We start from the raw sequence: 57671 nt of genomic DNA on the forward strand, positions 1-57671 counted from the left end.
CTCCGCCACCTCCTGCCACGGCCGCCCGCATCACGTGGGCGGCCTTTGTCATGGTCGGGACCGATTCGCCGGAAGGTAGTCCTTTTAGGCCATGTTGCCGTCAAACCGAATGAGGTTCTTGCGCGCCTGACGTGGGTCACCTACGGTCAGCACGTCCACGCCATGTGGCCGTTACCCGTGGTTATGACGCGAGAGGATCACGATGGCAGCCGCTCACGCCTATGGATCGGAAAGTCCCGGTTTGCTCGGTCGGCTGTGGTACCGCGACCTGGACGCCTACCCGAAGACCGGGCCGCGCTACTGGTACCTGTCCATCGTGGTCGTGACGACCGTCATTCTTTACTACCAGCTCTACATCGGCGGGGCCGTCGCCACCCAGATCCTGGGTGGCTACCACATGACCTTCCTGTACTACGTCGGCATCTTGGTGGTCGGCAACTCGATCGGGGCCTTCGCGTCGCTGGCGACCGGTGCCGCCGACCGGTTCGGTCGGGCCAACCTGGTCGTCTACGGCACGGTCATCACCTCGCTGCTGACCCTGATCGGTGTCCCGCACGCCCACTCGAAGCTGGCCTTCGGGGTGCTCTACTCCTGCGTCGCGCTGGTCGAAGGCGTGATCCTGGTCGCGACACCTGCCCTGGTCCGTGACTTCAGTCCGCAGGTCGGACGGGCGGCGGCGATGGGCTTCTGGACCATGGGTCCGGTGCTTGGCAGCCTCGTGGTGAGCGAGGTGTCCAGCCACACCCTGAACCACCTGAACGCCTGGCAGGACCAATACATCATCGCCGGCGTCGTGGGTCTCGTGGTCGCCGCGGTCGCGATGGTCGGCCTGCGCGAGCTCAACGCGGGCATCCGAGATCAGGTCATGATCTCGTTGCAGGAGCGGACCGTGATCGAGCTGCGGGCTCGCGGGCTCGACGTCAACGAAGCGACCCGCCGCCCGTACGCGCAGATGTTCAAGCCCGACATCATCGGCTCGGCGATCGCGATCAGCGTGTTCCTGACCGGCTACTACACGGCGGTCGCGTTCTTCCCGATCTACTTCCAGACCGTGCTCAACTTCACCTCGAGCCAGTCGAACGACCTGCTCAACTGGTACTGGTCGTTCAACGCGATCGCGCTGATCTTCTTCGGCGCGATGTCGGACCGGCTCGCGGTCCGCAAGCCGTTCATGCTGGTCGGGGCGCTCGGAAGCATCCTGGTCAGCATCACCTTCCTGTCCAAGGCCACGCACAACTCGCCCACGTTCTCGAGCGTCGCGATTCTTCTGGCGTTCACCGGGATTTGGGGTGGGGCCGCCTTTGCGCCGTGGATGGCGAGCTTCACCGAGACGGTGGAGCGCCGCAACCCCGCGCTCACCGCCACCGGGCTCGCGGTGTGGGGATGGGTCCTGCGGATCATCGTCGCGATCCTGTTCCTCATCCTCCCGCACGTGGTGAACTCCGTCACCCCGCTGGTGGACAACGGCACGCAGGTCAAGGCCGTGGATGCGCAGCTCAACGCGAAGTACCCGCAGCTCGGCGCCGAGCTGACGGCTTACCCGAACATCTTCGCCCAGCTGGCGAAGTATCCGAACACCAACGCGATCCCGACCAGCGTGCTGAACCACGCGATCGACACCGTCGGGACCACCGCACTCACCCAAGCCTCCTCACCCGGCGCAAAGCCGCTGCTGGCCTACCTCAGCGCGCACGCGCCGAAGGTCCAGGCGGCGCAGAAGGCGGCGCCGCACCAGTGGCAGCATTGGCTGTGGGTATGCACCGGTGGTCAGGTCGTGTTCATCCCGTTCATCTTCTTGATGGCCGGGTTCTGGCGGCCACGTGAGGCGCAGGAGGACATCCAGCGCCGCGAGAACCTTGCCCTCAGCGGCGCCGGGCCGGTGCCCGACGCGCAACCGGCCTGACCGAACCGCATGACATTGCCCGACCGCCGCGTCAGACCGGCCGCCCGCCGTACGGCCCGGCCGATGCACGTCGCGATCTGCAACTGGCGGGACCTGCGCCACAGCGAGGGCGGCGGCTCGGAGCTGTACGTCGAGACGGTCGCCGCCAGGCTGGCGGCGGCCGGACACCGGGTCACGCTGCTATGCGCGCGGGTGCCGGGTGCACCGGCCGACGAGGTCCGGTCGGGCGTGCGGTACCGGCGCCGCGGGTCCCACCACACGGTCTACCTCGCGGCCGCGTGGGCGCTGCTGTCCCGCCAGGTGCGTCCCGACGCGATCGTCGACGTGCACAACGGGGTGCCCTACCTGTCCCGGCTGGTCAGCCGCCGCCCGGTGGTGGCGCTGGTTCATCACGTCCACCGCGAGCAGTGGTCGATGGTCTTCGGGCCGCGTGCGGCCCGGATCGGCTGGTGGGTGGAGTCCCGGCTCGGCCCCTGGATCTACCGCACCTCGCCTTACATCGCCGTCAGCGAGGCGACCCGGCGCGACCTGGTCGGTCTCGGCGTCGAGCCGGAGCGGATCTCCATCGTGCACAACGGCACTCCGCACCTGCCCGGACCGCGCGTGGCCCGCTCGGCGACGCCGCGGATCGTCGTGCTCGGCCGGCTTGTCCCGCACAAACAGGTCGAGATCGTGCTGGCCGCGATTCCCGCGCTGCGGGAGCGGCACCCGGGCCTGGTCGTCGACATCGTCGGCCAGGGCTGGCACGACGCGGCGCTGAAGGAACACGCCGCCGCGCTCGGGGTGACCGACGCCGTCGCTTTCCACGGGTACGTCGACGATCAGACCAAGGCCGACCTGCTCGCGCGGGCGTGGCTGAACGCCGTACCCAGCGTGAAGGAGGGCTGGGCACTGTCCGTGGTCGAGGCGGCGAGCGTCGGAACGCCGTCGGTGGCGTTCGCCGCGGCGGGTGGGTTGCGAGAGTCGATCGTGGACGGGCGTACCGGCGTTCTGGTCGACGGCGGAGCGGCCGAGCTCGCCCGGGCCCTCAGCGACCTGCTCGACGACCCGGCCCGACGCGACCAGATGGGCGCCGCGGCACGCGAACACGCCGCCGCCTTCACCTGGGAAGCTGCGGCCCAAGGCCTGGAGGGCGTGCTGAGCACCGCACTCGGTCGTACGACGATCGTCCTCGACGCCGTGCCGGAGCCGGCCGTCTCGATCGCGGTCTAGCCGCCCCGGAAGGGTGAAGCGTCGGGCCGCTCGGCGCGCAGCGATGAACGATCTCCCCGACGTCGGCCGACCATGGCGGGCCGACCTTCGCCGCAGCGCCACGTTGTTCCGCGCGTTCCTGCACGAGCAGGACGACCCCGATCGCTTCTACCGCACCCTGGCTGCCGACAGCGTCGCCCAGCTGGCCGGCTGGCAGGAGCTGGTCGGTCAGCTGGTGGTCGATGTCGGTGGCGGTCCTGGATACTTCCGTGATGAGTTCAGCCGGCGCGGTGCCAGCTACGTCGTCGTGGATCCCGACCTCGACGAGCTCTGGATCCGGGGCCGGCCGGGGCCGAACTGCGTCCGCGGCGATGGCACTGCGCTCCCGCTGCGCACGGGTTCGGTGGGTGTCTGCTTCTCCAGCAACGCGCTGGAGCATGTCGCCGAACCCGAGCGGCTCGCCGACGAGATGCTGCGAGTGACCCGGCCGGGCGGCCTGGTCTACCTCGCCTACACGAACTGGCTGTCGCCGAACGGCGGGCACGAGACCAAACCCTGGCACCTTCTTATCGGCGGGCGCCGGGCAGCGGACCGCTACGCCCGCCGGCGAGGGCAGCGGCCCAAGAACGACTTCGGGCGGACCTTGTTCCCGATCTCTGCGACCCGCATGCTGCGCTGGGCCGACCGGGCGGTCTCGGACGGGCGTGCGACGCCAGTGGCGCGCGGGCCGCGCTACCACCCGAGCTGGGCGCAGCGGCTGATCGACGTACCCGGCCTGCGCGAGCTCACCAGCTGGAACATCCTCATCGTGCTGCGACGTACATGACAGCTGCACTTGCGGAAGACACCGCCCGGACGACGCCGGTGGGGAACACCTACCAGCCCCTCGCGTTGCTCGTCGTGCTCCAGGCCGGCTGGGTCGCGTGGCTATGCACCCGCGGGTGGTTCTACCAGGACGACTTCACGCTGCTCTCTCAAGGCCTGCACCACAGCCTGACGCCCGGCTACCTCACCATGCCGTTCAACGGCCACCTCACGCCCGGCGTCCGGCTGGTGTTCTGGATCCTGGCTCGTACGTCGAAGCTGGACTACGCCCCGACGATCGTCGTGCGGGTGGTGCTTCAGGCGGTCTCAACGGTGCTGCTCGCGCTGCTGCTCGAGCGGCTCGGGCATTCGCGACGGCTGGCGTTCGCGATCACCGCCCTCTACTGCGCCAGCCCGCTGCTCGTGCCCGGGACGCTGTGGTTGTCCAGCTCGATGAACCTGCTGACCGCGCAGGTCTGCGTGCTCGTGACCTATCTCGCTCATGTCCGTCATGCGGAGACCGGGCGGTTGCGCTGGTCCGCCGTCGCGGGCGTCGCGCTGGTGGTCGGCGTGGGGTTTTGGGAGAAGACCGCGGTCACGGCGGTTCTGCTGGTCGTGCTGAGCGCCGGGTGGCTGACCAGCGGGTCGCTCCGGGCGCGGATCGTGTCGCTGGTTCGCGACTGGCGGGGATGGGTCTACACGTTCGGCCCGTTGGCGCTGTTCGCGGCGGACTACTTCACCCATCACTACAGCGCGTCGTCCGCCCATCGACTGCCGGCGCACGTCGCGGTGCACCTGATCTGGCTGCAGTGGGGTCACTCGCTGTGGGCTGCCGCGATCGGCGCGCCGTGGCGCTGGCTGTCGGCCGGCACCACCTACACCGGCGTCGCGGACCCACGGACGGTGACCGTTGTGCTCGGCCAGGTGGCGTTCGTTGCGCTGCTGGCCGCCGGGTGGTGGCGCAACCGGTGGCGCGGCGTTCTTGCCTGGCTGCTGCCCGCCCTCGCGGTCGTCATCGGCATGGTCGTCGTCGGGATCGGGCGGTACACCGCCTTCGGCGACCTGGTCGGCCTGCAGTTCAGCTACGCGTTCGACCTGGCGGTGCCGACCGCGATTGCGGCCGCGCTGGCGCTCGCTGCTCGTCCCGGCCTCGACACGGGCGTGCAAGCCCGCGCGGCCGGCGTCGCGGTCGAGCCGGCCCGGCACCGGCGACGCAGCGTGGTCGCCGTCGTAGTCGGCGCAGCCGTCGTCGTCGCGCTGATCGCGTCGGGCGCGGGGTCGGCGTGGACGTGGTCCGAACGCTGGCACGAGAGCCCGGCGCGCGGGTATGTCACCGCGATCCGCGCCGGCATCCGCCAGCACGCTCCGACCGCGAACCTGTTCGACACCTACGTCTCGCCGGTCGTGATCCCCGAGATCAGCCGGGACCGGCGGCTGTCGGACCTGCTCGCGTTGACCGATTCCCGGGTGGTCTTCGATCGCGGTCCCGGCGAGCCCGACCTGGTCACCGCACAGGGACGGCTTGTCGCCGCCCGGTTCGAACAGGTCGCCTCGCAGATCCGCAGGCCGAATGCCTTCTGCCCGACGCTGCTGCGCGGCACCCGTTCGATCACGGTTCGGCTCGGGCCGAAGCCCGATGTGGGGGCGTATTTTCTGCGGATCGAGTACTTCGAGCAGCGTCCGGCGATCGTGCGTGTCCGCTTGCGGGACGCCAAGGGGACAACGGTGGGCCCGACTGGTCCGGCCACGGTCGACTTCGACCAGCGGCTCGGCGCCGTGATCCTGCCGGTCCGGCTGAGCGCGCCGACATCGGTGACGTTCAGCAGCGGCAGCGCGAACACCAGCGTGTGCATGTCGACCGTCGTCCTCGGCGTGCCTACGCCGGCCGGCTCGTGAGCAGCGCGGCCGGCACCGGCCGCCGTAGCGGCCTCGGTGCGCTGAGCGGGGTCCGGGCCGTTGCGGCGTACGCCGTCATCGCCACCCATGCGGGGTTCGAGAGCGGCCGCACCCTGAACAACGGGCCGTTCGCGCCGCTGCTGGCACGGCTGAACTTCGGCGTGACCCTGTTCTTCCTGCTGTCCGGGTTCCTGCTCTCTCGGCAGTTCCTGACCGACACGAGCCGGCTGGAGCGCTCGCACATCGCGCAGTTCTGGTGGCGGCGCGCTCTGCGCATCCTCCCGGCGTACCTGCTGTCCATCGTCGGCACGCTCGCGCTGTTCTCGAACCAGCACTCGAGCCCCTGGACCTGGGCGAGCTACCTGCTGCTGATCCAGACCTACGACCACCACTACGTCAACCATTCGCTCTCCCAGAGCTGGACCCTGGTGGTCGAGATCGCCTTCTATGCCGTGCTGCCGCTGGTGATCTGGGCCAGCCGCCGGCTGCGGGCGCCGCGGCACCGCCAGGCGGCCGTGCTTGTGGTGACCCTCGTGGTCGCCGGCCTCGCCGCCGACGTCATCACTCACGAAGTCGCCGGGTCATCGAGCCTCGCGTTGCTGTGGCTGCCCTGCTACTTCGACTGGTTCGCACTGGGCATCCTGCTTGCATCGCTGTCGTTGGAGCCGGCCGCCACGCGATGGCGGCGGACGCTGTCGGCCTGGGCCACCTCGCCGGGGACGTGTTGGGTCGTCGGCGGCCTGCTGTTCTGGTTGTTGACGCTGCCGCTCGCGGGCCCGCGCAGCGTTGCCCCGGCCACTGCCTGGGAGTGGACGCTCTATCACCTGCTGGCCGGCGGGTCAGCGTTCTTCTTCCTGCTGCCGCTCACCCAGGGCGGCACAGCCTGGACCACCGCCTTGCTCGGTAACCGCCCGATGCAGTGGCTGGGCGAGATCTCCTACGGCGTCTATCTCTGGCACCTCGGGATCCTGCTGTCCATCGCGCGCTGGCTGGGCTGGGCGCCGTTCACTGGGCATTTCTGGGCGCTGTTCGGCATGACCGCCGTCGCTGCGACCTTGGTGGCGGCGGCCAGCTGGCACCTGGTGGAGCGACCGTTACTGCGGCGCTTCTCCAGCTCGTGGCGGCCGGCCACCACCGAGCAGGCACCGGCACAGGACGGCGCCGACCGCAACCAGGCAGAGCAGCTGCCCGCCGGCGCTGCCGGCTAGCGGATGGCTCGACGCGGCCGTTGCGGCCGTCTCGAGGACCGTGACCGCGGCTGACGCGGCGATCGCCAGGCCGACCAGCGCCCGGCCCCGGAAGCGCTGTGGCGCGTACCACGCGATGGCGAGCAGGGCCGCAGCCACGACCAGCCCCGCCACCGAGCCGAGCAGCAATAGGCTCAGCACGACCATCGCCACGCCGAGCCAGCGGTGTGCTCGCGCTGGCCGCGCCCTTGCCGCAGGTGCTCGCGCCCGCCAGCGGCGGGCTGGCCGGCGGATCGCCAATCCGATGAGCACCAGGGCGGCCGCTGCTCCGGCGAGCAGGCCGATCGCGAAGGTCTTCTGCGGCGCGAACCGCAAGTGAACGACACCGTGCGCGCCGGCCGGCACCAGCCACGCTTGTTGCCAGCCGTCGACGGTGACGGCGGTCAACGCCCGGCCGTCGTACGTCGCGTGCCAGCCGGGGTTGGCGTTCTCGTGCACGACGAGCAGGGCCGCGACCTTGGTGTCGACCCCGACCGCTCGGTTGCTCGCGGTCCAGAGCAGCTGGTGGACGGGCAGCGCTACCGGCGCCGGGCGAGCGGGCTGGCCGACCAGCCGCAGCTCGATCGACTGCGGGTCGGTGACCGCGCTCGCGTCGAGCGTGACCCGGTTGCGGCCGGCAGCGAGCCGCTGCCAGGCCGGAGGGAGGCCGAGCTTGCGGTCGCCGTGGACCCGGCACGGCACCGCGGGGAGGGCATCGCCCGCCAGCGCGGTCGACATCGGGGCGGACACGTGCATCGGGACCGGTACGCCGTCGATCCCCAACGTGACGCCGGCCCGGCAGCCCAGCCGGAACTTCTGCCGAGGGATCGCGTGGGGTACGTGCCGGCCGAGCAGGTCGACCTCGCCGATCCCGACCGGAAGGAACTGCGGCCGGGTGCTCCCGGGGATCGTGGTGATCCGCAGCGCCGCCCGGATCACGTGGATGCGAACGGAGCGGGCACGTACCGGGTGCGCGAAGTGGATGACGCCGTCGGAGGGGACGACCCTGGTGACCTGCGACGATCCGGCAGTCACCTGCACCTCCACCGGTGCCCGGGCGGGGGCTCCGGCGTACGGGGTGAGCTCGATGCCGGTGAGCCGGTGCGCCTTCTGCATCGTGACGGTGAGCGTGGGTTTGAGATCGCGCGGCGCCGCGATCCAGCCGGTGTCGGGTGTGCCGTCGACGGCAGCCTCAGGACGGGATCGCGGATCGGAGGAGTCGACCGACGACGCGACCGCGGTCAACGGCTGTCCGCGGTCGAGGACCTGGTTCAGCGCCGCGCCCGGACGCAGCGTGACGAGCGCGCGGGTGTCGTACGTCGCGGTGCCGGACAGCGTGAACGTGCGATCGAGGCTGCCGTCCTCCTCGCCGTTGGCGGACCAGGCGGGGTCGCAGGCCGGTGCCGCGTTGACCGTCAGGCAGTCGCTGCGGTTGCCGGCCTCGAGGGAGAACGCAACCAGGTCGGGGCGTCCCGATCCGGGTACGTCGAGGGTGCGAGCCGCGAGCACGCCGGGTATCGAGAGCTCGGCGATCCCGGCCGCTCGTCCGCTGCTGCCATCCGCCATGTGCAGGAGCGTGATGCGCACGAAGCCGGTCTCACCGGCCGGCAGCCGGATTGTCTGCGGCAGCCCATCCGGGACGACGGTCTGGTCGAGCCGGCCGGCCGCGGTGGTGACCCGGATCCGGTCCGGATAGCCGTTGGCGAGCCCGGCGAACGCGATGCTCGCGGTGGAGAGGTCCAACTGCGCGGCGAGGTCGACCTGAAGCCACTGCCCGATCGCACCGGCGTAGGCGCCCACCCGCCAGGCGGTGAACAGGTTGCCGTCGAGTGCCGACCACGGACCATTTGCGGCCGAGACATTGATGGCCGCGTTCGCACTGGCGCCGGAGGACGACGCCAGGACGTCCTTGATCCCGAGATAGGACGTCGTCGACAGCGGCGGAGACGGTGTCGGCAGGTAGTCGTGGGCGGCTCGCGCAAGGGTGTACGGCTGGTTCGCGGTCATGGTGGCCGAGTAGCCGCCGATCCCGCCGAAGGCGAACTCCCGGCGGCGGATGCCGTCGGTGAGCGCGGTTGACGGCGGGCCGGCGCCGGGCGGGAGCTCGGCCGGCGCAAAGATCACCGGCTGGTCGGGAGAGACCCCGGCGGCGGTCAGGTCGGCGAGGTTGTCGGCGGAGCCGTTGGCCACGACCGCCTGGCTGGTCGGCAGCAGCGCGACGTCGCCGGTCCACGCCGTGTCCGCGTAGACCGTGATGGCGGCGCTCGGCGGCAGTGCACCGGAGTCGGTGAGCTCGTTGGGGTTGCTTCCCGAGATGAGGTTCGGCCCGAAGCTCTTCACCTTGCGGAAGCCGGCAGAGTTGTCGAGCGTCGAGTAGACGAACTGGAGCGGCGTCGCGTCCGAGGCGGTGGTGTCGAGGTCGTTGCGGACGACGACGTACCGGATTCCGGAGCGGGCGAGCACCTCCGCGAGGCTCGGGTCCGCCTGTCCCGCGGCGAGCTCGGCGTCGACCTCGTCGAGCAGCCGGATGTAACCCGCGTTTGCGAGCGGAATCGAGTCGCGGACCGTCCAGGGCGACGTCGCGAGCGGCTGCAGTGCGTCGTCACGCGGACTGCCCCACAGATAGATCGGCTGCGCCGCACCCGGTACGACGAGCGCCCGGCCGTCGCCCTGGTCGCCCAACCAGTCCGCCGCCTGATGCCACCAGGACGGGTCGTTGACGGCATGGAGCTCGGGGATCAGCGTTCCGGTGAGCGCCGGCGCGATCGCGGCCACTGCGATGCAGAGCGCCGCGACCGTTCCGGTCACCAGAGGGTCGGCACGGCCCGGCCTCGGTTGCCGTGCGCGCCGGCCCCAACGTTCGATCCCTGCAGCCACCAGCTGCCCGACCCCGATCGCGATCGGCAGTCGGAGCACTGGGTCGAACTTGTGAATGTTGCGGAACGCGTTCAGGGCGCCGTCGAGCGAGGTGCGTTCCGTCATCGCGGCAAGCGGGCCGATCGAGGCGACGTGACCGAACGTGGTGAGGACCAGGCCGGCCGCCAGGCAGGTGCCGAGGAAGAACCGGTTCCGCGTGCGCCGCAACGAGATCCCGATCAGGCCCGCGGCAGCGACCACCGCGGTCGCGAAGACGACCGTGCGCTGGGTCACGAAGATGTAGCCGGCCGGCCACACGTTGCTGCCGAGGTAGGCCTCCCAGTGCTCGGCTCCGCGCAGCGTGGTCGCGAGCGACGTGGGGCTCGTGGTGACGGCCGCCGACTCGATCCAGTTCAGGAACGGCGGGCTGTACTTGCCGAGCACGAGCAGCGGCACGGTCCACCACAGGCAGGAGAGCGCCACGGCGAGCGTCCACCACCGGGCAAGAGCGGCGCGGCGCGGCCCGCGTTCGCGGGTCAGCAGCCACAGCACGGGAACCGGCAGGATCGCCAGCGTCGCGGCGGCGTTCGTCCCGCCGGCGAACAGTAACGCGATGCCGGACAGCGCCGCCGCCCGGCGGGGCGATCCCTCCCGGGCCCCTTGCACCAGCGGGATCAGAACCCAGGGGAGCGCGACGACGGGCAACAGCTCGGAGGAGATGATCCCGATCTCCATGAGCATCCGCGGGGCGAGCGCGTAGGTCAGCCCGGCCGCGACCCGCGGCCACCAGCCGGCAACGCCGAGCAGTCGGGACAGCCGGAACGTGCCGAGGAACGCGCCGACGAGAAGTGCCGACTCCCAGGTCCGCTGGACGATCCACGCCGGCACGTGGGCCAGGTAACCGAGCAGGAAGAACGGGCCCATCGGGAACAGGTAGCCGTAGGCCTGGTTCTGCAGGGTGCCCGCGTCGGCGGTCGGGTCCCAGGCCGTGGCAGCGGTCACCAGGAAGCGCCAGGGCGCCACGACGAGGTCGAGCTTGGTGTCGGCGGCGATCAGTCCCGAGCTCTGGGTGAACACCAGCAACGTGATGGCCAGGCCGACCGCAGCGAGGCGAAGCCGTTGCACGGAGGGCGACGGCGCGGTCCAGGTGATGGTGCGCCAGCCGGGGCGCTGCGACCAGCGACGCCAGCGGCCGGCGGCTTGGCTCAGTACGGCCATTCGCGGCCGGGGTGCCCGAGTCGGCGCGCGAGCGGATAGGCCCGAGCGGTCAGGGCGCACTTCACCGCGACCATTCTCGAGAAGTAGCCGAGCTGGGCAAGCTGGCGAGCGGTGTTGCGCAGCCGCGCGGCTCGCCGCACCTGGCGGCGGCGGTACTCGACGAGCGAGCCGTCCCGGCCGACGTACTCGAACCGCGCACCGAAGACGAGCAGCCGTAGCTGTGCCGCGGTCACGCCGATCGCGTTGAACGCGTCATGGATCAGCAGGCTGCCCCGCGGCGCTACCCGGCTGCCCCACTGCGCGATGTCGTCCCGGGCGGGTGAGTACCGGTGCGCGCCGTCGATGTAGAGCAGGTCGATCAGACCGGTCACGTCGCCGTGCGCGGCGCTCGATGCCTTCCGGACGTGTCGGACCCGCTCCGCCACTCCTGCTGCAACGAGGTTTGCGGTGAAACGCATGTGGTCGGCGTCCCCGCGCTCGGCATCAGGAGCGATCTCGCCCGGGCCGCGGTCGCCGCCACCGTGTGGGTCGATCGCCACGACCGAGACCGTCTCATGAGCACCGCGGGCGAGCACGATCGTCGACCGGCCGCGAAACGAGCCGATCTCCACGATCTGCCCCGAGTCGGGCACCCGCCGCGCGGCCCGCCACAGGCGCAGCGCCTGCGCATCGGTCATCCAGCCATCGACCGCCGCGACGGCGGCGAGCGCACCGTCGAAGCCGTCGTCACCGGGCCGGTCGAGCATCGAGACGGACAGTAGTCGACGAGATGTCGCGAAACCGCGCTTCGGTCACGTCGGCCGATGTGTCACGAAGATCGCTGTGCCCGGGATGATCGCGCCGCGAAGCCGGCTCCACTGCCCCCACGGCCGTAGGTGATCGGGCGGCCACTCGGGTTCGACGACGTCGTCGATCACCAGCCCGGCCGCCACCAGCTCCCTGACTCGGTCGCCGATCGTGCGGTGGTGCTCGACGTACGTCGCCTTGCCGTCCTGGTCCTGTTCGACGTAGGGCTGGCGGTCGAAGTACGACGTGCGCGCGGTCAGGCCGGCCGGTCCGGGATCGTCCGGGAAGCACCAGCGCACCGGGTGGGTGACGGAGAAGACCCAGCGCCCGCCCGGCCGCAGCACGCGGGCGACCTCCGCCATGATCGCGGCCGAGTCCGTGGCAAAGGGCACGGCGCCGAACGCCGAGCAGGCGAGATCGAAGCTCGCGTCGGCGAACGGGAGCCGCTGGGCGTCCGCCTGGATCGCCGGCACCGAGATCCCGGTGCGCCGGTCCAGGGCCGCGCCGTGGGCGAGCTGCGCGCCGGACAGGTCGATCCCGATCGGCGCCGCGCCCCGGGCGACCAGCCACCGGCTGCACTGCCCGGCCCCGCATCCGACCTCGAGCACGCGCTTGCCCGTCACGTCGCCGAGCAGCCCCGCGGTGGTCTCGCGCAGCCCTTCGGGGCACCACAGGAAGTCCACGTCGCCGAGGAACTCACCGTGCTCGGCCTGATAGTCCTGGGCGGTCGCGTCCCACCAGGACCGGCTGGCCCGGCGGCTTTCGGCCGCGTCGACCAGCCGGCGGACCGGGTCGATGACCGCCGCCACGGGCTGCTCGGCATCGCCGTCGGGGCGTTCGACTCCGCTCACAAGCACCATTAGACTCGCTGGTCGCGCCGCGGGATCCCGCAGCGTGCCCCAGTGACACCGTGCGGTTGGGAATCCTTCGGACACGGTGTCCCCTAGACGATGTCCGTCCGGAGACCCCTACTACATGACTACCGCCGTCGCAGACGCCAACGCCAACCCCCACCCGTACGCCCAGGTCGCCATCAACGACATCGGCAGCTCCGAGGACTTCCTCGCCGCCATCGACGGCACGATCAAGGAGTTCAACGACGGCGACATCGTCGAGGGCGTCATTGTCCGCGTCGATCGCGACGAGGTTCTCCTCGACATCGGCTACAAGACCGAAGGCGTGATCCCCAGCCGTGAGCTGTCGATCAAGCATGACGTCGACCCCAACGAGGTCGTCTCCGTCGGTGACTCGGTCGAGGCCCTTGTGCTCCAGAAGGAGGACAAGGAGGGCCGGCTGATCCTGTCCAAGAAGCGCGCGCAGTACGAGCGCGCGTGGGGCACGATCGAGCAGATCAAGGAAGAGGACGGGATCGTCACCGGCACGGTGATCGAGGTCGTCAAGGGCGGGCTGATCCTCGACATCGGGCTGCGCGGGTTCCTTCCGGCTTCCCTGGTCGAGATGCGCAGGGTCCGCGACCTCCAGCCGTACGTCGGCAAGGAGCTCGAGGCCAAGATCATCGAGCTGGACAAGAACCGCAACAACGTCGTGCTGTCCCGCCGGGCCTGGCTGGAGCAGACCCAGAGCGAGGTGCGGCAGAACTTCCTGACCCAGCTGCTCAAGGGCCAGGTGCGCAAGGGCGTGGTCTCCTCGATCGTCAACTTCGGCGCGTTCGTCGACCTCGGCGGTGTCGATGGTCTCGTGCACGTCTCCGAACTGTCCTGGAAGCACATCGACCACCCGAGCGAGGTCGTCGAGGTCGGCCAGGAGGTCACCGTCGAGGTGCTCGATGTCGACATGGACCGCGAGCGCGTGTCCCTGTCGCTGAAGGCGACTCAGGAAGACCCGTGGCAGGCCTTCGCCCGCACTCACGCGATCGGGCAGGTCGTGCCCGGCCGGGTCACCAAGCTGGTGCCGTTCGGTGCGTTCGTCCGCGTCGCGGAGGGCATCGAGGGCCTCGTGCACATCTCGGAGCTGGCCGAGCGGCATGTCGAGATCCCGGAGCAGGTCGTCAACGTCGGCGACGAGATCTTCGTCAAGGTGATCGACATCGACCTCGAGCGGCGGCGGATCTCGCTGTCGCTCAAGCAGGCCAACGAGGGCACTGTCGGCGAGGCGGTTGCCGACCACTTCGACCCGACCCAGTACGGCATGCCCGCGCAGTACGACGACGCGGGCAACTACATCTACCCGGAGGGCTTCGACTCGGAGACCAACGAGTGGAAGCCGGGCTACGAGACCCAGCAGGCCGAGTGGGAGGCGCAGTACGCCAAAGCCCACGAGCGCTGGGAGGCACACCAGAAGCAGATGGCGTCCGCCCAGGCCGCCGACGCCGAGGCGGCCGAGGCTGCGTCGTACACCTCGGAGCCGACCGAGGGTGAGCCGGCGAGCGCCGGGACGCTGGCGAGCGACGAGGCGTTGGCCGAGCTGCGCCGCAAGCTGACCGGCGGCGACGAGGACCAGGCCGACGAGGGCCAGGGTGACGCGGCCGCCGACGAGGCCGCGGGCGAGCAGTCGCCGGCTGCGGAGGCGAGCGCCGACGAAACGGCCGGCGAAGGCTCCGACGCCTCCGCCGAGGAGTAGCTCCCGCGGCACCGGCGTGCGCAACGTTGGGCTGACCGGCGGGATCGGCGCCGGCAAGAGTGAGGTGACGCGGCGATTCGCCGCGCGCGGCGCGACCATCGTGGATGCCGACGCGATCGCGCGCGAGGTCGTCGCGCCCGGCACACCCGGGCTCGAGGCGGTCGTTGCCGAGTTCGGCCCCCGTGTCAGGGCCGGTGACGGCTCGCTGGACCGGGAGCGGGTGGCGACCATCGTGTTCGACGACCCGGCGGCGCTCGCGCGCCTGAACGCAATCGTCCATCCGCTGGTGGCCGAGCGGACCACGGAGCTGGTCGCAGCGGCGGCCGCCGCGGACCCACGCGCGATCGTCGTTCATGACGTCCCTCTGATCGTCGAAGCGGGCATCCGCGACCGTTATGACGTCGTGGTCGTCGTGGACGCGCCGGTGGAGGTGCAGATCGACCGGCTGGTCAGCCGCCGCGGGATGAGCGAGGACGCCGCCCGCGCCCGGATTGCAGCCCAGGCGGACCGCGCCGACCGGCTGGCGATTGCCGACTTCGTCATCGTCAACGACGGTGACCTCGATGCGCTCGACCCGCAGGTCGACGCCGTGTGGTCCGCGCTGCAGGCCGACGCCGGCTGAGCGGGCGCAGCGGCCGGTTGGGAAGTGTCGGGGGTCCGGCGTACGTTCTGATGCTGTGAGCAGCGTCACTTCGATCCGGCCGAGCACGGCGCCGTTCGTCGTCGAGTCCGACTTCGCGCCGTCCGGCGACCAGCCCCAAGCGATTGACGAGCTGGCTCGGCGCGTGCAGGCCGGGAACCGTGACGTCGTCCTGCTCGGCGCCACCGGCACCGGCAAGTCCGCAACGACCGCATGGCTGGTGGAGCGGCTGCAGCGGCCGACCCTTGTGATGGCACCCAACAAGACCCTCGCCGCCCAGCTGGCCAACGAGTTCCGCGAGTTGCTGCCGCACAACGCCGTGGAGTACTTCGTCTCCTATTACGACTACTACCAGCCCGAGGCCTACGTCCCACAGACCGACACCTACATAGAGAAGGACTCCTCGATCAACGAGGAGGTCGAACGGCTCCGGCACTCCGCCACGATGAGCCTGCTCACCCGGCGGGATGTCATCGTCGTCGCGAGCGTCTCTTGCATCTACGGCCTCGGCACGCCGCAGGAGTATGTCGACCGGTGCGTGCAGCTCGACCTCGGCCAGACCATCGAGCGCGACGTACTGCTGCGCAAGTTCGTCGACATCCAGTACACCCGCAACGACCTCGCCTTCACCCGTGGGACGTTCCGGGTGCGCGGCGACACCATCGAGGTGTTCCCGGTCTACCAGGAGCTCGCGCTCCGGATCGAGATGTTCGGCGACGAGATCGAGCGGATCTCGACCCTGCACCCGTTGACCGGCGAGGTCATCAGCGACGACGAGACCGCACTGGTGTTCCCCGCCACGCACTACGTCGCCGGTCCCGAGCGGATGGAGCGGGCGATCCGCGGAATCGAGGCCGAGCTCGAGGAGCGGTTGGCCGAGCTCGAGACCCAAGGCAAGCTGCTCGAGGCGCAGCGGCTGCGGATGCGTACGACGTACGACATCGAGATGATGCGGCAGGTCGGCTTCTGCTCGGGAATCGAGAACTACTCCCGTCACATCGACGGCCGCGACAAGGGCACGCCGCCGCACACGCTGCTCGACTACTTCCCCGACGACTTCCTGCTCGTGATCGACGAGTCGCACGTGACCGTCCCGCAGATCGGCGGGATGTACGAAGGCGACATGAGCCGCAAGCGGACCCTGGTGGACCACGGGTTCCGGCTCCCGAGCGCAATGGACAACCGGCCGTTGCGGTGGGAGGAGTTCCTCGAGCGGATCGGCCAGACCGTCTACCTGTCCGCGACGCCGGGCCCGTATGAGATGGGCCGGGTGAAGGACGACGTGGTCGAGCAGGTCATCCGCCCGACCGGCCTGATCGACCCGCTGGTGGTGGTCAAGCCGCCCAAGGGACAGATCGACGACCTCATCCACGAGATCAAGCTGCGCGCGGACCGCGACGAGCGAGTTCTGGTCACCACGCTGACGAAGAAGATGGCCGAGGACCTGACCGACTACTTGCTCGAGAACTCGATCCGGGTCCGCTACCTCCACAGCGAGGTCGACACGCTGCGCCGGGTCGAGCTGTTGCGCGAGCTGCGCAAAGGCGAGTTCGACGTCCTCGTCGGGATCAACCTGCTGCGGGAGGGACTCGACCTGCCAGAGGTGTCGCTGGTGTCGATCCTCGACGCCGACAAGGAAGGCTTCCTGCGCAGCGGCACCTCGCTGATCCAGACCATCGGCCGGGCGGCGCGGCACGTGTCGGGCGAGGTCCACATGTACGCGGACGAGATCACGCCGTCGATGCAGAAGGCGATCGAGGAGACCAATCGCCGCCGGGACAAGCAGATCGCCTACAACAACGAGCGAGGCGTCGACCCGCAGCCGTTGCGCAAGCGCATCGCGGACATCCTCGACGACATCGTCAGAGGCGAAGAAGGCGAGCTGATCGGCGGCAGTGGCCGCGCGCAGTCCCGCGGCAAGACCCCGGTCCCGGGCATGGCCAGCAAGTCACCCACCGCCGGGCAGCACGCCGCCGAGCTGGCCGGCCTGCCGAAGGCCGAGCTGGCCCTGCTGATCCAGCAGCTCCAGGACCAGATGCACGCCGCCGCCGGCGAGCTGCACTTCGAGCTGGCCGCTCGGCTTCGCGACGAGATCGGCGAGTTGAAGAAGGAGTTCCGCGCCATGCAGTCCGCCGGCCTTCCGGGCTGAGCTGCACGCTGCCGGCGTTCTCGGTCGCTTGCGTGCCATAAGCACGCGGCGCTCCCTGCGGCCTTGGCAGTGCGCAGCTCAGCCCGGAAGGTGCCTGGGTCCCCGCTGCCGGCGTTCTCGCCTCCTTGCGTGCGCCAGCACGCGGCGTCGGCTGCGGCCTTGGCAGCGCGCAGCTCAGCCCGGAAGGTGCCTGGGTCCCCGCTGCCGGCGTTCTCGCCTCCTTGCGTGCGCCAGCATGCGGCGCTCCCTGCGGCCTTGGCAGCGCGCAGCTGGGTCATAGTCGCGGTCAACGAAGTGGTCGGGTCGGACGTTCGAAGTGCATAGGTCACCTGAAGGAGGCGGCGCGATGAGACGCCTGGTCATCCCGGCAGCCGCGGTCTCGACGGGCGCGGCGGTGATCGTGTCCGCCATCGCAGCACCCACGACCGGGCGGGCCGGCGCCGCTTTCGTCTCTCACGGCATCGCGGCCCGCGCGGCCGCGAGCTGCCAGTCGGCTCAACGACGCCCTTTCGACGAGCCGTTCACTGTGGTCGCCGCGGACAAGCGGCGCAACGGAAGCGTCACGATCATCGAAGGGAACGACCCGTCCAAGAGGACCACGTTCGACGGCGGTGACTTCGGGCTCACGGGCACCGGTACGCAGCATTTTGGTGCCAGCCTGACGTCCGGCATGTTCAACGCGGACAACTACCGCGATCTCGCGATCGGCGTACCGGGTGCGACTGTGACGCCGAAGGGCGGGCGGCCGCAGCGCGGCGCAGGGGCGGTCGTGATCCTCTACGGCGGCCCGACGGGGCTCAGTGCCAGTGACTCGACCGTCATCACCCAGGACGCGGCGGGCCTTTCGGGGACCGCGCACACCGGAGACGCCTTTGGCTCGGCGCTTGCCGCCGGACGGTTCACCGGCGGGCGCTACGACGACCTCGCCGTCGGCGCGCCGGGCGAGGATGGCGCAGATCATCGCGTGCTCACCGGACAGATCGATGTGCTGCCGGGTACGTCCGGCGGGTTGACCGCACGAGGGGCAGAGGTCGTTTCTAGGCACAGCGCCGGGATTCCGGGCTCGGTTCGGCAGTGGGGGTCGGTGCTCGCGGCCGGCCGGCTGACCGCGGCGAAGCGCGGCGATCTCATCGTCGGCATCCCAGGCGCAAAGGTGAACGGGCATCCGCGTGCCGGCCGGGTGGACATCGTCTACAGCACCGCGACCGGCTTCCGGCATCGACACAACCAGACCTTCACCGAGAACACGCCGGGCGTCCCCGGGCGGGTGACGGCCAACGCGCGTTTCGGCGCCTCGCTCGCGACCGGGTTCTTCACTTCGGCGCGGCGGGACGACCTTGCCATCGGTGCGCCGGACGCCACCGTTCGGTCGGTGCGCGATGCCGGCAGTGTCGACGTTCTCTACTCCCAGGACTCCGGCCTCACCACCCGGCGGGCCCAGTTGTTCACCCAGACCTTGCCGGGAGTCGGGACGGCCACAGGAACACGGCAATCGGGCATCGGCGCGCAGTTCGGGTCGGCACTCATCGCGGCCGGCACGCAGCGGTTCACCAGGGAAGGAGGGGTGCCCTGCCGATTCCGGCGACGCCTCGTTGTCGGGGCGCCGGACGGCACCGGGCGCTACGGCCGAGGCATCAATGGGGGCGCGGCGATCGTGGTCATCAAGGGCTCCGCAGCAGGCCTGACGGCGCGGGGGAGCCGGACCTTCGAAGACCCGGAGAACCCTGGCAAGGGCGGCACCGGATGGGGGTCGGTGCTCGGGACCGACGGGTGGTTCGTTGCGATCTTCCATCGCGAGCGGCTGAGTGGTGACCGGAGCGTCGATCAGATTGCGTTTCTGGATCTCGGCGGAGACCACGCGACGTTCGGAGTGCGCCCACGGACCGGCGTCGCGGCCACCGCGTTGACCCTCTGACCGTTGAGGCTGGGACCGGTCGCAAGCGGTGGCCAGTTCCTGACGGGTTGTGCAGGGCGCCCCATTTGTGGCCCGGCAGATTTTCCCGCGCCGCGATAGCGAGGGTGCGCACCCGGGAACACGTGTGATATGTCTCACACAAAGTTGCGGGGGAGGACTTCAGGGGGACGTGCGGTGACCCGCGATCAGTTGTTGACCTACTGCCTGGGCAAGCCCGGCGCCTGTCGTGACGAGCCCTGGGAGGGCGACGTCGTCGCGAAGGTCGGCGGGAAGATCTTCAGCTTCAACGGCGACACGACCATCGGCGTCAAGTGTGGCCGGGATCCGGACGAGGCGGCCGAGCTGCGCGAGCGCTACCCGAACGACGTCACGATGATGGCCTACATCGGCCGGTTCGGCTGGAACACCGTCCGGATCGACGGTGCGGTCCCGGAAGACGAACTGATCGAGCTGATCGACGCGTCGTACGACAGCGTTGTCGCTGGTCTACCCCGGAGCAAACGCCCGACCTGAGCCGCTAGGTCGCCGACTACCGCGGTGCGCGCACCCGTCTGCCGGACTTGCCGGTTTGGGCCGGTTCGACGACAGCGCCGTGCATGAGTGCGTTGGTCGCCGACTTGGTGGTTGCAGTGTTGCGGCCGCTTCGGGCCGGGATCCGATCGGTGGATGTCGCCGCTGCCGGGTACCAGCGCGTCGCCGGGACCGTCTTGCCGTGCTGGGTGGGCATCCGCTGGTTGGTCGGGATCGTGGGCGCCGCGCCACCCATCTCGGTGTCTTCCTCGGTGCAGGTGCCGGTGCCGGTCGCGGAGCCGAGCGGCATTTTGGGCAGTGCCGGCATCGCCGCGTTGTGACTGCCGCGGAACAGGGCCGAGGTCAGGTCGCCGACCGTGCGTTTGCGCCACTCCGACACGTTCGGCACCTCGATCCCGAACCGCTCGGAGACCAGCTTCAGCTGCGAGGTGTGGTCGAACACCTCAGTGGCGATGTGTCCGCCGCGGCTGAATGGCGAGATGACCAGGGCCGGCACGCGGATGCCCAGACCGACCGGCCCGGCGATCGACTGGTACTGGGTGCTGCTCTTGTGGTTCGCGGTCAGCCACTCACCCTTGGTGCCCTTCGGTGCAGTCGGTGGCGGGACGTGATCGAACCAGCCGTCGTTCTCGTCGTACATGACGATGAGGGCGGTCTTCGACCACAGCTTCTGGTGCGAGCTCAGCTCGTCGAGCACGGACTGCACGAACCACATGCCACGGTCCGGCGGCGAAGACGGGTGCTCGTCGAAGCCGAGCGGCGGGATGATCCACGACACGTGTGGAAGGTTGCCGGAGCGGACGTCGGACTGGAAGTCGTTCGGGAAGGTCGGGGTGAACGCCTTGTGGTGCAACGGCGTGGTCGCCTTCTTGAAGGCCTTGAAGTAGGGCAGCACATGGTCGGTGAGCAGCAGGATGTATTCGCTGTCACCGGCGTAGATCGACGGGTCCCAGGTCGGGAAGTTCTTCAGCCGCGCGTACTTGCCGGTCACATGTGCGTTGGACGGGTGGTAGACCTTCCACGACACGCCCTTGTCCTCGAGGTGCTCCTGCACGGTTGGCCACGTGCAGGTCCATCGGAAGTCGGGGTAGATGCTCGGGTTGGTCTCGGTGATCGGACCGCCGTGGTGGCCCTCAGGGTCGATCGTTCCGCTGTTCGCCATCAGCCGATTGGGATGCGTCGGGCCCATCACGGACGCGAAGTACGCGTCACAAAGGGTGAAGTGGTCGGCCAGTGCCCAGTGGAACGGCAGGTCGCGGCGTGTGTAGTACCCCATCGTCATCGCGCCGTCGGGGTTGCCTTCGTACGTCTTCGACGTATGGGTCTTGACGAAGCGGTTCATCTTGCCGTGGTTCCAGCTCTGATGCTGCGGCTCCCAGTCGTGAGTGAGGTCGTTCGTGCACTCCTCACCGATCTTGGGATCGAGGTGGAAGGGCAGGAGCAGGTTGCGCGGCGAGAGCATGCTGCCGCCCGGGTAGTCCTGGGCGAACGCTCCCAGCGAGTGCTTCGGGTGGTCGTCGAACCCGCGGCCCCGGGGGTAGGCGCCGAAGTAGTGGTCGTACGAGCGGTTCTCCAGCATCAGGAACACGATGTGGTCGATCGCGCCGAGATCGCCACCGGCCGGACCGATCCCCGCTGCGTGCGCCACCGAGGAGACCTGATCGGCGATTCGCGCGGCACGGCGCGCGGCGCGGGCCGCCGGCTCGGACCGTACCGCCGCGGCGGCGGGTTCCGGCAGCCCGAGCACGGCCGCGGCACCGAGTGCACTGATCGCGGCGATCAACTCGCGCCGGGACATGCTGCCGAGTCGCTTCAGCCGCTCGGCGCGTGCCTCGGGGTCGTCGTGGATGTCGCTCAACTCCGGCTCCAATACGTCGTCATCAGCTCGTGCGACCAGCCCGGCTGGCGGATCTCGCCGCGCGGCAGGAACTCGCTCATCACCGGCTTCAGATCCAGGACCGGCGTGCCGTCGATCGCATCGAGCGCCTCGACCCGAAGCGTCAGCCCGTCGATCCCGAGCAGCCGGCAGGCGGTCACGCCGATCCGGTTCGGGCGCATCTTGGCGCGTTGCGCGAAGATGCCGACGGCCGGCCAGTCCGGGTTCCCACGCGGGTGTCGGGCCCCGCTCTGCACCTCGCCGTCCGGCACCCGGTCGAACAGGAAAACCACCTCGACGTGCGAGAACTCCGCCAGCCCGGCGAGGCTCTCGGGCCCGAACCGCTCCGGATCCAGCACGATCGACGCCTCGACCGAGGCCCAGTCGTCGTCGATCGCCTCGTCGCGGGACGACCGGACCCAGCCGATCGGGTCCACGGCGTACGTCGTCACGGCCGTCACTGTGCCACGCTCGCGCCCACCCCGTCCGCCGGTCCCCGTCAGTTCACGTCGCGGCTACCAGCCGCGTTCACGCCACTCGGCCAGGTGTGGGCGTTCCGCGCCCAGGGTGCTGTCCGAGCCGTGGCCCGGGTAGAACCACGTCTCGTCCGGGAGCTTGCCGAAGATCTTCGCCTCGAGGTCGTCCATCAGGCTCTCGTGGTCCTCCGGCCGGGTGGTCAGCCCGTGCCCGCCGGGGAACAGCGAGTCGCCGGTGAACAGGTGCGGTCGGTCGTCCCCCTCGTAGAGCAGGGCGATCGAGCCCGGGGTGTGCCCGACCAGGTGGATGACCGTCAGGCGGCAGTCGCCGACCTCGACCTGGTCGCCCTCGACCAGTGGCTCGAACCCGGTGACCGGAAGCGGATCGGCGTCCTCGGGATGGACGGCGACCGGAGCGCCGGTGGCGGCCACGACCTCGGGCAGCGCCTGCCAGTGGTCGGCGTGCTGATGGGTCGTGACGATCCGCTGGAGCCGCTGGTCGTCGAGGATGCCGAGCAGCACGTCGGGGGAGTGTGCCGCGTCGATGAGCACCACGTCGCCGGTGTTGCGGCAGCGCAGGAAGTAGGCGTTGTTGTCCATCGGCCCGACCGCGACCTTGGTGAGGGTCAGGTCGCCGATCTCGCGGGTCTGCGGCGGGCCGCCGACCGCGACGTTGCCGGTGTATTCATCGGTCATGGCAGGAGCCTATGCGGACCGCTGGGATCACGAGGCTTCCGGGCCGTGCGGGGGAGCGGGCGCACGACCGCGGGCTGGTTCCGGGGCGGAAACTGTCGGAGCCGGCACGTAGCATCGAAACGCTGGCTGGAACTGTTCCGTGACCGCTTCCCCTACGCTCGACCTTGAGGCAGACGTGCTGTGGCAGAACGACTGATCGTCCGTGGTGCACGGGAGCACAACCTGCGCGACGTGAGCCTCGATCTGCCCCGCAACGCGCTCATCGTCTTCACCGGGCTGTCCGGCAGCGGCAAGTCCAGCCTGGCCTTCGACACCATCTTCGCCGAAGGCCAGCGACGGTACGTCGAGTCGCTGTCGGCCTACGCCCGCCAGTTCCTGGGCCAGATGGACAAGCCCGACGTCGACTTCATCGAGGGCCTGAGCCCGGCAGTGTCGATCGACCAGCGTTCGACCAGCCGCAACCCGCGTTCGACGGTCGGCACGATCACCGAGGTCTGGGACTACCTGCGGCTGCTCTACGCCCGGATCGGCATCCCGCACTGCCCGGTATGCGGCGAGCAGATCTCCCGGCAGAGCCCGCAGCAGATCGTGGACCGCGTGCTCGACCTCGACGAAGGCACCCGCTTCCAGGTGCTCGCTCCGGTCGTGCGCGGCCGTAAGGGGGAGTACACCGAGCTGTTCCGTGAGCTGACGACCAAGGGGTTCAGCCGGGCCCGCGTGGACGGTTCGGTGATCTCGCTCAGCGACGTCCCGCGGCTGGCGAAGTACGAGAAGCACGACATCGACGTCGTGATCGACCGGTTGTCGGTGAAGAAGGACGCCAAGCGCCGGCTGACCGACTCGGTGGAGACCGCGCTCGGACTGGCCGGCGGCGTCGTCGTCCTCGACTTCGTCGACCTGCCGGACAACGACCCACACCGGGAGCGCCGGTTCTCCGAGCGGCTGGCCTGCCCGAACGACCACCCGCTGACGATGGAGGAGCTGGAGCCGCGGGCGTTCTCGTTCAACTCGCCGTACGGCGCCTGCCCCACCTGCCACGGGCTCGGCACCCGGCTCGAGGCGGACGAGGAGCTGATCATCCCGGACGCCACGAAGTCCCTCGCCCAAGGCGCCCTCGTGCCGTGGGCCGGGGTGCACGGCCGGGAGTACTTCGGCCGGCTGCTCGAGGCGCTCGGTGACGAGCTCGGCTTCACCATGGACACGCCGTGGGAGCGGATCTCCGCCAAGGCCCGCCGCTCGATCCTCAACGGCCACTCCAAGCAGGTGCACGTCCGCTACCGCAACCGCTACGGCCGGGAGCGCTCGTACTACACCTCGTTCGAGGGAGTTGTCCCGTACGTCGAGCGGCGGCACAGCGAGGCCGAGAGCGACACCAGCCGGGACCGGTTCGAAGGCTTCATGCGCGAGGTGCCCTGCCCGTCGTGCGAGGGTGCCCGGCTCAAGCCCGAGTCGCTGGCGGTGACGGTCGGCGGCCGGTCCATCGCGGCGGTGGCGAGCCTGCCGATCGGCGACTGCGCGACCTGGCTGGCCGGGCTGAAGCTCACCGCGCGCGAGGAGCAGATCGCCGCCCGCGTGCTGAAGGAGATCAACGAGCGGCTGCGCTTCCTGGTCGACGTCGGGCTGCACTACCTCTCGCTCGACCGCGCGTCGGCAACCCTGGCCGGCGGCGAGGCGCAGCGGATCCGGCTCGCCACCCAGATCGGCTCCGGGCTGGTCGGCGTTCTCTACGTCCTGGACGAACCCTCGATCGGCCTGCACCAGCGCGACAACCGGCGGCTGATCGACACCCTGGTCCGGCTGCGGGACATGGGCAACACCCTGATCGTCGTCGAGCACGACGAGGAGACGATCCACATCGCCGACTGGATCGTCGACATCGGGCCGGGTGCGGGGGAGCACGGCGGCGAGATCGTGCACTCGGGGACCTACGCCGACCTGCTCGACGTCGAGCGGTCGATCACCGGCGCCTACCTGTCCGGGCGGCGTTCCATCCCGATCCCGGACATCCGCCGACAGCCGCTGCCCGGCCGCGAGCTCACCGTGGTCAACGCGCGCGAGCACAACCTTCGCGACGTGACCGTGCAGTTCCCGCTCGGCTGCTTCGTCGCGGTCACCGGGGTGTCGGGGTCGGGGAAGTCGACCCTGGTCAACGACATCCTTTACTCGGTGCTGGCGCGCGAGCTGAACGGCGCCCGGCTGGTGCCCGGCCGGCACCGCACGGTCACCGGTCTCGAGTACGTCGACAAAGTGGTGGGCGTCGACCAGTCGCCGATCGGCCGGACCCCGCGGTCGAACCCGGCCACCTACACCAAGGTCTTCGACCGGATCCGCACGCTGTTCGCCGAGACCACCGAGGCGAAGGTGCGCGGCTACCAGCCCGGCCGGTTCTCCTTCAACGTCAAGGGCGGGCGCTGCGAGAACTGTCAGGGCGACGGCACGATCAAGATCGAGATGAACTTCCTGCCCGACGTCTATGTGCCGTGCGAGGTCTGTCACGGAGCGCGCTACAACCGCGAGACGTTGGAGGTTCACTTCAAGGGCAAGACCATCGCCGACGTCCTCGACATGCCGATCGAGGAGGCGGCCGAGTTCTTCGCCGCGATCCCCGCGATCTCGCGCCATCTCGAGACGCTCGTCGACGTCGGTCTCGGTTATGTGCGGCTCGGGCAGCCCGCGCCGACATTGTCCGGCGGCGAGGCGCAGCGGGTGAAACTCGCGTCCGAGTTGCAGAAGCGCTCGACCGGCCGCACCGTCTACATCCTCGACGAGCCGACCACGGGCCTGCATTTCGAGGACATCCGCAAGCTGCTCGGGGTGCTGACCCGCCTGGTCGACGCCGGCAACACCGTCATCGTCATCGAGCACAACCTCGATGTCATCAAGACCGCGGACTGGATCGTGGACATGGGCCCGGAGGGCGGCTCGGGCGGTGGGACGATCGTCGCGGAGGGTTCGCCGGAGGCCGTTGCCGCGGTGGCGGAGTCGCACACCGGTGCGTTCCTGCGAGAGACCCTGGGGGCTCGGGTGAAGCCTCGGACGGCCGCGACCAAGCGCGCGCGGAAACGCGCATAGCACCTTTCCCGGGGTCGCCCGGGTTGTCGTCGTCGGGTCGGGCGACGTCGGCGGTGCGGACTAGATTGACGGAGTGGCGGATCCGGCGAGCTATCGACCCGCTCCCGGATCGATCCCCGACTCACCCGGTGTCTACCGCTTCCGCGACGAACGCGGCCGGGTCATCTACGTCGGAAAGGCGAAGAGCCTGCGCAGCCGGCTGTCGTCGTACTTCCAGGACGTGTACAACCTCCATCCGCGCACGCAGCAGATGGTGCGCAGCGCAGCGGCGGTCGACTGGACCGTGGTCTCGACCGAGGTGGAGGCACTGCAGCTCGAGTACAACTGGATCAAGGAGTTCGATCCGCGCTTCAACGTCCGCTACCGCGACGACAAGTCGTATCCGTGGCTCGCGGTGACCCTTGACGAGGCCTACCCAAGAGCCCAGGTGATGCGCGGGGCGAAACGCAGAGGCGTGAAGTACTTCGGTCCGTATGCCCATGCCTGGGCCATCCGCGAGACCCTCGATGCGCTGCTGCGGGTGTTTCCGATGCGCACCTGCAGCGCGGGGGTGTTCAAGCGGGCCGGTCAGGTCGGGCGACCGTGCCTGCTCGGCTACATCGACAAGTGCTCTGCGCCATGCGTCGGTCGGGTCGACGAGGTCGAGCATCGGGTGATCGCCGAGGACTTCGTCGACTTCATGTCCGGGCAGACCCAGAAGTTCGTCAAACGGCTCGAACGCGAGATGCGGGCAGCGTCGGATGCCCAGGAGTACGAGCGGGCGGCGCGGCTCCGTGACGACATCGGTGCGCTGCGCCGGGCGATGGAGAAGCAGGCGGTCGTCCTCGGCGACGGGACCGACGCCGACGTCGTCGCGTTCGCGCAGGACGAGCTCGAGGCCGCCGTCCAGGTGTTCTACGTCCGGGACGGGCGGGTGCGCGGCCAGCGCGGCTGGGTGGTCGACAAGGTCGGTGACGTGCAGACTCCCGATCTCGTGGAGCAGTTCCTGACCCAGGCCTATCTCGACGGTGCGAGTCTCGACAGCGAGGTGCCCCGCGAGGTGCTCGTGCCCGAGCTCCCGGACGACCCGGACGTCGTGACCGAGCTGCTCGAGCTCGTCCGCGGGGCGAAGGTGTCGCTGCGGGTGCCGCAACGCGGTGACAAGCGGGCCCTGCTCGAGACCGTCGCCCGCAACGCCGCCGAGTCCTTCGCCCGGCACAAGCTGCGCCGCTCGACCGACCTGACCGCCCGTTCGCTGGCGCTCCAGGAGATTCAGGACTCGCTCGGGCTCGACCAGGCGCCGCTACGGATCGAGTGCTACGACGTGTCGAACCTCCAGGGCACCGACGTGGTCGCGTCGATGGTCGTGTTCGAGGACGGGCTGCCGCGCAAGAGCGAGTACCGCCGGTTCGCGATCAAGGGGGTTGCGGGCCAGGACGATGTCGCGTCCATCCACGAGGTCATCACCCGTCGGTTCCGCCGCTACCTCGAGGAGCGGATCGAGACCGGCGAGGCCGGTGTCGACGACGCCGAGGACGACGCCGAGGACGGCGACGGGTCGGGCGGCGCCAAGAGCCATCGGCCGATCGACCCCGTCACCGGGCGGCCGCGCAAGTTCGCCTACCCGCCGCAGCTGGTGGTGGTCGACGGCGGGCCGCCGCAGGTGGCCGCGGCCGCGGCCGCGATGCGCGAGCTCGGGATCGACGATGTCGCGCTGTGCGGGCTGGCCAAGCGGCTCGAAGAGGTGTGGTTGCCGGACCGCGCCGACCCGGTGATCCTCGCGCGCACCAGCGAAGGCCTCTACCTGCTGCAACGCGTCCGGGACGAGGCGCACCGCTTCGCGATCACCTACCACCGGCAGCGGCGGTCGGTGTCGATGACGCAGAGCCAGCTCGATGCGGTGCCGGGGCTCGGGGAGACCCGGCGAAAGGCGTTGCTGCGCCACTTCGGGTCGGTGAAACGGCTGCGGGCGGCCACGGTCGAGGAGATCGCGGAGGTGCCTGGAGTCGGTCCCCGCACGGCAGTCGCGGTGCATTCGGCGCTGGCCGGCACGCCGGCGCCGGCACCGGGCGTCGACCCCACGACCGGCGAGATCCTGGACGGCCGCGACACCGTCAGCAGCGGAGTGGCAGGCTCGGGGTCACCATCATGACCAGCTCGACCTTGCCCGCCGGCGGGCTCAAGGAGCTCGCCGTCATCACCGGCATGTCCGGAGCCGGGCGCAGCACGGCCGCGAAGTGTCTAGAGGACCTGGGTTGGTACGTCGTCGACAACCTTCCACCCACCCTGATCACCGCGGTCGTCGACCTCGCCGCCCGGTCACACGGCGAGGTCGACCGGATCGCGGTCGTCGTCGACGTACGCAGCCGGGCGTTCAGCTCGAACCTGCGCGACGCCCTCGCCGACCTCAAGCGGGCCGGCCAGCCCGCGCGGGTGCTGTTCCTCGAGGCTCCGGAGGATGTGCTCGTCCGCCGGTTTGACGGGGTGCGCCGGCCGCACCCGCTGCAGGGCGACGGCCGGCTGGTCGACGGCATCAACCGGGAGCGGGAGCTGCTCGGCGACCTGCGCGCGGACGCCGACCTCGTGATCGACACCAGCCAGCTGAACGTGCACGAGCTGCGGGCGAAGATCGCGAACGCGTTCGAGGCCGACTCCGCGGACACCTTGCACCTGACGATGGTCTCGTTCGGCTATAAGTACGGCCTTCCGGTCGACGCCGACGTCGTCATCGACTGCCGGCTGCTGCCCAACCCGCACTGGGTACCGGAGCTGCGGCCGTTCACCGGCGAGGACGAGCCGGTGCGCAGCTACGTGCTCGGGCAACCGGGTGCCGCCGAGTTCCTGGACACGGCGCTCGCGTTGCTACGCCGCTACGAGCAGGGGTATGTCGGTGAGGGAAAGCACTACGCGACAATTGCGATCGGCTGCACCGGCGGTCAGCACCGCAGCGTGGTGATTTCGACCGAGCTCGCCCGCCGGATGCGGGCGGACGGCATCGAGGTGCAGTTGTCGCATCGAGACGTGGAGCGTGGGTGAGTAGGTCGGGCGCGCCCAAGGTCGTCGCGTTCGGCGGCGGGCACGGCCTGTCTGCCTCGCTGGCGGCGTTGCGCGCGGTCACGCCGAACCTCACCGCGGTGGTGACGGTCGGTGACGACGGTGGCTCCAGTGGTGTGATCCGCACCGAGCTCGACGGCTTGCCGCCCGGTGACCTGCGGATGGCACTCGCCGCGCTCGCGGGCGATGACGAGCAGTCGAGGCTGTGGGCCCAGGTCTGCCAACATCGCCTCGGTGGCTCGGGCACCCTCGCGGTGCATCCGGTGGGCAATCTGCTGCTGACCGGTCTCAACGCCGTCACCGGCGACCCGGTTGCCAGCCTCGAGGTCGCCGGCCGGCTGCTCGGCGCCGTCGGCCGGGTGCTTCCGCTCTCGCTGGAGCCGATCGACATCGTGGCCGAGGTGGTCGGGCTCGACCCCGCCGACCCGGGTGCCACCCGCGAGGTGCACGGCCAGGTCGCAGTGGCGACGACCCCGGGTCAGGTGGTCGGGGTCCGCCTCGACCCTCCTGATGTCGATGCCTGCCCGCAGGCCGTCGACGCCGTGCTCGACGCCGACTGGGTGGTCTTCGGGCCCGGCTCGTGGTTCACCAGCGTGATCCCGCACCTGCTCGTCGCGGACATGGCCAAGGCCCTGTTCACCACGAGCGCCCGCAAGGTCGTGACCCTCAACATGTGCCCGCAGAGCGGTGAGACCGAAGGCTTCTCGCCGGAGACCCACCTCGAGGTGCTCGCCGCGCACGCGCCCGACCTGGAAATCGACGTCGTGCTGTCGCCCCGCCGCGTGGTCGACGACGAAGGCCGCTCGCTGCGACGTACCGCCGAGAGCCTCGGGGCCCGCCTGGTGGTCACTCAGCTGGGCAACGACCAGTCGGTGCCCGTGCACGACCCGCAGCTGCTGGCCGCGGCGTACCGCTCGATCTTCACCACCGCTACCGAAGGGGACTCCGCATGGCGATGACGGCCGCGGTCAAGGACGAGCTCGCGAGGGTGGTCGTCACGAAGCCGTGCTGCCGCAAGGCAGAGATTGCCACCATGCTGCGCTTCGCCGGCGGCCTGCACCTGGTCGGAAAGGGCCAGGTCGTGATCGAAGCCGACCTCGACACCGGCGCAACCGCACGGAGGCTGCGCAAGAACCTCGCCGAGGTCTACGGGCACTCCTCGGAGCTCGCCGTGGTCTCGGCCGGTGGCCTGCGCAAAGGGTCGCGCTATCTGGTCCGGGTGACGAAGGACGGCCACGCGCTCGCGCGCCAGACCGGCCTGGTCGACGGCAACGGCCGCCCGGTCCGCGGGCTGCCGCCGCAGGTGGTCTCGGGCGCCCTGTGCGACGCGGCAGCGGCCTGGCGGGGCGCCTTCTTGGCCCATGGGTCCCTCACCGAGCCCGGCCGGTCGTCATCGCTGGAGATCACCTGTCCGGGTCCGGAGGCAGCGCTGGCGCTCGTCGGCGCCGCTCGCCGGCTCGGGGTCGCCGCGAAGGCCCGCGAGGTGCGCGGTGTCGACCGGGTGGTGATCCGGGACGGCGACGCGATCAGCGTGATGCTCACCAAGCTCGGCGCCCACGACAGCGTCCTGGCCTGGGAGGAGCGGCGGATGCGCCGCGAGGTCCGGGCCACCGCCAACCGGCTGGCCAACTTCGATGACGCCAACCTGCGCCGGTCCGCACGCGCGGCGGTCGCCGCCGGCGCCCGTGTGGCCCGCGCGATGGAGATCCTCGGTGAGGATGCGCCCGACCATCTGCTGTCGGCCGGCCGGCTGCGCCTCGAGCACGGCAACGCCTCGCTCGAAGAGCTCGGTGGCCTCGCCGACCCACCGCTGACGAAGGACGCGATCGCGGGGCGGATCCGCCGCCTGCTCGCCATGGCCGACGCGCGCGCCGACGAGCTCGGCGTCCCTAACACCGAGGCCTCTCTAACCCCCGAAATGCTCGCCGACGCCCAGTAGCCGCCCCCGGGCGGCGGCTGGCTGCGTTGTCGTCGTCGGCGGTAGGTCCACTACCGCTCTCCTCCTCCGCCTTGCCATCCACCGCCCGAACCGCGGCTGGCGGCGTTGTCGTCGGCGGCGGCACGGATCGCCGCCCGCGATAGGTCCGGCGGACCTAGCGGCTGACGAGGACCGGTTCGCTCGTTCCCACCCGCAGGGCGAGCGACTGGTTGCGGGTCACCTGCCCGGTCGCGTCGTACGGGCCGAAGGTCTCGCCCTGGAAGCCGATCGTGTAGCGCGCGCCCCACCGGGTCCGCAGCCGGATCCGGGCCACCCCGCCGTGCAGGAACGCGTGGCTGGTGCCGGCGGCAGCTGTGACCCAGCCGGTCAGGCTGCCGTCCCCCCATTGCCATTCGAGAACGGCCGGTCGGATCGTGATCGTCTCCGTGACGTCGGTGCTGCCGAAGGGGATCGGCGCCAGTCCGGGCGGCGGTTTGGCGCTGAACAAGGTGAGCAGGCCGGCGAGGGTTCCGTCCGGTGGGCTCGAGGTGATGACGAGGTCGGGCGGCCGGACGTCGCGGAGGTAACGCTCTACATCACCCCTGGCGATCGGCCCGACCTCGACCGGCTGCTGCGGGCCGCCGATGCAGACCGTGCCTACGACGTGGTCGACCAGGGTGGCGGTCGACAGGAACAGCCGGTAGAGCCGCTGGTCCGGCGAGCAGTCGGCGGAGGCGCCGGCGCCCACGCAAGCGGTGGGATCGCCCGGCGAGGCGTCCTTGCAAGCGAGCACGAGCGTCCACGTGCAGTCGCCGCAGCCGGGCGAGCTGCCGGCTTCGGCCGCGTAGTCGAGCACCCACGGCACGCCGCGCACGGCGAGCAGCCCGTGGAAGACCCCGCCGCCCGCGGTGACGCCGTGCGCCGGTGAGCAGAGCGCCCCGGCGGGCTGCGAACAGGTCGGCTGCAGCGCTCGCGCGGGGTGGGCACTCGCGAGGCCGACGGCCGCGAGGGTGGCGACGAGCAGGACGGCGGCCGCGAGCCGACGGCCCATGGCGCGGCGACCCAGCGCGGCGTACGCTGCGCCGGGAAGGCTTCGGGGCCCGGACACCGCCCCGTCCGCGCAGCCGGTCGGACCGGCAAGAGGCACCCCACGCACCACTCGCGCGGAGCAAGAGCCCCGACCCGATCCGGTCGTCACGCGCGAAACGGTAACGACGGCGCGGTCACCGTGGCGGACGTTGTCCACAGGGCCGAACCGTCGCCCGTTCGGAGCAGCACGCGGTAGTGCCGGATGACCGTTCAAGCCCGACGGGAACGCGGCCGATGGGAAACGTGAGGCCGCCGACCAAGGGCTCGGCCGTGAGACGAGGTGTCCGTGATGTCCGACTCTGCCAACCGCTCCCAGCGGCTCGACCGAGCGATCGCCGACCTGCTGGCCCAGGTTCCGGAGATCGAGGCCGCTGCTGTGGTGTCCTTCGACGGGCTACCGATGGCCAGCGCGCTGCCGGCGACCATGGACGAGGACCGGGTCGCAGCCATGAGCGCTGCGCTGCTGAGCCTGGGTGAGCGGGCCGCCGAGGGCCTCGGCCGCGGCGCGCTGAACCAGGTCTACATCGAGGGCGACACCGGCACCGTGTTCCTGGTCTCCGCCGAGGACGAGGCCGTGCTCGTTGCGGTCGCCGCCAAGGGCGCCAAGGTCGGCATGATGCTTTACGAGGTACGCCGCTCGGCGGCGACCGTCGCCGACGTGCTGCGGGCCGAGGTGCACCCCGACCCGGTCGCCGAGCAGGCCGCCGCGGTCGCCGAGGCGCCGTTGCTCGCTGCGGTGACCACCCCACTGACCGCGGTCGACACCGCGCCGGCCGCGGAGGACAACGCTCCGGCCGACAACGTCGAGCCGGTCGCTCCCTACGCGCCGGTCTCTTCGGACCCCGCGTGGGTCTCCCACCTTCCCAATGGATCAGCGGTAGCGGCGACCGAGCCGCAGCCGTGGTCCTGACCGACTGCCCCTGACCACCCGACGCCCACCCGAGGTCTGCCGTGAGACTTGAAGGCTCGCTAGACGCCTTCAGCCTGCCGGACATCTTCTCGCTGCTGAGCATGACGAAGAAGACCGGCGGACTGCACCTGCGCCGTTCCGGCGAACACGGTGTCGTGTGGCTGGGCGACGGCTTGATCAGCGGCGGGGCATCGGACCTGTCGCGCCTCTCGCTGGGCCGCCGGCTGGCCGGCAGCGGCCAGGTCTCCGACGACGACCTGCAGGCGGCTGTCGAGCAGGTGGCGAACTCCGAGGAGATCGGCCTGGCCCGGGCGCTGCGTGACCGCAACGCGATCGACGAGGGCGAGCTGCACACGTTGGTCTGCGAGCACATCGTCGACACCGTCTTCGACCTGATGCGCTGGTCGGAGGGCGTGTTCGAGTTCGTCATCGACGAGCCGAACATCGACGACGTCGGGGTGGCGCTCGAGGTCGAAGAGGTCGTGACCGATGCGCGGCACCGCCTGGACGTGTGGGCCACGATCGACGAGGGCCTGGCCGCCGCCGACACGGTGCTTGCGCTGACCCTCAACCCTGCCGCGGAACCGCAGATCCAGCGCGACGAGTGGGCCCTGCTTGCGCTCGTCGACGGTCACCGGACGGTGAGCGACGTCGTCATGCTGTGCGGCCGTGGCGAGTACGCAGTCGTGGTGGCACTGGCCGAGCTGATCGCGAAGGGTCTCGTGCACACCGACCACACCGGCGGGGTCACGGCGCTGCAGCGCCGGCAGGACCTGGTCGGGTCCCTGGAGCCGGAAGCCGCTTCCTCGTCAGCGTTGCTCGCCGACGTGCTGTCGGACGGCACGGCCGAACCGGACCCGGCGGTCGGCTCGCTGCTCGAGGCCGAGCGGGCCGAAGCCGGAGCTGTCGTCGCACCGGATGCCGAGGCTGACGAGGACGATGACGAGGACACCGGCGAGGTCGCCGAGGTCTCCACGATTCCTCGCGCGGTGCCGGCGCCTGAGCTGGCACCTGACCATCCGACGCCGGTAGCCGCGGCGGTAGCGGGCGGCGGAGTCGTCGCCGCCGTGCCGTCCGGCGCGATCGAACGGGACCCGAGCGTGAACAAGAGCCTGCTCCTCCGCCTGATCGCCGGCGTGAGGGGGCTGTAGCCATGGCCAACCGTCCCCGTCGCCGTTCCGCCGGCACTGCGGTCAAGATCGTCGTGACCGGTCCGTTCGCGGCCGGCAAGACCACGCTGATCCGCACGATCAGCGAGATCACCGTGCTCTCGACCGAGCGCGGCATCACCGACGAGACCCGCTCGCGCAAGACCGACACCACGGTCGCGATGGACTTCGGGCGGATCACGATCGACCGCGACCTGGTCCTCTACCTGTTCGGTACGCCGGGACAGGACCGCTTCGACTTCATGTGGGAGATCCTCGGCGAGGGGATGCTCGGCTACGTGGTGCTGGTCGACGCGTCGCGGGCGGAGTCGCTCGACGAGGCGGTCAGCATCCGCGAGGCGTTCCGCAAGATGGCACGGGTGCCGTTCGTCGTCGGGCTCAACCGTGCCGCCGGGCTCGACGAGGCCGAGGAGGCCAACGTGCGGGCTCGCCTCGACCTCGAAGACCACGTCCCCGTCGTGCCGTGTGACGTCACCGATCGCGAGTCCGTGAAGTCGGTCCTGCTGGCTCTGCTCTATGCAGTGGTCGACTCGCTGGACGCGGCGACCGCCGTCTAGCGCGGAAACGCAAGGGATACCGATGTTCGGCCGCCGCAAGCGCAAGGCCGCCAAGCTGGGGCCGGCCCGCCGTACCGCATACGAGTGGTCCGCGGTCGCGCTCCCGCGCCCCGTTCCGGTCACCGAGGTCGTGGCCGAGCCGGCGGCCGCGCCGATGACGACGGTCCAAGCGCCGGTGCGATCGAGCGTGCGACTCGGCTTCGCGGACGGGAGCTCGATGGACATCGACGACGCCTCGGTGGTGTCGGACGAGATCCGTGCGACTGCACGCAGGCTGCTCGAAGCCTCCGGGTCGGGGCAGGACCGGTAGGTCACCACCTGCCGGTTGGTGGCTGGGAGCGGCAACGGCCGCTTCGACTCGTCGTGACGGATACTGCGCGAATGTCGATGCTGCGCGACCGGGTTGCCGGCTGGTCGGCTCGTCCGGGTGCGCTGGGTGCGTCGTACAACGCGATGCGGGCGGTCCGGGCGAGGGCGTTGATGCGCAACGGTGGCCCGCGGCGCCTGGTGGACAAGTCGTGGTACTACTCGGTGGAGCTAGCGCCGGGCGTCGTCACGAACGGGCAGTATCACCCGGACCTCCCGATGGTGCCGCGACTGCTCGCGCGCCAGGTCGTCCTCACGGGCGCGGACTGCCTCGACCTCGGCAGTGTCGAAGGGCTGATGCCGACGCTGATGGTGCGAGGCGGGGCCAACAGCGTGCTGGCCACCGACTTCACCGGCTACTGCGCGGACAAGATCGCGGCGGTCAAGCGGGCCTACGGTGTCGACTTCGACTTCAAGAGTGTCGGGCTGATGTACGACCTGTACCGCAAGATCGGCAGTGGCTTCGACTTCATCAACTGCTCCGGACTGCTGTACCACACCTGGTCGCCGTTGGACGTGCTCGCCGGAGTCCGCCCGCTGCTCAAGCGACATGGCTTGATGGTGGTCAGTACCAACGTCGTGCTCGAGGCGGAGTGGACCGCCGAGCTCAATGCCGACGGGCGGCTCAACCAGGAGACCAACACCTTCTGGTACTTGTCCGTGCCGACGCTCGACTACCTGCTCCGTTACCTGCGGCTGCGGCCGGTCGATGCGATGGTCATCCCGGAGGCGGACTTCCAGCAGCCGCTTCGTGGCGTCATTCCCAAGCAGACCGGGTACCTCGGCGTGTTGTGTCGGGCGGAGGACCCGACCGGTGCCGGCGAAGACTGGATGTCGCGCTCCGCCGCAGAGTCGTGGGAATACCTGCATCGCACCGACTGGCGCCGGGCCGACCGCCAGCCCGAGTCGACGATCAGGTTGAAGACCGCGGAGGTCGTCGAGCCGCTCTCGCTGTCCACGCTTCGCCGGACACCCACCCCGGCCGGCCCGGACGACGGTCACGTGCTGCGGTTGGCCGCGCGGTCCTGAGCCTGCGTCCTGCTCGGGTCACAGCGGGAAGTCGGCGAGCCAGACTTCGGTGAAGTCCGGGTCCCGGGCTCGAAGCGCGGCCACCTCCGCCGCGTAGATCCCAGCAAGCCAGGACCGGTCCACGTTGATCGGCACGTCGACCTCTGTGCTCCCGAGCGACGCGACTGCGGCGTCGCGGAGCGCGCGCGCCCGGCGCTCGCCGACGACTTTGCGGACCGCCGCTCTGACGCGGTGCGGTGTCGATGCGGACCCGGGAAGACGACCTTCGAGCCGCGCGCGGACGCGGGGGTAGCGCAGGGACCTGGTCTCGTTCGCGGCCACCGGGGTGACGGCGGTGAAGCCGGGCAGGCCAAGGAACGCGGCACAACGATTCAGGCAGGTCAGGGGGTCGGCGCGCAGCTCCTCGGCGACGAGCAGAAGGGTCTGGTCCGACCGAAATGGCGGGATGAAGCGGGCAAGGTTGGTTGCGTAGCAACCCTCCTGGTAGAGGTAGCCGTAGTTTCCCGATGGGCTGCTCCGCGGGTCCGGGACATCAGCCCGGTCGGACTCGAACACGGTCCGGAAGTCGCGGCGCTCCGCCCCGAGGCTGATCAGCCAGCGGTAGTGGGAGAGCGCGCGGTCGATCGGGTTGCGCAGAAGAAAGATCAGCCGGCAATCGGGGATCGCCGCGTGGATTCGGTCGGGTACGCCGGGAAACACCATGTAGCCGGTGCTGGACTCGCCGCGATAACGGGACGATGCCGCGGCGGGTGGGAACAGCTCCGCATAGATCTGCTGGGCATGCGCGAGCCGTTCGGGATCGGTGAAGACGTGCGGCTCCTTGGTCGTGGTCATCACGATGTCGGGATGTTGATCGAGATACAGATGCAGGCTGCTCGTGCCGGACTTCCCCGCGCCGGCAACGATCAGGTTAGGAAGCACTGCACGGGATCCGATAGGTCTCGATACACATGCCGTTCGCGCCGAACGAGCGCTTGAAACGAAAGAGTGGGTCGTTCAGACCCGCACCGTCATCGCTGGTGCTCGTTCCGAAGCTGACGAACCTGAGCTCGGACCGGGCGGCCTGCTCGATGAGGGACTCGCAGAGGAAGTCAAGCGCGGCAAGCTTTCTGCCCGTGGCGTTGGAGGCGAGGTACTGGGTGTGCAGGGTGTCCGACGAGTAGCGGTAGGTGAGCGCGCCGGCGACGAGCTGCCCGCCGTCGGCTCTGGCAACCCGAAGGCCGATCTGGTCGGGAAAGCGCTGTGTCAACTCGGTCATCTCGGTGAGGGAGTGGACGGGTGTGGCGGCGTGACGCTCCGCCAGCTGCTCGGTGAGCAGCGACCAGAAGTCGGGTAGCCACTCGACCCCTTCGTGCAGCGTGACTCCCGCGCGCGGCGCCTTGCGCAGCACGTTGCGTTTCTTGGCGTCCGCCGGTGGTCGCCGGGCAAGGTCGACGACGGCGCTGAGCTGGCAGTCGGTGCGTTGGCCACCCAGCCGGCACACCGCGTAGACGTCCTCGTCGCCCAGGTCGCGCCGGGCGAAGGGTGGCACCGGACGGTAGTGGAGCGCGTCGAAGCCGAGCGACCGCAGGGTGGTGCTGACCGCAGACAAGGCGGCGACCAACCCGTCGCCGTACAGGCCGCGCCCGTAGACCAGGCCGCCGAAGGTAATGCCGGGATGCGACACCACCTCGCGTCCCGGCTCCGCCGCGGAGAGCGCAGCGGGAAGTACGGCGACGAGGCGGCCCTCGCGAGTGCGCACGACCAGCGAGGCGTCCTCGAACCGGTCCCGGTGGTAGGCGAGATAGCGCCGGGTGTGCAGGAAGGTGCCGTTGCCTGCGGTGCCGATGAAGCGGTCCCACTCGTCGGCGAGAGACGCCTCGTAGGAGCTCGCCGTGTACATCGCGAGCTCGGACTCAGCGGTCACGATGTCTCCTGGTGACCGCCCGCACTTGTGCGGTGCTCGGCGGCGTCGGGCAATCGGCCACGCGCCGAGAAGGTTTCAGCGCCGTCTTCCGCGAAGAACGTCGCGACCGCCTGCACCCTGGAGCCATGCGGAATGCGGGCGTGCCGTCGGTCCTGCACCATGGTGTGCTCGAAACCATGATCGGCACGAACGGCCGCGCCGGGAGAACCCACGCGGAGCTGTTTGTCGTCGATGGCGGCATGATGCCATGCGTTCCTGCCCGAGCCCGGTCGCGACTTCACCTCACGGGCCGTGGCGTCGAGATTGACGTATGACCGTGGACGCTCCGCCGGCGGCCCACCAGGGCTGGGCAGACGAGTCCCGGGCGCGGCGGCGTCTGCTCGGCGGCGGAGCGTGGGCAGCCGCCGACTTCGCCTTCTCGATGCTGCTCGGCCTGCCGCTCACGGTCGTTCTCGTGCGGGTGCTGCCGCATCACGTCTACGGCTCGATCGCGACCGCGATGTCCGTGACGGTGTTGCTCAGCAGCCTAGTCGCCGTCGGCCTCGCGGACTCGGTCGCGCGGGCGATCGCACGAGACGATCCGGAAGCCCGGCCCGGCGGCACCGATGCCACCGGCCCGGAAGTCGTCGCGACCGCCTGGCGCATGTCGGCACTCGCCGCGGTCGTCGGTGGGCTGCTCGCGCTGGTCGTCGCACTCGCACTCAGCGGTTCGCGGGACTCGGGCGCTTCAAGCCTGGTGCTGATCGCGATCCCGATGGTGATGATCTATCCGCTGCACAGCGTCTTGATCGGCCTGGTCCGGGTCTCGTTCCGACCGGCGCTGTCCTTTGTCGCCTCCGCGACGACTTCAGTGCTCGTGCTCGGTGCGACGGTGGTCGTGCTGGTGGCCGGGGTTCGCGCCGGGGCACCGGTCGTGGCGGTTCGCGTCGTCGCGTCCCTGCTCGGTGTCGCCGTACTCGGTGTGGGGATGCACCGAACCCGGCCGCGTGGCGGCCTGCCGTCGCGAGCGACGGCCGGCGCGATGCTGCGGATCGGTGGTGCGGTGGTGCTCGTGTCGATGGCGGCGGCCGCGATCTCCCAGCTCGACGTCGTAGCGGTAGGTGTGTTCCGCGGAGAGGTCGCCGCAGGCTTCTACGCCCCGCTGTCGCGGCTGCTCGACGTGGTCACCGGCGCGTTCGTCGCGCTCGGGACGTACGCGCTGGTCGCCCTCAGCACTGCCGGTGCCAAGTCCACCGAAGCGCTGGCCCGGCAATACCACTGGTGCACCCGCTGGACCGTGGTGGCACTAGGCCCGATTCTCGCCGTCCTGGTGGTCGCCCCCGCGCCGGTGCTCCACCTGCTCTACGGTGCCGAACCCGGAAGTGCCAGTGTCGTGGTCCGGATCATCGCTGCTGCCGCGTGCATCCATGTCGGGCTCGGATACAACGGCCTTGGCCTGGTCGCGCTCGGTGAGAGCCGGCTGGTGTTGCTCCAGGGCGGAGTGGCGCTGCTGGTGAGCGTTGTCGCCTGCCTCGTGCTGGTGCCGTTGTTCGGCATCGACGGAGCCGCGGAGGCGACCGCGCTCGCGCTGGTCGCCAGCAACCTGGTGTGTTCGGTTTCGCTGTGGCAGCGACATCGGGTTGCGCCACTCGACCGCGCGGCCGGCACGACGATCGCCGGCTTCCTGGTTGCGCTGACCGCCTGTCTCGTCGTGGAAGGGCTGGCCGGCAGCAACTGGGCCGTCGACGCGACGACATTTGTCGTGGTCGGTGCGTTGACGTTCGGGATCGCGACGCACGAAGGTGACGGCTGGCGTCGACAGGATTGGAGCGCGCTGTTGCGGGGAGGCGATGCGCGCCGACACGCGGATGCGCTGCCCTCGGCGCGGTCCGACAACGTGGCAGGGTAGGAGCATGAGTGCTGGACCGGAGCCGGGGAGTCGTGGTGGCACCGACGACGAATGACTGTCTGGTCCTCAACCTGCCCCGGATCCAGGATCCGCGCGGCAACCTCACCTTCATCGAGTCCGGTCGCCATCTCCCGTTCGACATCGTCCGGGTCTTCTACCTGTACGACGTACCAGGAGGGGAGTCCCGAGCCGGTCACGCCAACAAGACGCTGCAGCAGGTCATCATCGCGGCGTCCGGCAGCTTCGACGTCGTCGTCGACGACGGACGCAACCAGGAGCGGTTCCATCTCAACCGGTCCTACACGGGGCTCTACATTCCGGGCATGATCTGGCGCGACATCGACAACTTCTCGTCCGGCTCCGTGTGCCTGGTCCTGTGCTCCGACTTCTACGACGAGGACGACTACCACCGCGACTACGACGAGTGGCGCGCGATCGCGCTGTCCGTGCAGTGATCCGGGTTCCGTTCCTGGAGTTGGCGCGCGCCGACGCTGCGATTCGCGACGAGTTGGCACAGGCCGCGGCCGAGGTCATCGACAGCGGCTGGTTCGTCCTCGGCCCCCAGGTCGAGGCGTTCGAAGCGGAGTTCGCCGCCTACGTCGGCGCCAAGCACTGTGTGGGCGTCGGCAACGGGCTCGATGCGATGACGCTGTGCCTGCAGGCCTGGGGCGTCGGTCCGGGACACGAGGTCGTCGTCCCGTCGAACACCTATATCGCGACCTGGCTAGCCGTGACGCGGTGTGGCGCCACCTTGGTGCCGGTTGAGCCGTCGGAGTCGAGCTTCAACCTCGAAGCGGCCGCGGTTGCCGATGCCCTGACCGAGCGCACGTCGGTGGTCCTGCCCGTGCATCTCTACGGCCGGCCGGCCGACGTACCGGAGATTCGCAGGACCGCGACCGCGGCCGGCGTCAAGGTCCTGGACGACGCCGCGCAGGCGCATGGCGCCGAATGTGCCGGGGGGCGGGTCGGTGCGCTCGCGGATGCGACGGCATGGAGCTTCTACCCGACTAAGAACCTCGGCGCGGTCGGTGACGCAGGTGCAGTGACGACGGATGACGACGACACTGCCGCTGCCCTGCGGGCGCTTCGCAACTACGGGACGACGAGCAAGTACGTCAATGACCGGCTCGGCGTCAACAGTCGGCTCGACGAGCTGCAGGCGGCGTTGCTCCGGGTGAAGCTGCGCCATCTCGACGAGTGGGTGCAGCAGCGCGGGCGGATCGCGCGGGCCTACCTTTCCGGACTTGCCTCGAACGGCCTGATGCTGCCCAGCGCACCCAGCGAAGGACGTCACGCCTGGCATCTGTTCGTCGTGCGGCATCCCCGTCGAGATGATCTGCAACGCGAGCTCACGGCGCGGGGCATCGGCACGCTGATCCACTATCCGATCCCGCCGCACCTGCAAGGCGCGTACGCGTCGATGGGGAAGGGGGTCGGAAGCTTCCCGGTCAGCGAGGCCATCCATCGCGAGGTGCTCAGCCTGCCGCTTGCGCCGTACCTCTCCGATGACGAGGTCTCTACCGTCATCGACACAACGGTTGATGCGTGTCGCGTCGTCGGCGAGCAGGCACTGTCGATGCCCTGAGCTCAGCCGACCGGGCGCGTCCTTCGCAACCGCCTGGTCCCGACCTCCGTCAATAGCCCGCCCCACTGCCGCGCATAGGCCCAGTCGCCGTGGCGAGCCCGGCGCAGGCTGGGGCGCAGCGAGCGAAGCAGGGCGCCCGCGTCCGCCCGAAGCGACAGTCCTGCCCATTTGCGGGAGATCACCAGCTTGCTGAGCCACATCTCCTCGGCTCTTGCATTCGACATCGAAGTCGGAAGGTAGCGGTACGCGGCTACCACGTCCTCGTGATGAGCGAACGGCCACCGACAAGCCAGCCGCAACCACATGTCCCAGTCCTCGTAGAACAGGTCCTCGTCCCAGCCGCCTACTTCGACGAGGGCATCGCGGCGGATCATCGTCGCCATGGCCGGCAGGAAGTTCCGCCTCAACAGCGTGCGGAAGAACCGGTCGTCCGGCGGGAGCCCGTCGGGAACGAAGCGCTCGAGGAAGGTGCCACCGAGTGGCGCTCCGTCCTCGGCGATCAACAGCGCGTCGCCGTAGACGACCACGGTCTGGTCGGGTGCGCGGGCGAAGGCGCCGAGCTGGACTTCGGTCTTGCCCGGCATCCAGTAGTCGTCCGCCGCGATCGTGTGCAGGTAGTCCCCGCGACTGTGTGCCAATGCCTCGTTCAGGCTGCGGCACAGGCCGACCGGCTGTGGATGCCCGATCAGCTGGTGGCTCGGGAAGTGCTGCTCGACAAAGCGGGTGCCGACGTCGAAGGACGCGTCCGACGAGCCGTCGTCGACGAAGACCAGGTGGTTCGGCGGCACGGTCTGGTCGCGGACCGACTCGAGGCACTCGGTGATGTACGCCGCATGGTTGTGGCTGATGACCACTGCCGTCGTCTCGGGCCGGACTGCACGCTCGACCTCGTGCCCCGAATCCGCCGGGCTATCCGTCACGACGCACCACCCAGCGCGCATAGTCGTAGCCGTCGTCGCCGCTCGTCGCATGGGTCAGGACCTGAAGGCCGTTGCCGACGAGGAGCCGCTCGGCCTGCGGCGCCGGAACCACGAGCATGGAGATTCCGGACAGCCCCCGTCGATGGAGACGTTGGTGCGACCAGCCCAGTGTGCGCAGCAACCGGTAAGCCCGAAACCGGGGCTGGATGCGAGCCCGCCAGGTCTTCACGCGCTCCGGCAGCTCGATCACCGCGACTCCACCGGGCCGGAGTGCGCCCGCGATGACGCCGACCGCGGCGTCGACCGCCTGGAGGTCGGGCAGATGCTGGAGGACCAGCAGCGACACTGCGAAGTCGTGTTCGCCGTGCTCGTCGACCTCCGACGGCGCGACGGTCGTGACATTGGTGATGCCGGCCGCGGCAGCCCGTTCGTTCAGCGTCTTGCGCATGCCGGGGGAGATATCGACGGCGGTGACATGCGCGAACCGTTTGGCGAGGGCGAACGACAGCCTCCCGGTGCCCGCGCCGTAGTCCAGAGCACGCGCCGCACCGGTCGGCCGGGCAAGCTCAAGGCACTCGGAGACCGCGGCCTCACCGGTCTCGTAGAACTCGGACAGGTCGTCTTCCCACCCGCGATGGCGACGGTCGCGAACGGTCAGCACGGCCCAGTCCGGATCGTCGGCTCCGAGCGAGGACCACACCTCCTCCTGGCGCTGCTCGTCGCGGTCCGGGCGAGGTGGCTTGCGACCGGTCATGTGACCGTCCTCCCGAGCGCTCGGCGGACGCCGAGGCCAACCCTGATGGCGGCGATAGCAGCACGCCCCCGCCACCCGCCGAGCCGGCGTCGGCACAACCGTTCGAGCGCACCGATCCAGCGTGCACCCGCGCCTGAGCTACCGCGATCGTGGCGAACCGTCACCTCGGGCGCCAGCCGGAAGCGTGCACCTCGCACGGTCGCTGCCGTGCCCCACGCGACGTCCTCGGCGTACACCAGCTCATCCTCCGGAACCGGGCCGAAGCGTTCGAACGCATCGGGTGCGAGCAGCAGGCAGGCCATGCACAACCAGTCGACGTCCTGGGCGCGCGTGGACTGCCGGCGGGTCAGGAACATGCCATGCAGCCACGGCAGCAGGTGGCTGAGGAACAGGAAGTACGCGGTGACCGAACCGAGGGTGAGTGGGCCGCCGGCCGCACCGACCTGCAGCCGGCCGTCCGCGCCCGCGAGCAGTGGCGCGACACCGGTGACACCCGGCTGCAGGTGCAGGGCGAGGGTCGCCAGCTGGGTCCGGTCGAGATCCACGTCGGGGTTCAGCAGCAGCCACGGCCGGGTCGCCGGCGCCCCTGCCGAGTCGACTGCACGGTTGACCGCCGCGGCGAAACCGAGGTTCTGACCCAGCAGCAGCGCGGTCGCGTCATGAGCGCCGCAGACCCGCTTCACGCCGTCCGGGTCGTCGCCGTTGTCGACGACGATCACGTGTTGCCCGGACAGGGCGTCGGAGCGCAGCCGGGCCTCGACGTTTCCCAGGCTGCGGTAGTTGACGAGGATCACGGTGAGGTCGAGATCCGCGGACGCCGGCGCCGTCATGAGGTCGCCGTTCCCACCGTTGAACCGGTGGTTCCGCCGGCGGTCCGCAGCGCGTCGAGCGCCGCGGCCGCGCTCGCCGCCCAGCTGTACTCCGCAACTCGCCGGTGACCGGCTGCGACGAGCTCGCGACGCCGCGGGGCGTCGTCGAGGAGGTCACCGATCGCGGCGCGCCAGCCGTCGACGTCGAGGGACGGGACGACCAGCCCGGCGTCACCGGCCACTTCCGGCAGGCTCCCGGCGTGGCTCACGATGACGGGGATACCGGCGTACATCGCCTCCAGCACCGGGATGCCGAAGCCTTCGAAGAGGGAGGGAAACGCGAGCAGGTCGGCGGCGACGTACTCGGCCGCCAGCTGTGCCGGGCTGACGTACCCGGTGAAGGAGACCGCCTCGCCGAGCCGGTGGCGCAGGTCCCGCTCGATCTCACGCCCGGCGTCCGGCACCCGGCCGACGACCCGCAGCTCGATCTCCAGGCCGGTAGCGCGCAGGGCAGCAACCGCGGCAGCCACCGTGCCGAGGTTCTTGCGCGGGAGGACGTTGCCGACAACGAGCACCCGGTTCGTGCCGCTGCGTCCTTCGGAGCGAGGTACGGCGTCGATGAGCTGGGCCAGGCCCGGGTCGACGGCGTTCGGCGCGACGGAGACCCGGTCAGGATCGACGCCGAACCTCTCGATGACGCCCTGCCGGGTGAACTCCGACGGGACGAGAAGCGCGGCCGCCGACCGCGCGCTACGCCGGATCGACGCCCGCACCCGGGCCCTGAAGGCAGCCGGCAGCCAGTCGGTGCTGTCCGGGTCGAACGGCGAGAGGTCGTGAACGACGACCACGCACGGGCGCCGGGTCAGCGGCATCGTGTAATGCACGAGCAACGCCGCCGCGCGGACGCTGCTCGCCACCCGCGGCAGGTCGACGGCAACCCGGCGGATCGCGCGGGCGGACACGATGCGCGGGGTCCGCCCGGTGAGCGCGGCGACCTCGTCGCAGCCGGCGGCGGTGGCCGCGAAGGCGAGTGGCTCGACGCCGGGCGAAGTGGCCAGCTCGCGGGCGATGTTCGCGGCCCAGGTCTCGTTCCCGGTCTGGCGACCTCCGACGTGGTGCACGTCGATCAGAAAGGTCATCGCCGGCGGCCCGGCTGACGTGCTGCCACGCCGAAAAACATAACCGCCGCGAGCCGGGGTTCCCGTGGCATGCGGTGCGCCGGACCAGCGCGTCGCGCGGGTTACTCCGCGCCGAGCACCTGCCAGCGGATGCCCTGGGTCCGCACGAGCATGCCCGCGAGCCGGACCAGGTAGAACGCCAGCAGGCCGGCCCACACGCCACCGAGCCCCCAGTGGAAGTGCAGCGCGGCAAGGTCGATCGGCACGAAGGCGCCGATACCGGCGACAAGCGTGAGCAGGGCCATGAACCGCACGTCCCCGGCGCCGATGAGGACGCCGTCGAGTGCGAACAACACGCCCGCCGGCAGCCACAGCACGCAGAACCACGGCCACATCACGTGCATCTGATGGATGACCGCCGGGGCTCCGCTGAAGATTCTCGGCACCGGCCACCACAGCGCGGCATATCCGACCGCGAAGGCCACACCGGCCCACGCGCCCCATCGAGCGATCCGCCAGGTCACCCGGCGGGCAGCCGCCGCGTCGCCGCCGCCCAGTGCCGCGCCCACGAGGGACTGCGCGGCGATCGCCACCGAGTCGAGCAGCAACGCGGTGAACTCGTCGATCTGCATCCCGACCTGATGAGCGGCCAGCTGCGCCGTACCCATCCGCGCCGCCACCGCGGCTGCGGTGAGGAACGACGCCTGGAACCCGGCGTTACGGATCACGAGGTCGCGGCCGACGCCCAGCTGCTTGCGAATGGTCGGCCAGACGACCCGCTTGGGACCCTCCAGCGCGGCGATGAACAGCACCGCGCCGACCACCTGCCCGGCCAGGTTCGCCATCGCTGACCCTCGCAGGCCCAGGCCCGCGGTGTAGACGAGCAACGGGCAGAGCGTGGCCGACACCGCGTTCGCGGCCAGTACGAACACCACCGGCTGGCGGGTGCGTTGCACGCCGCGCATCCAGCCGTTCCCGGCCAGTACGACGAGCACCCCAGGGAGGCCGGCGAGACCGATCCGCAACCACTCGACGGCATCGGACCGCACCGCGACCCGGCTGCCGGCCAACACGTGGGCGAGCGGCACCGCGAACAGCTCGCCCGCACCGGCAAGCACGATGCCGGTGAGCAGCGCCAGCCACGAGGCCTGCACACCTTCGGCACGCGCGAGGTCGAGCCGGCCGGCGCCGTACGCGCGAGCCACTCGCCCGGTGGTGCCGTACTCCACGAAGTCGCCGACGACCAGGAGGAGAGCCACGACGGCGACCGCGATCCCGAGCGCGGCGAGCGGGCGGGTGCCGAGATGGCCGACCACGGCCGTGTCGACGAGGAGATAGGTGGGCTCGGCGGCAAGAACCACGAACGCCGACGCGGTCAGCGACAGCAGCCGCCGGGTGGGGATGTCGGCTGCGTCCCCCGACTCGCTCACCCGGTATCCGAACTGTTCGGCCGGCTACCTGCCGGTGCGCTCACGGTGGCTGCACCCCGGCCAGCAGCACGGCCGCCGCATGCCCTCCTCGAGCTCTTCCTGGGTCCGCCTGATCCGGCGTTCCCGCGTGTGGTCCTGCTTCGCGTCCTCGACCCAGCAGATGAACTCGTTGCGCGCCAGCGGGGTGATGTCCTTCCACCGGTCGAGTGCGACCGCGTTGGTGATGAGCGCCGTGCGCAGATCGGCGGGAAGCTTGTGCACCACCCCGCCGGGAACCCGCTGGCCGCTCACGCGCCCACGCTAGCGGGCGGGGACGCCCGAAGAGCGTCGGCTGCACCGATCTGCGCGCTCGCGCCAGTAGGTTTCAGGCGTGCGCGCGTTGTTTGCCTTCCGGCGGCGCGCCGACTTCCTGCTGGCGGTCGTCGACCTCGGGCTCGGAGTGCTGGCCGGCTACGTCGCGTACTCGCTGCGCTTCGGTGCCACGAGCCTGCCCGGGTTCTACGTCGTGCGCTACCAAGCGATGACGGTCGGCCTTGCGGTCGGCTCGGTCATCGCCGGCCGGGCCGCCGGGCTCTACCGCCGCGACGTGCTCCGGCCCGGCCAGTCCACGGTCGAGCCGGCGGTCGAGTCCGCGGTCGCGGTCGGACTCGCCGTCTTCCTCGTCAACCAGTTCAACTTCCACGGCGCGCTGTCGCGATCGTGGATCGGTCTGGTCACGCTTGCGCTCTTGCTGTTCGCCATCGCCTCGCGCTCGGTCCTGCGCGCCGGGCGGCGCATGCTCGTCCCGTTCGGCATCGCGCTCGAGCGCTACGCGCTGGTCGGCGACGACGCCGCGGGACGCCGGCTCCTGGCCGACCTCACCCGTGCCGCCGGCACGCCGTTCAGCGTGGTCAGCATTCTGCCGAGGAACCTCGCTCCGGACGCGCTGCTCGCCGAGGCGAGGAGCCTCCGGCTCGACGGCCTGATCCTGACCGCCGACGCCGATCCGGTGACGGTCGGGCGGCTGGCCGCTGCGCTCTCCGGCGAGGGCGTGGACGTCCTGCTCGCGCCCGGGCTGTCCGGCCTGGAGTCGCGAGTCGCGAGCGTCGCGATGCTGTACGGCGTACCGCTGCTGAGAGCCGCCGGCATGGCGCCGCGCAGACGTGCGGTGCGGACCCGTGCCCACAAGCGGGTCCGCCGGGTCGCGATCGTCGGCACCCGCGGGATCCCGGCGAACTACGGCGGCTTCGAAACCTTCGCCGAGCGGCTGGCGCTCTACCTGACCGAGCAGGGTATCGAGGTGACCGTCTACTGCCGTCGACACCATGCGACGGCCGGCAGCAGCTGGCAGGGAGTGCGGCTGGTCACCCTGCCGACGATCCCGACGAAATACCTCGACACGGTCGTGCACACGTTGCTGTCCACGGTTCATCTGGTGACCCGGACGCGGATCCGCGACGTCGTGCTGTGCAACTCCGCGAACGCGCCCGCGCTACCACTGTTGCGGCTGAGCGGGAGGCGCGTGCTGCTCAACGTCGACGGGCTGGAGTGGCGGCGACGCAAGTGGGGGATCGTCGGGCGGACCTGGTACCGGTTCGGCGAGTGGCTCACCGTGCGAATGGCCGACGTCGTCGTGACCGACGCGGACGAGGTGCGCACCTACTACCACGTGCGCCACGACACCGACTCGGTCATGGTTCCGTACGGCGCGGACCTCGTGCCGCGCGGGCAGCCGCTTGCGGCTGACGTCGGTGTCCGGCCGGACCGCTTCGTGCTCTACGTCGCGCGTTGGGAGGTGGAGAACAACCCCGAGCTGGTCGCCCGGGCGCACGCACGAGCCCGGACCGGGCTCGGCCTGGTGATGCTCGGCCGATCGACCTACGACCCGGCTCTCGAGCGCGCGGTTCGCGCCGCCGCGGCGCCCACCGCCGTCCTGCCCGGCGCGGTCTTCGGCGAGGCGTACGTCGCGCTGCAGAGCAACGCCCGTTGCTACATCCACGCGACGGAGGTGGGCGGGACCCATCCGGCGTTGATCGAGGCGATGGGCGCCGGCAACCTGTGCCTGGTCCTGGACACCCCGGAGAACCGGGAGGTGGCCGGCCCGCAGGCCTGGTACTTCGCCGACGAAGCCGATCTCACCGGCCTGATCGAGCGGGTCGACCGGCTCGATCCCGGCGAGCTCGAGACGCTCCGCACAGCGACCCGGCGGCGGGCCGCCGAACGGTACTCCTGGACCGATGTCGGCCGGCAGTACGTCCGCCTTCTGACCCGTGACAGCGCCGCTCACTGAGGGTCAAGAAGCGGCGTAATCGCGCCGATGCCACAGCGTGACCCCAGCTGTGGTCGCAGCGTCGCCCACGACCGCTGTGGCCCCTCCCTCGCACGCGCCCGAGCGTTCGTCGCGCGTGCTTGCTCTGCTGGCCGGAAACCTGCCGGCCGCCGCGGCGCTCGCCGCCTGCACCTGGTGGCTGTTGCTCGCCCCGCGCCTCGAAGGCGGCCGGGGTGCGGGCGCCGTGACCGGCGGCGCCATCCTGACCGCACTCGCGGTCCTCGCCAGCCGGCCCGAACGGGTGCTGCCGCGCCCTGCGGTCTGGCTCGCGCTGGCGATCAGCGTGGCGGCATTCGGCGTCGCCGTGCTCGCTCCCACCGGCTGGGCTGGTGCGCCGACCGCCGCCAGCTACGTCTGCGCGAGCTGGACCACGATCGCGGTTGCCGCCGCGGTCGTACGGTCACCCAAGCTGCGGAACCTCGTCCTGCTGCTGGTGGTCGGGGGAGTCCTCATCGAGCTCGCCGAGTCCTGGATGGCCTGGTGGGGTGGCACCGACGCCAGCGTCCCGATCAGCGGGACGTTCTACTGGTACGACCCGTTTGCTGCGTTCATGCTGGCCGGCACGGTCATCGGTCTGTCGTACTGGCTGCGGCGCTCGGGGCCGCTGGCGCTGTTCGGGCTGGTGGGCGCCGCGCTCGGCAGCATCGGGATGGTCTACTCCACGAGCCGGGCCGCCATCGCCTGCTTCGCCGTTGCCATCGGCTGCGTCGCGGTCGGGGCCGTGTGGGGCCGCGGCCGGGTGGGCGCGAAGCGGCTCGCGATCGGAGCCGCGGTCGTCGGCTTCGCGGTCTGGGTCATCGGTGGGCCGCCGTTCTTCCCGCACCGCTCGCTGCCCTTCGCCGGCACCGCCGGCCGAGCCGCGGGACAGTCCCTCGGCCAGAACGGCAGCTACCGGCTGGAGTTCTGGCGCGAGGCGCTCACTGTGTTCCGCCGGCACCCGCTGGTCGGCGGTGGCTACCACTCGCTGGCGTCCGCTGCCGTGGGTCACGTCCCGCCCACCTGGTCGCTCTCGCCGCTCGCCCACAACGGGTACCTGCAGGCGCTCTCGGACGGCGGGCTGCTGCTCGGCGTACCCTTCCTGCTCGCTCTTGCGGCGATCTCGTGGTACGTCGTCGCAGCGCTGATCGGCGCGGTTCGACGCCGCGACTTCTCGACCGGCGGGTTCGTCGTTCCGCTCTGCCTCGGTGCGCTGCTCGTCCACTCGGCAGTTGACTTCGACTGGTCCTACGCAGCCGACTTCGAGGTCGTCGCGATCCTTGCCGGGCTGGTCGCCGCGGCGCGCTGGGCCGCGCCTGCCGATGGCTCGGCCGCAGAACGGGCGGCCGCGACCGGCCGCCCGGGTGCCCGGCTGCTTTCCGGAGCAGTCCTCGTCGGTGTGGCGCTGCTCGCAGTGGCCGCCGGCGTCGCCCACAACGGCGACTTCAAGCAGTCGCTGCCGATCGGATCCAGCGCATCGCGGTCCGTCGTCCACCACTCGACCAGCGGGGGTAAGGCGTGAAGCAGCTCGGCGACATCCTGGTCGAGGACGGCCTGGTCACTGAGGACCAGCTCGCCGACGCCTACGACGAGCACCAGCGCGTCGGGCGCGCCCTCGGTCGCGTCCTGGTCGACCGCGGCGTGCTCACCGAGAGCCAACTGGTCGCAGCGCTCGCCCAGCAGATCGGCATGCGCTTCGTCGACCTCACGGAGTTCCCGATCGACGGCTCGGCGCTGTCGACCGTGCCCCCGATCGTCTGCCGCCGCTACAACGCGCTCCCGATCGGGTTCGAGGACGGCAAGCTGCTGGTCGCGATGTCGGACCCGGCGAACGTCTTCGCGCTCGACGACATCCGCTCGATCACCGGCATCGAGGTCAAGCCGGTCGTCGCGACCAAGTCCGACGTCAGCGCGGCGATCAACCGCTTCCACCGCGCGGACTCCGACCTCGATGACCTCACGATGGCCCTCGATGAGGAAGAGGACACCGGGCTCGACAACCTCAAAGAGGTCGTCGAGGACGCCCCGATCGTCAAGTTCGTCAACCTGCTGATCACGCAGGCGATCAACGACCGGGCCTCGGACATCCACCTCGAGCCGACCGAGCGGGACCTGCGCGTGCGGTTCCGCATCGACGGCGTGCTGCACGAGATCATGCGCTCGCCTCGCAACATCCAGTCCGGCGTGACCAGCCGCCTGAAGATCATGGCGGACATCAACATCGCCGAGCGCCGGATCCCGCAGGACGGCCGGCTCTCGGTCACCGTGAGCGGGAAGAAGATCGACCTGCGGGTGGCGACGCTTCCCACGGTGTGGGGCGAAAAGGTCGTCATGCGAGTGCTGGACAACTCGACCGCGATGCTGAACCTGTCCGATCTCGGGTTCAGCGACGGCAACTACGAGCGGTACTCGGTGAGCTTCCAGAAGCCGTACGGGATGATCCTCGTGACGGGACCGACCGGATCCGGGAAGTCCACGACGCTCTACGCGACGCTGAACATCGTCAGCCGGCCGGAGATCAACGTGATCACGGTCGAGGACCCCGTTGAGTACCGAATTGCCGGGATCAACCAGGTTCAGACCAACCCGAAGGCGGGCCTGACCTTCGCGACTGCACTCCGGTCGATCCTGCGTTCCGACCCCGACGTCGTCCTCATTGGTGAGATCCGGGACCACGAGACGGCCCAGATCGCGATCGAGGCCGCCCTCACCGGTCACCTCGTGCTCACCAGCTTGCACACCAACGACGCGCCTTCGGCGATGACCCGACTGGTCGAGATGGGGATCGAGCCGTTCCTGGTCGGTTCGGCGCTTGACTCCGTTCTCGCGCAGCGGCTCGCCCGGCGGCTGTGTGAGAAGTGCAAGGAGCCCTACACGCCGGAGCCCTCGGTGCTGCGCTCGGCGCAGTTCCCCTGGGAGGACGGCGAGCCGCTGCCGACGCTCTACCGCGCAGTCGGGTGCTCGGCCTGCTCGAAGACCGGCTACCGCGGCCGGCTCGCGCTGCACGAGGTGATGACCGTGAGCGAGGACATCGAGCGGCTCACGGTGGCACGAGCCTCGGCGATCGAGATCGGCCGTACCGCACGGGAGCAGGGGATGCGACTACTGCGCCTCGACGGGATGGACAAGGCCGTGGCCGGCGTCACGTCACTGGAGGAGATTCTCCGCGTCGTGGTCTGAGCCATTCGGCCGATCGGGCGAGCGCCCGTTTTCTCAAGACCGGGCGGAAGCAGGCCGATGCAGACCTGAGGCGGGAGCGGTCTCGCTGCTCGCGGACGACCTCACACGAGGGGATATGCAGGTGGAGACTCAGGGCAACGACGCTTCGTCCATTCCGCCGATGGTTTCGTCGGAATCGGCTCCGCCGGTCGGCCTAAGCCCGCTCGACCCGGGGTGGTCGCCGGACGGCGGCACGGTGACCTCACCGTCCGCGCCGCCCGCCACGCTCCTGCCGTCGGTGGCGCCCGTTGCGCCGTCGGTCGCGCCGGCTGCCCCGGCCCCGGTACCCGCCGCCGCGGCGCCACTGCCGTCGGTGGCTCCTACGCTGCCGCCGCCGGCTGCGCCAGTGGCGCCTCCGATGGCTCCGCCCATGGCTCCGCCGCCGAACGAGCCTCCGCTCGGCTCGGTCAACCCCCAGGTCGACCTCGACACCAGCTATGCGCGTGCGGCACTGGAGGAGGACAGCGGCCTGGAGGCCGGCTTGCTCTCCGAGCTGCTGGTGGAGTGCCAGGACAGCGGTGCGTCCGACCTGCACCTGTCAGCGGGCGCGCGCCCGACGTTGCGCATGAACGGCACGCTGGTCCCGATGGAGGACCGTGCGATCCTCACGCCTCCGGTCATCCAGCGGATGATGTACGCGATTCTCACCCAGAAGCAGCGGGAGCGTTTCGAGGAGGAGCTCGAGCTGGACTTCGCGTTCGCGCTTCCGGGCCGGGCCCGCTTCCGGGTCAACCTCTACCGCCAGCGGGACGCCCTCGGTGCGGCGTTCCGGATCATCCCCTACGAGATCAAGGCGCTCGAGGACCTCGGCATCCCGCCGAGCGTGGCCAACTTCGCCATGCTGCCGCGCGGGTTCGTCCTGGTCACCGGGCCGACCGGTTCCGGTAAGTCGACGACCCTGGCCTCTCTGGTCGACCTGGCCAACCGCCAGCGGCACGACCACATCATGACGGTCGAGGACCCGATCGAGTTCCTGCACAGCCACAAGGCCTGCCTGGTCAACCAGCGCGAGGTCGGCGAGGACACCTGGTCGTTCCAGAACGCCCTGAAGCACGTTCTGCGCCAGGACCCCGACATCATCCTGGTCGGCGAAATGCGTGACCTCGAGACCATCTCGGTGGCACTGACCGCCGCCGAGACCGGCCACCTGGTGTTCGCGACCCTGCACACCCAGGATGCGGCGCAGACCATCGACCGGGTCATCGACGTCTTCCCGTCGCACCAGCAGCAGCAGATCCGCGTCCAGCTCGCCGGTGCGATCCAGGGCGTCGTCTGCCAGACGTTGTGCAAGACCTACGACGGCAAGGCGCGTGCGGTCGCGACCGAGGTCATGGTGGCCACCCCCGCCATCCGCAACCTGATCCGCGAGGGCAAGACCCACCAGATCTACTCCGCACTCCAGGCCGGGGCGCGGTACGGGATGCACACCCTCGACCAGCACCTGGCCGAGCTGGTGAAGGCGGGCCGGATCACCTACGAGACCGCGCTCGACAAGTGCCATCACGTCGAGGACTTCAACCGGCTGACCGGCCGGGCCTGAGAGGACGCACCATGGCAACAGTCACGACGTACAAGTACGCGGTCCGCGACCGATCAGGCAAGCTGGTCAACGGCGAGCTCGCGGCCGAGACGGAGGCCGCCGTCGTCCAGCGGCTGAAGTCGATGGGCTACGCCCCGGTGTCGGTGACCGAGGCGCACTCGGGCCTGCAGACCGAGATCAAGATCCCGGGCATGGGTACCAAGGTCAAGCTCAAGGACCTGGCGATCTTCTCGCGGCAGTTCGCCACGATGATCAACTCCGGCCTGTCACTGATGCGGGCCCTCACCATCCTGGCGGAGCAGACCGAGAACAAGGAGCTCGCGCGGGTTATCGGCGAGGTTCGCAACGAGGTCGAAGCCGGGTCGGCGCTGTCCCTCGCGATGGGCAAGCACCCCAAGGTCTTCCCACCGCTGATGGTGAACCTCTGCAAGGCCGGCGAGATCGGTGGCTTCCTCGACGCGGTCCTGCTCCAGATCGCCGAGAACTACGAGGCGGAGGTCAAGCTCCGCTCGAAGATCAAGGCCGCGATGACCTACCCGATCGTGGTCGGCTGCATCGCGATCATCGCCTTGATCGTCATGCTGACGTTCGTCGTTCCTTCGTTCGCGAAGATCTTCTCCTCGCTGGGATCGCAGCTTCCCGCCCCGACCCAGATGCTGGTCGACATCTCGCATGCGATGAAGTTCATCCTGCCGATCATGATCATCGGCGGGATCGCCGGGCTCATGACCTGGAAGCGGATCAAGCACCAGGAGCGCGTCCGCCGGATCGTCGACCCGTGGAAGCTGCGCCTTCCGGTGTTCGGGATGTTGTTCCAGAAGGTCGCCATCGCGCGGTTCGCCCGCAACCTGGGCACGATGATCCACTCAGGCGTCCCGATCCTCCAGGCACTCGAGATCGTTTCGGAGACCACTGGCAACTGGACCATCACCGCGGCCGTGCGCGACGTGCAGGACAGCGTCCGCAACGGCGAGTCGCTCACCCAGCCGCTGAGCCAGCACGATGTCTTCCCACCGATGGTCGTGCAGATGATGGCGGTCGGCGAGGAGACCGGCGCGCTCGACACGATGCTGCACAAGATCGCCGAGTTCTACGACCAGGAGGTCGAGGCGACCACTGAGGCACTGACCGCTCTGATCGAGCCGATCATGATCGCCGTGCTCGGTGGCCTCGTGGGCTCGATGATCGTCTGTCTCTACCTGCCGATCTTCGACGTGTACAACCACGTCGGAAGCTGAACCAAGCGGTATCCCTCCCTGCGTACGCGGCGCCCCGGGCTCGGGGCGCCGCGTCGTGGTCGTGTGGCGGCAGTTCGTGCATGCGGCCGAATGGGCTAACAGAATTCGGCCAAATACAAGGCCTCCGGCCCTTCAAGTCCGTCGGCGGAAAGCCGATCTATCCCTTGTCATCGAGCCGTAAGGCCAGGCAAGGGCACACCCGTCGTGAGGCGGGGTCGCAAAGCTACGGGACTCACAGCTCCCAACGTGAGTTAGCCGGGCTGCCTCGGCCGGCACCCTTTCGGGGGAGCCGCGCAGAGGGGGAGCGCTCACCAGCGCGGCTCACCGAAAGTACAACGGAAGGATCCGCAATGCTCGCTCGACTCCGCAAGATGCAGGAGGAGAATGAGGGTGGCTTCACTCTCATCGAGCTCCTGGTCGTGATCATCATCATCGGCATCCTTGCCGCGATCGCGATCCCGGTCTTCCTCCAGCAGCGCAAGAAGGGCTACGACGCGGCCGTCAAGTCCGACCTCGTCGCCGCCGCGACTGCTGAGGAGACCTACCTGACCGACTTCAACACCTACACCGACAGCACCAGCAACCTGGCCACCAAGGAGTCCTTCAAGTTCTCCGCCGGTGGCGACTACAACGGTGGCACTGCGGCTCTGACCATCGTGTCCAACACGAACCAGGGCTACTGCATCACCGGCGTTGCCGCGTCGGGCAACACGTGGTTCTACGACAGCAGCGCGGGCGGCGTTCAGCCGGCGGCGTCGTCGTACACCTGTGGGGTCAGCGGCGCCAGCTGATCTGACCGAACGTCGTTGGAGGCCCGCGGCATCTGCTGCGGGCCTCCAACGCTTGCAAGCCGCCGGTACGGCCCGTACCGGGCCCGGAACCCTCAACCGGAATGGAGGCGATCACGTGTTCCGCACCGCCCAACAGCGGACCGCCGACGCCACTGACGCCGGCTTCAGCATGATCGAGCTCCTGGTCGTCATCATCATCATCGGCGTCCTGGCCGCGATCGCGATCCCGGTCTTCCTGAGCCAGCGCGACAAGGGCTACGACGTGGCGGTCAAGTCCGACCTCGTCGCCGCCGCCAACGCCGAAGAGGCCTACAGCACCGACTTCAACACCTACACCGACAGCGCCAGCCAGCTGAAATCGGCCGAGGGCTTCAAGTTCTCCCAGGCCGGCGAGTACAGCGGGGGCACGCCGGCGATGACGATCGTCTCTGCCGGGTCGAAGGGCTACTGCATCACCGCGACGGCCGCGTCCGGAAACACCTGGTTCTACGACAGCAACAACGGGGGACTCCAGCCACTCAGCACCTCTGGCTACACCTGCTCGGTATCCGGAGCCTCATAGCCGCAGGCTCGGATCGGGCGATCGACGAGGGACGCAAAGGGGAGGGCCTCAGTGATCGCAGCGCACCACCGGCCGCAGACCGACGAGGTCGATGCCGGGTTCACCCTGATTGAGCTGCTTGTCGTGATCATCATCATTGGCATCCTTGCGGCGATTGCCATCCCGGTCTTCCTGAACCAGCGGCTCAAGGCCTATGACACGGCCTCCAAGGAGGACCTGCGCAACCTCGCCAACTTCGAAGAGATCTACCTCGACGACTTCGCCAGCTACGGGACGATCGCCGAGATCCAGGCAAAGGAACCGACGATCAAGCCGAGCGGCGGCGTCACGCTGTCCGTGGTCGACTTCATCGGCAACTACGGATACTGCCTGTCCGCAAGCCATGCCGGCGACCCCAAGGTCTGGTACTACGACAGCCAGGGCGGCGGGCTGCAGCCCAACGGCGCAACCGGGTGTCCGGTCACCACCGGCGGCACCCCGGGCGACAGCGTCACAGGTTGACCGGGCGATCCACCCAGATGGCTATCAATCATCGCCATGCTCGTGCCGATAGAGCCGACGTGACCCGCTTCTTCTCGCGTGCCCTGCGACCAGGCTCCCGGCCGGACGAGGGCTTCTCCATGGTCGAGATGATGGTCGCCCTGCTGATCATCGCGATCGTGTCAGCGGCGAGCGTCGCGTTCTTCGTGGCCAACATCCGCGGGGTGAACGACCAGCGCCAGCATCAAGAAGCGGTCTACCTTGCCAACCAGCAGATGGAGACGGTCACCTCCCTGCCGGTGAGCAAGCTGGTGTCCGGGCGGACCCAGGCCGAGGTCACAGCGCTCTACTCGAGCGCGGCCGCGACCGCCCTCAACATCAGCGCGCAGGACGACACCACCAACGCCGGCAACTACGACTCGACCGCGTCGACCACCGGCAACGAGGTCGTCCCGCTGACCGTCACCCAGAGCGTCAACAGCGTGCCGTACTCCCTGACCACGTTCATCGACGTGTGCTGGTACAACAACACGACCGGGTTCTGCACGCCGACCCAGACGTCGTCCACGACCCAGGAGTACCGGGTCTCCGTCTACGTGACGTGGACTTCCGCGGGGACGTGTGCGAACGGATGCAACTACTCGACCAGCACGCTGATCGACCCGAGCTCGGACCCGTTGTTCAACACGAACATCAGCACCCCGTCGGCCACGCTGACCACCCCGGCGTCCGGAACGGTCGTCAACGACAATGACGCGAGCTCTTGCACGACGAACGGCAACACGTACGCCGGCACGCTGTTCTCCTTCACCGGCGGCGCGTACCTCAAGTCGAACATCAGGGTCTTGATCTCCACCGGCGGCGGAACGATTCCGTCGGCGAGCATCTACCAACCGAGCGGGTCCGAGGTGGACTTCTGCCTGCAGACCTACGACCAGCCGGGCACCTACACGCTCTCGGTGATCAACACCGACGGTGGTCACTTCCAGACCTCGATCACGGAGCTGCCGAACCTCACCTCGGCCTCAGGCTGGACACCGACCGCGAAGAACCTGACTCTCACCGGTGGCGGGTTCGAGTCCGGCGCGACCTTCGCGGCGACCGGCGCGAGCTGGACCGGCACCTCCGGTTTGGTCACCGGCAAGAGCATCAACAACGGCGATGCCAACGACGACTCCGTCACGCTGACCAACTTCACCGGGCCCACCAACGGTGGCACGGCGACGATCACGATGACGAACCCCGACCTGACCACGGCGAC

The 57671-nt window shown here is 69.8% G+C and carries 47 protein-coding genes, 1 pseudogene and 1 riboswitch (1 of these 49 running past the window's edge); of the genes and pseudogenes, 32 read left to right on the forward strand and 16 right to left on the reverse strand.

Features of this window, described 5'->3' with window-relative positions; all coding sequences use genetic code 11:
- Window positions 1-202: 202 nt before the first annotated feature.
- The 5 genes from VME70_16505 (at window position 203) to VME70_16525 (ending at window position 7002) form a co-directional block, all read left to right on the forward strand.
- On the forward strand, window positions 203-1903 hold the full coding sequence (locus tag VME70_16505) for an MFS transporter (GenBank protein HTW21799.1): 1701 nt from the start codon (window positions 203-205) through the stop codon (window positions 1901-1903).
- A gap of 63 nt (window positions 1904-1966) precedes the next feature.
- On the forward strand, window positions 1967-3115 hold the full coding sequence (locus tag VME70_16510; GenBank protein ID HTW21800.1) for a glycosyltransferase family 4 protein: 1149 nt from the start codon (window positions 1967-1969) through the stop codon (window positions 3113-3115).
- 43 nt (window positions 3116-3158) lie between these two features.
- Window positions 3159-3920 (forward strand): class I SAM-dependent methyltransferase, encoded by a 762-nt coding sequence (locus VME70_16515; protein ID HTW21801.1) that lies wholly within the window; start codon window positions 3159-3161, stop codon window positions 3918-3920.
- Complete coding sequence (locus tag VME70_16520) at window positions 3917-5794, forward strand: hypothetical protein (protein ID HTW21802.1); 1878 nt, start codon at window positions 3917-3919, stop codon at window positions 5792-5794. Before VME70_16515 ends, VME70_16520 begins: the two co-directional genes overlap by 4 nt.
- Window positions 5791-7002: an acyltransferase gene (locus tag VME70_16525; GenBank protein ID HTW21803.1), complete on the forward strand. Its 1212-nt coding sequence runs from the start codon at window positions 5791-5793 to the stop codon at window positions 7000-7002. Before VME70_16520 ends, VME70_16525 begins: the two co-directional genes overlap by 4 nt.
- Here the strand turns inward: VME70_16525 and VME70_16530 are convergent.
- From VME70_16530 to VME70_16540, 3 genes are read right to left on the reverse strand one after another with little or no spacing between them, the layout of a single operon-like run.
- Window positions 6889-11094: an alpha-(1->3)-arabinofuranosyltransferase family protein gene (locus tag VME70_16530; protein HTW21804.1), complete on the reverse strand. Its 4206-nt coding sequence runs from the start codon at window positions 11092-11094 to the stop codon at window positions 6889-6891. The genes VME70_16525 and VME70_16530 overlap by 114 nt on opposite strands.
- The gene (locus VME70_16535) at window positions 11082-11840 is read right to left on the reverse strand and encodes a class I SAM-dependent methyltransferase (protein HTW21805.1); all 759 of its coding nucleotides are present in this window, start codon (window positions 11838-11840) and stop codon (window positions 11082-11084) included. Before VME70_16535 ends, VME70_16530 begins: the two co-directional genes overlap by 13 nt.
- Before the next feature lie 45 nt (window positions 11841-11885).
- Window positions 11886-12689 (reverse strand): class I SAM-dependent methyltransferase, encoded by an 804-nt coding sequence (locus VME70_16540; GenBank protein ID HTW21806.1) that lies wholly within the window; start codon window positions 12687-12689, stop codon window positions 11886-11888.
- Window positions 12690-12855: 166 nt separating this feature from the next.
- On the opposite strand from VME70_16540, the pseudogene rpsA reads away from it, so the two are divergent.
- The 5 genes and pseudogenes from rpsA (at window position 12856) to VME70_16565 (ending at window position 19677) form a co-directional block, all read left to right on the forward strand.
- Window positions 12856-14325 (forward strand): annotated as a pseudogene (gene rpsA, locus VME70_16545) (30S ribosomal protein S1).
- Window positions 14326-14476: 151 nt separating this feature from the next.
- Window positions 14477-15082, forward strand: a complete 606-nt coding sequence (gene coaE / locus VME70_16550) for a dephospho-CoA kinase (GenBank protein ID HTW21807.1) — start codon at window positions 14477-14479, stop codon at window positions 15080-15082.
- Window positions 15083-15155: 73 nt separating this feature from the next.
- The gene (uvrB, locus tag VME70_16555; GenBank protein HTW21808.1) at window positions 15156-17249 is read left to right on the forward strand and encodes an excinuclease ABC subunit UvrB; all 2094 of its coding nucleotides are present in this window, start codon (window positions 15156-15158) and stop codon (window positions 17247-17249) included.
- A 346-nt stretch (window positions 17250-17595) separates the two neighbouring features.
- Window positions 17596-19164 carry an integrin alpha gene (locus VME70_16560; protein HTW21809.1) on the forward strand — a complete coding sequence of 523 codons (1569 nt, stop codon included), beginning with the start codon at window positions 17596-17598 and terminating at the stop codon, window positions 19162-19164.
- A 174-nt stretch (window positions 19165-19338) separates the two neighbouring features.
- Window positions 19339-19677: an MmcQ/YjbR family DNA-binding protein gene (locus VME70_16565; protein HTW21810.1), complete on the forward strand. Its 339-nt coding sequence runs from the start codon at window positions 19339-19341 to the stop codon at window positions 19675-19677.
- 16 nt (window positions 19678-19693) lie between these two features.
- Here the strand turns inward: VME70_16565 and VME70_16570 are convergent, their stop codons facing one another.
- Genes VME70_16570 through VME70_16580 form a run of 3 tightly spaced genes read right to left on the reverse strand, consistent with a single transcriptional unit; the run spans window position 19694 to window position 22743 of the window.
- Window positions 19694-21553, reverse strand: a complete 1860-nt coding sequence (locus VME70_16570; protein HTW21811.1) for an alkaline phosphatase family protein — start codon at window positions 21551-21553, stop codon at window positions 19694-19696.
- Window positions 21550-22032, reverse strand: coding sequence for an SAM-dependent methyltransferase (locus tag VME70_16575; GenBank protein HTW21812.1), 483 nt, complete (start codon window positions 22030-22032; stop codon window positions 21550-21552). The genes VME70_16570 and VME70_16575 overlap by 4 nt, the downstream gene beginning before the upstream one ends.
- 54 nt (window positions 22033-22086) lie before the next feature.
- Window positions 22087-22743 (reverse strand): MBL fold metallo-hydrolase, encoded by a 657-nt coding sequence (locus tag VME70_16580; GenBank protein ID HTW21813.1) that lies wholly within the window; start codon window positions 22741-22743, stop codon window positions 22087-22089.
- Between the two features lie 180 nt (window positions 22744-22923).
- On the opposite strand from VME70_16580, the gene uvrA reads away from it, so the two are divergent.
- The 5 genes from uvrA (at window position 22924) to whiA (ending at window position 30787) form a co-directional block, all read left to right on the forward strand.
- On the forward strand, window positions 22924-25815 hold the full coding sequence (uvrA, locus tag VME70_16585) for an excinuclease ABC subunit UvrA (protein ID HTW21814.1): 2892 nt from the start codon (window positions 22924-22926) through the stop codon (window positions 25813-25815).
- A 73-nt stretch (window positions 25816-25888) separates the two neighbouring features.
- Complete coding sequence (gene uvrC / locus VME70_16590) at window positions 25889-27946, forward strand: excinuclease ABC subunit UvrC (protein ID HTW21815.1); 2058 nt, start codon at window positions 25889-25891, stop codon at window positions 27944-27946.
- Window positions 27943-28830: an RNase adapter RapZ gene (gene rapZ / locus VME70_16595; GenBank protein HTW21816.1), complete on the forward strand. Its 888-nt coding sequence runs from the start codon at window positions 27943-27945 to the stop codon at window positions 28828-28830. The genes uvrC and rapZ overlap by 4 nt, the downstream gene beginning before the upstream one ends.
- Window positions 28827-29807, forward strand: coding sequence for a uridine diphosphate-N-acetylglucosamine-binding protein YvcK (yvcK, locus tag VME70_16600; protein HTW21817.1), 981 nt, complete (start codon window positions 28827-28829; stop codon window positions 29805-29807). The genes rapZ and yvcK overlap by 4 nt, the downstream gene beginning before the upstream one ends.
- Window positions 29798-30787 carry a DNA-binding protein WhiA gene (gene whiA / locus VME70_16605; GenBank protein HTW21818.1) on the forward strand — a complete coding sequence of 330 codons (990 nt, stop codon included), beginning with the start codon at window positions 29798-29800 and terminating at the stop codon, window positions 30785-30787. The genes yvcK and whiA overlap by 10 nt, the downstream gene beginning before the upstream one ends.
- A 154-nt stretch (window positions 30788-30941) precedes the next feature.
- Here the strand turns inward: whiA and VME70_16610 are convergent, their stop codons facing one another.
- Complete coding sequence (locus VME70_16610) at window positions 30942-31913, reverse strand: hypothetical protein (protein HTW21819.1); 972 nt, start codon at window positions 31911-31913, stop codon at window positions 30942-30944.
- Between the two features lie 231 nt (window positions 31914-32144).
- On the opposite strand from VME70_16610, the gene VME70_16615 reads away from it, so the two are divergent.
- From VME70_16615 to VME70_16635, 5 genes are all read left to right on the forward strand, one after another.
- Window positions 32145-32765 carry a roadblock/LC7 domain-containing protein gene (locus VME70_16615; protein HTW21820.1) on the forward strand — a complete coding sequence of 207 codons (621 nt, stop codon included), beginning with the start codon at window positions 32145-32147 and terminating at the stop codon, window positions 32763-32765.
- A gap of 41 nt (window positions 32766-32806) precedes the next feature.
- Window positions 32807-33916: a DUF4388 domain-containing protein gene (locus tag VME70_16620; GenBank protein ID HTW21821.1), complete on the forward strand. Its 1110-nt coding sequence runs from the start codon at window positions 32807-32809 to the stop codon at window positions 33914-33916.
- 2 nt (window positions 33917-33918) lie between these two features.
- On the forward strand, window positions 33919-34491 hold the full coding sequence (locus tag VME70_16625; GenBank protein HTW21822.1) for an ATP/GTP-binding protein: 573 nt from the start codon (window positions 33919-33921) through the stop codon (window positions 34489-34491).
- 22 nt (window positions 34492-34513) lie between these two features.
- Window positions 34514-34801, forward strand: coding sequence for a hypothetical protein (locus VME70_16630; protein HTW21823.1), 288 nt, complete (start codon window positions 34514-34516; stop codon window positions 34799-34801).
- A 71-nt stretch (window positions 34802-34872) separates the two neighbouring features.
- Window positions 34873-35886, forward strand: a complete 1014-nt coding sequence (locus VME70_16635; GenBank protein ID HTW21824.1) for a DUF1698 domain-containing protein — start codon at window positions 34873-34875, stop codon at window positions 35884-35886.
- An 18-nt stretch (window positions 35887-35904) separates the two neighbouring features.
- On the opposite strand, the gene VME70_16640 is transcribed toward VME70_16635, so the two are convergent.
- The 3 genes from VME70_16640 to VME70_16650 are packed head-to-tail and all read right to left on the reverse strand — an operon-like array spanning window position 35905 to window position 38073.
- Entirely contained in the window at window positions 35905-36807 is a 903-nt protein-coding gene (locus tag VME70_16640; GenBank protein HTW21825.1) for a sulfotransferase, read from the reverse strand.
- Window positions 36797-37792: a GNAT family N-acetyltransferase gene (locus VME70_16645; GenBank protein ID HTW21826.1), complete on the reverse strand. Its 996-nt coding sequence runs from the start codon at window positions 37790-37792 to the stop codon at window positions 36797-36799. Before VME70_16645 ends, VME70_16640 begins: the two co-directional genes overlap by 11 nt.
- Window positions 37789-38073, reverse strand: coding sequence for a hypothetical protein (locus tag VME70_16650; protein HTW21827.1), 285 nt, complete (start codon window positions 38071-38073; stop codon window positions 37789-37791). The genes VME70_16645 and VME70_16650 overlap by 4 nt, the downstream gene beginning before the upstream one ends.
- Window positions 38074-38102: 29 nt before the next feature.
- Here VME70_16650 and VME70_16655 point away from each other — a divergent pair, with 29 nt between their 5' ends.
- From VME70_16655 to VME70_16665, 3 genes are read left to right on the forward strand one after another with little or no spacing between them, the layout of a single operon-like run.
- Window positions 38103-39680 (forward strand): oligosaccharide flippase family protein, encoded by a 1578-nt coding sequence (locus VME70_16655; GenBank protein ID HTW21828.1) that lies wholly within the window; start codon window positions 38103-38105, stop codon window positions 39678-39680.
- Between the two features lie 8 nt (window positions 39681-39688).
- The gene (locus tag VME70_16660) at window positions 39689-40135 is read left to right on the forward strand and encodes an FdtA/QdtA family cupin domain-containing protein (protein ID HTW21829.1); all 447 of its coding nucleotides are present in this window, start codon (window positions 39689-39691) and stop codon (window positions 40133-40135) included.
- Window positions 40132-41265 (forward strand): DegT/DnrJ/EryC1/StrS family aminotransferase, encoded by a 1134-nt coding sequence (locus VME70_16665; GenBank protein HTW21830.1) that lies wholly within the window; start codon window positions 40132-40134, stop codon window positions 41263-41265. The genes VME70_16660 and VME70_16665 overlap by 4 nt, the downstream gene beginning before the upstream one ends.
- Window positions 41266-41267: 2 nt before the next feature.
- Here VME70_16665 and VME70_16670 read toward each other — a convergent pair whose 3' ends face one another.
- The 6 genes from VME70_16670 to VME70_16695 form a co-directional block, all read right to left on the reverse strand.
- Complete coding sequence (locus VME70_16670) at window positions 41268-42185, reverse strand: glycosyltransferase (protein HTW21831.1); 918 nt, start codon at window positions 42183-42185, stop codon at window positions 41268-41270.
- Window positions 42175-42939: a class I SAM-dependent methyltransferase gene (locus tag VME70_16675; GenBank protein HTW21832.1), complete on the reverse strand. Its 765-nt coding sequence runs from the start codon at window positions 42937-42939 to the stop codon at window positions 42175-42177. Before VME70_16675 ends, VME70_16670 begins: the two co-directional genes overlap by 11 nt.
- A complete protein-coding gene (locus VME70_16680; GenBank protein HTW21833.1) occupies window positions 42936-43769 on the reverse strand; it encodes a hypothetical protein in 834 nt (277 codons plus the stop codon). The genes VME70_16675 and VME70_16680 overlap by 4 nt, the downstream gene beginning before the upstream one ends.
- Window positions 43766-44887, reverse strand: coding sequence for a glycosyltransferase family 1 protein (locus VME70_16685; protein HTW21834.1), 1122 nt, complete (start codon window positions 44885-44887; stop codon window positions 43766-43768). Before VME70_16685 ends, VME70_16680 begins: the two co-directional genes overlap by 4 nt.
- Window positions 44888-44988: 101 nt before the next feature.
- A complete protein-coding gene (locus tag VME70_16690) occupies window positions 44989-46296 on the reverse strand; it encodes an MATE family efflux transporter (GenBank protein HTW21835.1) in 1308 nt (435 codons plus the stop codon).
- Between the two features lie 24 nt (window positions 46297-46320).
- Window positions 46321-46587, reverse strand: a complete 267-nt coding sequence (locus VME70_16695; protein ID HTW21836.1) for a YdeI/OmpD-associated family protein — start codon at window positions 46585-46587, stop codon at window positions 46321-46323.
- A 79-nt stretch (window positions 46588-46666) separates the two neighbouring features.
- Between VME70_16695 and VME70_16700 the strand changes: the two genes are divergently transcribed.
- The 9 genes from VME70_16700 to VME70_16740 form a co-directional block, all read left to right on the forward strand.
- Complete coding sequence (locus tag VME70_16700; protein HTW21837.1) at window positions 46667-48565, forward strand: DUF1972 domain-containing protein; 1899 nt, start codon at window positions 46667-46669, stop codon at window positions 48563-48565.
- Window positions 48566-48680: 115 nt separating this feature from the next.
- Window positions 48681-50102, forward strand: a complete 1422-nt coding sequence (locus tag VME70_16705; GenBank protein ID HTW21838.1) for an O-antigen ligase family protein — start codon at window positions 48681-48683, stop codon at window positions 50100-50102.
- Complete coding sequence (locus tag VME70_16710) at window positions 50099-51760, forward strand: ATPase, T2SS/T4P/T4SS family (protein HTW21839.1); 1662 nt, start codon at window positions 50099-50101, stop codon at window positions 51758-51760. Before VME70_16705 ends, VME70_16710 begins: the two co-directional genes overlap by 4 nt.
- A gap of 409 nt (window positions 51761-52169) precedes the next feature.
- Complete coding sequence (locus VME70_16715) at window positions 52170-53339, forward strand: type IV pilus twitching motility protein PilT (GenBank protein HTW21840.1); 1170 nt, start codon at window positions 52170-52172, stop codon at window positions 53337-53339.
- An 11-nt stretch (window positions 53340-53350) separates the two neighbouring features.
- On the forward strand, window positions 53351-54577 hold the full coding sequence (locus VME70_16720; protein ID HTW21841.1) for a type II secretion system F family protein: 1227 nt from the start codon (window positions 53351-53353) through the stop codon (window positions 54575-54577).
- A gap of 182 nt (window positions 54578-54759) precedes the next feature.
- Window positions 54760-54845: riboswitch (cyclic di-GMP riboswitch) on the forward strand.
- Between the two features lie 82 nt (window positions 54846-54927).
- On the forward strand, window positions 54928-55368 hold the full coding sequence (locus VME70_16725) for a prepilin-type N-terminal cleavage/methylation domain-containing protein (protein HTW21842.1): 441 nt from the start codon (window positions 54928-54930) through the stop codon (window positions 55366-55368).
- Window positions 55369-55483: 115 nt separating this feature from the next.
- On the forward strand, window positions 55484-55930 hold the full coding sequence (locus VME70_16730) for a prepilin-type N-terminal cleavage/methylation domain-containing protein (protein ID HTW21843.1): 447 nt from the start codon (window positions 55484-55486) through the stop codon (window positions 55928-55930).
- A gap of 51 nt (window positions 55931-55981) precedes the next feature.
- Window positions 55982-56431 (forward strand): prepilin-type N-terminal cleavage/methylation domain-containing protein, encoded by a 450-nt coding sequence (locus tag VME70_16735; GenBank protein ID HTW21844.1) that lies wholly within the window; start codon window positions 55982-55984, stop codon window positions 56429-56431.
- A 59-nt stretch (window positions 56432-56490) separates the two neighbouring features.
- Window positions 56491-57671, forward strand: part of the annotated coding region (locus VME70_16740; GenBank protein ID HTW21845.1) for a prepilin-type N-terminal cleavage/methylation domain-containing protein (this coding region is incomplete at its 3' end). Its footprint extends 553 nt past the window's final position; 1181 of its 1734 annotated nt are in view.

This window comes from Mycobacteriales bacterium (assembly GCA_035504215.1).
Lineage (GTDB): Bacteria > Actinomycetota > Actinomycetes > JAFAQI01 > JAFAQI01 > DATAUK01.

Excerpts from the sequence above, each read along its gene's own strand:
- VME70_16505 (HTW21799.1), top strand. The coding sequence starts at position 203 with ATGGCAGCCGCTCACGCCTATGGATCGGAAAGTCCCGGTTTGCTCGGT.
- VME70_16510 (HTW21800.1), top strand. The coding sequence starts at position 1,967 with ATGCACGTCGCGATCTGCAACTGGCGGGACCTGCGCCACAGCGAGGGC.
- VME70_16515 (HTW21801.1), top strand. The coding sequence starts at position 3,159 with ATGAACGATCTCCCCGACGTCGGCCGACCATGGCGGGCCGACCTTCGC.
- VME70_16520 (HTW21802.1), top strand. The coding sequence starts at position 3,917 with ATGACAGCTGCACTTGCGGAAGACACCGCCCGGACGACGCCGGTGGGG.
- VME70_16530 (HTW21804.1), bottom strand. The coding sequence starts at position 11,094 with ATGGCCGTACTGAGCCAAGCCGCCGGCCGCTGGCGTCGCTGGTCGCAG.
- VME70_16535 (HTW21805.1), bottom strand. The coding sequence starts at position 11,840 with ATGCTCGACCGGCCCGGTGACGACGGCTTCGACGGTGCGCTCGCCGCC.
- VME70_16560 (HTW21809.1), top strand. The coding sequence starts at position 17,596 with ATGAGACGCCTGGTCATCCCGGCAGCCGCGGTCTCGACGGGCGCGGCG.
- VME70_16580 (HTW21813.1), bottom strand. The coding sequence starts at position 22,743 with ATGACCGATGAATACACCGGCAACGTCGCGGTCGGCGGCCCGCCGCAG.
- rapZ (HTW21816.1), top strand. The coding sequence starts at position 27,943 with ATGACCAGCTCGACCTTGCCCGCCGGCGGGCTCAAGGAGCTCGCCGTC.
- whiA (HTW21818.1), top strand. The coding sequence starts at position 29,798 with ATGGCGATGACGGCCGCGGTCAAGGACGAGCTCGCGAGGGTGGTCGTC.
- VME70_16615 (HTW21820.1), top strand. The coding sequence starts at position 32,145 with ATGTCCGACTCTGCCAACCGCTCCCAGCGGCTCGACCGAGCGATCGCC.
- VME70_16625 (HTW21822.1), top strand. The coding sequence starts at position 33,919 with ATGGCCAACCGTCCCCGTCGCCGTTCCGCCGGCACTGCGGTCAAGATC.
- VME70_16630 (HTW21823.1), top strand. The coding sequence starts at position 34,514 with ATGTTCGGCCGCCGCAAGCGCAAGGCCGCCAAGCTGGGGCCGGCCCGC.
- VME70_16635 (HTW21824.1), top strand. The coding sequence starts at position 34,873 with ATGTCGATGCTGCGCGACCGGGTTGCCGGCTGGTCGGCTCGTCCGGGT.
- VME70_16655 (HTW21828.1), top strand. The coding sequence starts at position 38,103 with ATGACCGTGGACGCTCCGCCGGCGGCCCACCAGGGCTGGGCAGACGAG.
- VME70_16675 (HTW21832.1), bottom strand. The coding sequence starts at position 42,939 with ATGACCGGTCGCAAGCCACCTCGCCCGGACCGCGACGAGCAGCGCCAG.
- VME70_16680 (HTW21833.1), bottom strand. The coding sequence starts at position 43,769 with ATGACGGCGCCGGCGTCCGCGGATCTCGACCTCACCGTGATCCTCGTC.
- VME70_16685 (HTW21834.1), bottom strand. The coding sequence starts at position 44,887 with ATGACCTTTCTGATCGACGTGCACCACGTCGGAGGTCGCCAGACCGGG.
- VME70_16715 (HTW21840.1), top strand. The coding sequence starts at position 52,170 with ATGGCTCCGCCGCCGAACGAGCCTCCGCTCGGCTCGGTCAACCCCCAG.
- VME70_16720 (HTW21841.1), top strand. The coding sequence starts at position 53,351 with ATGGCAACAGTCACGACGTACAAGTACGCGGTCCGCGACCGATCAGGC.
- VME70_16725 (HTW21842.1), top strand. The coding sequence starts at position 54,928 with ATGCTCGCTCGACTCCGCAAGATGCAGGAGGAGAATGAGGGTGGCTTC.